Raw genomic sequence first — 46,356 nt, 5'->3', positions numbered from 1 at the left:
ACCCCCGACACCCTCCGCCTCTACCCCGACGCCACCGGCACCGCCGAGGTCGTCCTCGCCCCGCCCCGCACCCCCGACGTGCCCGCCGGCCCCAACCCCTTCGCCCTGCAGATCACCCCCGCCGAACACCCCGACCAGATCACCGTCCCCGAGGGCAACCTCACCGTCACCCCCTTCACCGAGCTGAAGGCCGAACTGCTGCCCGGACGGGTCCGCGGCCGCTGGCGCGGCCGCCCCCAACTGGCCGTCGACAACCTGGGCAACGCCGAGGTCACCGCCACCCTCAAGGGCCACGACCAGGCCTCCGACCTCGGCTACGACATCCGCCCCAACACCGTCCAGATCGCCCCCGGCCGCGCCGCCTTCGTCCGCCTGGCCCTGCGCCCCTCCCGCTTCCTGTGGGCCGGCCGCGCCCAAAAACACGACTACGCCGTGGACGTGGCGCGGTCCGGCACCAAGCCGGTCACCGCCAAGGGCGAGTACCTGCAACCGGCACTGCTCGCCGGATGGCTGTCGAAGATCTTCCTGTTCCTGCTGATGCTGGCACTGATCTTCGCCGCGCTGTGGTTCTCCCACCGGCCCACCCTCAGCAGCCAGGCCACCGCCAAGCCGGCGCCGAGCCCGGCCGGGGCGGTGGTGGCGCCCTCGGCGAAGGTGCCCTCGCCCAGCGCCTCGCCGACCCTGCAGGCCACCCCGACACCGACGCCGACCGACGCCGGCGCGGCGGCGCCGACCAAGAAGCCGAGCGGCGGGGGCGGCAACCCCAACGCCCAGCAGCCGGTGCAGGACGCGGACCGCAATGTGCGGCTGCAGAGCGGCCAGAACATCTTCGTGCTGTCGTCCTCGAAGAACCTCTCGGACGGCTCCGGGTTCGTCACCGGCAACTGGGACACCTGGACGGACGTCACCTTCACCGTGCACCGCTACCGCAAGGGCATCGTCGCGCTGGAGGCGACGTCGCGGCGCGGCAGCGTGCTGCAGGCGTCCGACAAGACCATCCAGGACATGGGCCTCCCGGACGGCGTGCAGAGCATCCAGCGCGGCGACCTCACCGACTCCGAGCGCTGGCAGCTGCAGCCGATCGACGGGCACCAGAACTTCTACCGGCTCGTCAACAAGCAGACCGGGCGCTGCCTGGAGGACGAGACCACCCTGCCGGTGAGCCCCAACGCGGCCGGCATCCTGGGCAACCTGGACTGCACCAACGGCTTCGACCCCAACCAGGCCTGGACGTTCAACCAGCTCAACCAGTAGCGGTCCGGCCCGGCGGGCGGTCAGCCGATCAGGGCGCCGCCCGGCACCAGCCGTCCGGCCTTGGCGTACTCGCGGCGGGCGCCCTCCCGGGCCTCCGCCGCGCCGACCGTCCCGCCGCCGGCCGCCGCCAGATAGGCGGCGGTCACCGCGGCCGAGCGGATGCCGCCGCCGGAGAGCTCGAACTCCGCGGCGAGCGCGGCGGTGTCGAGGTCGTCGGCGCACGGCAGCGGGGGCCGCAGGCAGCTCTCCCACAGCGCGCGGCGCTGCCGGGCGTCGGGGAACGGGAAGTCCACGGCGACGTCGAAGCGCCGGGTGAAGGCCTCGTCGAGGTTGCCGCGCAGATTGGTGGTGAGGACGGCGACGCCGTCGAACGACTCCAGCCGCTGCAGCAGGTAGGCGCTCTCCAGGTTGGCGTAGCGGTCGTGGCTGTCCTTCACCTCGGAGCGGCGGCCGAAGACCGCGTCGGCCTCGTCGAAGAGCAGCACCGCGTTGACGTTGTCGGCCTCGTTGAAGATCCGGTCGAGGTTCTTCTCGGTCTCGCCGATGTACTTGTCGACCACGGCGGCGAGTTCGACGACGTAGAGGTCGAGGCCGAGCGCGCCGGCGACGGACTCGGCGGCCATCGTCTTGCCGGTGCCGGAGTCGCCGGCGAAGAGCGCCACCACCCCGGCGCCGCGTCCGCCGCCGCGGCGCATGCCCCAGCCGCGGAGCACCTTGCGGCGGTGGGCGGCGCGGTGCACCAGCTCGCGGACGCGGTCCCGCGGTTCGTCTGGGAGGACCAGGTCGTCGAGGGTGACGGCGGGCCGCACCCGGCGGGCGTGCCGCTCCAGGCCGGAGGCGTTCTGCAGGCGGGCGGCCTCGTGGAGATGGGACGCGAGCAGGGTGCCGCCGTCCGCGGCGGCCAGGTCCGCGGCGGCGCGGGCGGCGCGGCGGATGCGGGCCGGGCCCATCCGGTGCACGGCGGTCTCGGCGTCCAGGTCCAGGTCGGCGGGCGGGCGTTGGCCGGCCTCGGCGAGGGCGGCGCGCCACAGCTCGGCGCGGTCGGCGCCGTCGTCGTCCTCGGCGGTGCGCGCCAGTACGTGCGCGGGCGTCCAGGACGGTTCGAAGGGGGCGGTGCCGAAGAGCACGGCGGGCACCGGGGCGGCGCCGCGCACGGCGGGACGGGCCACCGCGCGCACCCACGGCTCCTCGCCGCCGGCCGGCAGCGGCCCCACCACCAGGACGTCCCCGCCGAGCCGCGCATCCCGCAGCGCATCGGCGACGGCCGCCTCCGCGGGCTCCGCCGTCCGCCCCGGATGCACCACCCGCACCCCCCGCCCGAGCCCGCCGGCCACCCGCTCCACATCCCCCGGCTCCTCGACTCCGCCCCGCACCCGCAGATACACCGGCCGCCCAGGATTTACCCGCAACAGCACCCCGAGCTCGACCTCACCCGAGGCCCCTGCCGCCGCCCGACCTTCGTCCGCGGACGCGTCGGCCCGCCGGCCGACCGCCAACTCGCTCGCGCGGCTCGCCGCGAGCGGCGCCCGCTCGGCCTCGCCGTCGCCGGTCGAGCCGCCGTCCTGGTCCGCCCCGCCAATCCGGCGATCCGCATCCCGCAGCGGCCCGGCGTCTCCCCCCGGCGCTGCTCCGCCGTCCCACGGCCCCGGTTCGGTCTCCTGCGTGGATCCGCCGCTCCGCCGGTCGGCCGCCAACTCGGCTGCGCCTCCCGCCGCGAGCGGCGCCCCCCCGGCCTCGCCCGCCGACGCGGCCCCGCCGTTCAACGCGGACGCGGGCGGTTGCCGTACGGACTCGCCGTGCGGTCCTGCTTCGGTCTCCTGCGTGGATCCGCCGCTCCGCCGGTCGGCCGCCAACTCGGCTGCGCCGCCCGCCGCGAGCGGCGCCCGCCCGGCGTCTCCCTGCGACGCAGGCCCGCCTCCGCGCTGGTCCGCGGCCCATACGTCCTCCGGCCCTTCCTCCTCCACCAGCAAGTGGGACGTGACCGCGTCCGGGACGCGGAGTTCGCGTTCCAGGAGGGGGCGGTCGGTCTGTTCCAGGACGACCAGGCGGCCCTCGATCAGCGGCGCGCACTGCGCCAGCCGCGCGCGGGCCGCGCCGGAGAGCGTGGAGACGCCGGCCAGGTCGAGGGCGAGCCCGACCGTCGCACGGCGGCGGCCGACGTCGTCGTTGAGGTAGCCGTAGAGCGGGCCGAACCGCCGGTCCAGGTCGGGCGCGAGGGCCAGCAGCAGCAGGAGCCGGTCGAAGCCGTCCAGCCCGAAGTCCGCGCAGAGCCGGTCGAGCCGCCGGTGACCCGTCTCCGCCGGCATCCGGACCACCGGCCCGCCCGCCGCCCGCGCGCCCGGCGCGGGCGCCGCGAGCAGCCGGTCCGCGGCCTCCGGCGTGAGGTACAGGCCGCGCAGCGGGTCCTCCGCGGTGGGGTCGTCCCCGGCGAGCGCCGCCACCCGCGCGGCGACCCGCGTCCGCACCGCCTCGACCAGCGACTCCAGCACCGCCGGCTGATCCGCCATCAGGACGTCCCCGCCACGGCGGAGCCGTCCCGCGGCGCGCGCCGCGGCGCGTCCACCGCCGTGCCGTCCACGCTCGTCGCCCGCACCTCCAGTTCGAGCGCGACCGGCGCCGCGTCCTCGTCCGGCAGCGGGAACGGCGCGGTGATCACCACGTCCAGCGACGGCTTCAGCTGCCCGCCGAGCGCCGTCCACAACTCCGAGACCGGCCGGTCGCGATCGCCCCGCATCGCCACCGCGAGCGGCACCGGAAGCCCGGTGCCGCTCAGCGCCGGACCGAGCAGCTCGGCCGGCAGCGTCTCCGTCCGCATCAGGCAGCCGAGCACCGCGGAGAGCAGCCGGTGCTCGTCCTCGGCGCGCGCCGTCCACGCCGTGACCAGGTAGCTCAGCCGGTACCACCGCGGCGGCCGGCGCTGGGCCGTGACCGCGCCGCGCTGGTCCCGGACACCCTGCACCCCGACCTCGCGGCGGGCCAGGTCCTCGTGCACGTCGTAGAGATACGCGTTGACGGTGGGGGCGTTGTGCCGCGCCGCCCACTCCTTGGTGGGGGCCTCCAGAGCCACCTCGACGCCGCTGCCGCGCAGGGCGTTGTCGGCGATGACGCCGCGCAGCGCGGCGTCCACCTCATGAATCACGTTTCGCTGCCTCGCTCGAAGTTGCCGCTCGACCTGCCGTCCACCTGGATCCGCCCGACCGCGGGAGCCGCGGGAGCCGGCGGAGCGCCGTCAGATGAACCCCTCCCGCAGCGCGTACGCCACCGCGTGCGCGCGGTTGCGCAGCTGCATGCGGGTCATCAGGCCCTGAAGGATGTTCTTGATGGTGCGCTCGGAGTACGCGAGCTTCCCGGCGATCTCGCCGGTGTCGAGGCCCTCGGCGACCAGCCGCAGCACCTCCACCTCGCGCCCGGCGAGCCCGCCGTAGCCGATCGGCCCCTGGTTGTCGGGGACGGTCCGCTGCATCCGGCCGACCTGGGTGAGGAGCCGCCCGAGCAGGTCGGGCGGGATACTGCCGTCGCCGCGGTGCGCGCCGAGCACGGCGGCGTGCAGCTGCGAGGCCGTCACGTCGCGCCGCCACAGCACGGTGCTGACACCGCATTCGATGACGCGGAGCAGATCGGCCTCCCGCATCCGGGAGACCAGCAGGACCACCCGGCAGCCGCTGCCGCGCAGCAGCTTGCGGCAGCGTCCGACGACCGTCTCGTCGGCCTGCTCGCCGACGACGACGGCCACCAGCGGACCGGTGTCGCGGCCGTCTCCGGCGTGGACGATCTCAAGATCGGGCTGTTCGCGAAGCTGAGCCACGGCACCGGCCGCGGCGAGCGGATCGTCTGCGTCGACCATTACGGGCACGCGATCCACGGCGCCACCTAGCCTTTCAGTCTCCCGAGCCAGCCCCGCTGACACCCCGTCAGCACCCGGTCGCCATTTGCCATCGTAGACAGCCGTCCCGGGAGCCCCGGTTGCGCCTAGAGGTTCATGCACAGGTCAAGGGTGTATTCTCCACCGGACTCATGTGACTGATGTGAATACAAGCTGACGAATCGGATACGCAGGGCGCACCAACTCGGAACGGACGTTCGAGTAAGGCGCGTTGGCGATGTACAAAAGGGCAAGGTTCGTTGCCCTGGGGTACCACCTCAGGACGTGACGGACGACCCTACAGCACCCGCCGCGCCGTCTCCTCGGCCTCCCGCTCGAAGCGGTCCGAGGGATCGCTGATCCGCACCCCGTCCCCGCGGTCGGTGCCCGCGACGGGTCCGCGGCGCTGCTGCACCACGTGCGTCAGCTCATGGGCGAGGGTGTGCCGGTCGCCGGCGCCGGGGCCCAGCACGATGTGGTTGCCGGACGTGAACGCGAGCGCCCCCACCTCGGCGGCCGACGCGTTCGCCGCGGAGCCGGTGTGCAGGCGGACGTCCCCGAAGTCGGCGCCCAGCCGCTGCTCCATGTCCGCCCTGGTCGAGGCGTCCAACGGGCGCCCCGTGCCGCCCAGCACCTCGTCCACCGCGGACCGCTGCACCACGGCCCGCGCGACGGCGGCGTTGCCCGCCGCCCGCTGCAGCGCCCGAAGCCCGGCCGCCGGCCCGCCGACGGCCGCCCTCGCGGCCGCGGGCTCCGCCCGCTCGCCCTCCGCGGCCGACCGCTCGCCCCGTGCGTACATCCGCCCGGCCTCCCGTTCCGCTCCACACCTCGCCGCCTCCACCCTCCCGTCCGGCGGCCCCGCGACCTAGGACCGGCCGTGCACTCCCGGGGGCAACTCCGGGCAGAGCGAGGGCATCTGGGCACCGCTGAGCGTCGCCACACCCGCGCCGGGCAGGCGGTCCCCTCCCCCAAGACCCTCCTCCTCGCCTGCGGCGACGGCACGGTGACCATCAGCAGCCTGGTCTGGGCGGACTGGGGCGCGCCGACCGCGCACGCCGTCGGCAGGTACGCCGAGGTCAACTGCGTGCCCAGCTGCGCGGGCGGCAAGGAGGTCCCGAACGGCCAGGGCGAGCGTCGTCCCCGGCGCCACCCGCCCCCGTTCGGCAACGCCAGAGGGCCGCCCAGGATTTCTCCTGAGCGGCCCTCTGATCTCGGGTCGGGGTGGCGGGATTTGAACCCACGGCCTCTTCGTCCCGAACGCGATCAGATGTCCAGGTGACCTTGCGCCCGTCAGGCTCACGGCGGCGGTGCCTGGGGCGTGTGTCCGCGGTCGTCCATCCCCGTCCGGTGCGGGCCGCCTTGGTTGGCTCCCCTATTGGCTCCCCGTGCGAGGAGGCGACGACGGAGACCGGTGGGTTGTCGAGGCTCGCCGACTGACCCACACTCGAAGTCCTGTTCCGTGACGCGGAGGCTTCTAGGGTCAGCGGGGCCGGTGTGCCTGGGAAGCCGCCTGGAGCACTGCTCCTACACCACGCCATGATGTCGGGGAGCTGTCCTGCGAGACCCCCGTCGTACTGCCCCCTGACCGTTGCAGTCGCTTTCAGAAGCAGCTAGACGTCCAGGGCACACGGTGTCGTGGCTGGTGATCCAAGAGGGGGCCTACGGACCAAAGCGTGAGATTTGGCGAATCACCCCCTACGTTGCGGGTCCGTCGGGTAGCGTGCCACCAGGTTCTGGGAGGGGGCTCCGGAGTCTGATCCGTAGCCATGGAGCTTTGCGAGGGGGTTGGCGTGCCTCGATACGTCTTCCACACTTTTCACTACCAGCGTGATTTCTGGCGTGTCCAGACAATCAAGCAGATTGGCTCCCTAGAGCGTCAAAAAATCCTTAACTCAAATGAGTGGGAGGAAGTTAAGAGGCAAGGCGACGCGGCTATCCAGCGTTGGATTGATGGGCAGATGCAAGGCAAGAGCTGCGATATCGTCCTGATCGGAAGTCAGACGGCCGGCCGCAAGTGGATCAACTATGAGATCCTCAAAGCGTGGCACGACGGCAAGGGTGTGCTGGGAGTCTACATCCACAACCTGAAGGATCAGAGCGGGTTTACGTCACCGAGGGGTGTAAATCCGTTCTCTAGCCTCACGGTTAAAGCTAACGGCCAGACTATCTCACTAGACAAGTTGGTGCCTGTGTACGACCCGGGCTATTCGAGTGGAACCGCTTACGCTGAGATTGCGGAGAATCTTGAATCCTGGGTTGAAGATGCGATCAAGCTTAGAAAGCATTGGTAGGCTTCTCGACTGAGCGAGTCAAGCATCTTGAGTTCGTTCAGTCTACGATCAACAGGCAGGCATCGCATTCTTTTTCCATTAAAGGATGGTGCCTAACGCTTTCGGCCGCGATTTATGCGTATGCGGGCTCGCATTTGCATTGGTGGACCGCCGCCGTCGGACTGATGCCGTCGTTGGCTTTCGGATGGCTTGACGCATTCTACCTTCGCCAAGAACGCCTGTTTCGTCAGCTTTATGCTGACGCATCGAAAGAGCACTCTTCTGTGCCTGTATTTTCGATGGATACCTCCCCGTATCTCAACCGGCAGTTGTATCCACGGTGCTCGTGGCGAAGCGTGCTACTCGGAGCTCAAACGCTGAAAGTCTTCTATGGGGTTGTTATTGGCTTCGGCCTCGCCCTGATTCCAGTTTCGATCTACTTGAAGTAAGCGCGAACAAGGCCCGCGGTGCGCTTTAGGCTACTTTGAGTTGCTCTCACATTTGTTGGCCAGAAGTCCGCCATTGCGTCACCTTCCCACCGAGGTACCACGTGCATGTGCAGGTGCATAACAGTCTGGCTAGCGGCTTCTCCTGCCGAAGTAATAACGTTTAGACCCTGCGGGGCAAGCGTAGCAAGCAGGGCTCTGCCAACCTTAACTACCACCTTGCTGATTTCGGATCCAGTCTCGACGTCTAGTTCCAGGAAGTTTTTGATGTGAGATTTGGGCACCACGAGGGTATGCCCTTTCGTGGCCGGACTCAGGGGAAAGAAAGCCATGATTGTCGAGGTCTCGTATACAACGTGAGCTGGCCGCTTCTGATCTGCGATTTGACAGAATGTGCATTCTTGGTTGCTTTCCATTAAAGTGCACCCCTCGATGGCTCGTGCTTCCGATCCTTATCTACTTTCAAGAGCTAGGCGGCTCGTGAAGCCGTCTTTCCGAAGATGTTCATAAGCATTAAGAACGTGACGCGGAACGTTCTGCTTGATCATGAAACCTTGAGATGGGTAAATCAGAATACGCTGCAAGGCGCCCACCATCATATCGATGACCAGGTGAGCATCGCCGATTGCCTTAGTGTACGGAGCGAAGGCTACTCGCGCGGACGCTGAGTTGTACTTCGCCTCAGGCCACAGCTCAGTCGCGGTTGCGAAGGAACGCCTTTCCTCGTATGGCTTGCTTACCAGAAGCACGGAGGACACCGATATATTAGAGTCTTCCAAAAGCTGACGAGAGAACTCGATGTTCTGTCCGGTGTTCCGGGCGCGGGGTTCGACGAGGATCGCGGCGTCTGGGACTCCCAGCTCAAGGGCACGCTCCCGGTAGTGCACGGCTTCACCGCGCGGCATCCGGTTCTTCGTGGTTGGGCTTGTGGCTCCCGTGAAGACGATGAGCGGCGCCATCCCCTGGCGGTAGAGCTTCACCGTGGCGTCTGCCACGCCGAGGTCATGGCTGCCGAGACCAATCAGCACATCGCAGGGCCGCGGCTCCTGGTGCATCTGGAGGTAGTCCCAGAGAACTTCGGCGTTGGCCCAAGCCTCAGTCGAGATCACTTCTTGCCGCCCTTCGAACTGTCGGGTACCTGGAAGTCGTACGCCCAGCGGAAGCGCGACGCGGCGTGCACGCCAATCGCGTACTCCACCACCGTCCCGTCCGCGGTGAATGTCGTGCGGTGCAGCTCCACCACCGGTTCGCCCGGCGGAAGCTTCAAGAGCTTGACCTCATCAGGGGTCGGGACGCGCGCGAAGATCTCTTCCCGCATGTGGTCGATCTCGTACCCGGCGTCGTAGAGGACGCGGAAGCCGCCGCCGCGGCCGGCGGGTCCCGGGGTCGGATCCACGATGCGCGTCCCCTCCACATGCTCGGGTCTGTAGTAGCTCGTCAGGGTGTGGGTCGGCTGGTCGCCTTCCTTGACGAGTCGTGCCCGCGCGTAGACGTCGGCCCCCTCCGGCAGCCCGTGCGCCGCGGCGACCTCCGCCGTGGCCGACACTCGGCTCACGGTCTGCGTCTGCTCGTCCCGCTTGTACGCGCGCCCGGACGCGACGCGGTCCGCGATGAACGCCACCTCGTCGCTGTCGCGCCACTTGGCCTTGTCGTAGCGCTCGATCCCGATTCGCTTGAGCGGGGCCCGCTGTCGGACGGTCGTGCCGTGGCCGCGCGTCGACGTCACCAGCCCTTCGGCCTCCAACGCCTTGTACGCGGCGTGGACCGTCGACTTGGACCCCTTGCCCTGCTCGACAAGGTCCCGGATCTCGGGCAACCGCTCCCCCGGGCCGAACTCACCGCTCCTGATCCGGTCGGCCAGCTCGTCCGCGAGGGTCCGCCACTTCGGCGTCATTGACCTGCTCCTCTCGACATGGACAGTCAAACACAGTCCCAGGACTGTTGACAGTCCTGGGACTGTGATGCATCGTCATTACAGCGACGCCGCAGTCCTAGGACTGCAAGAATGTTGCAGGTGGAAGGCCCTTCGTTGGGCTGCCCTGGCCTGCGCGTTTTCGGCCGAATCTGCCGGCGCCGTGGAGCAGAGGGCGGGGACGCTGCAATCCCGCTAAAGGCCAGGTAGGACGCAATGGGCTTCGGCCCGACTGGCGAGGTGGCCCGGCGACCGCGATCAACGGCCGGAGTGTGGGGACGCGGTCCCCCTTGCAGTGCACCACCTCATCGTCCAGCCGGAGGGAGACCTCCTCAGGACTCGGGCGGGCGGCCGAGAGCCCAAGCCGACCGCACCGCCCGGCACCACCCCGCCCCGCCACGCCACCGGCGCGCCGCCCGTTCGAGCCGGGCCGGGGCACGACGCCCGCCGCATCAGCGGTGGGCCTGGGCACGGAGGACGCCCCATGAGGAGCACTTCGCACGCGGAGCTGGCACGGAAAGCCGAATCGCTCGCGCAGCGGGCACAGAGCCTGGACCGCCGCCCGCAGGAAGCCGAGTTGGACCTGAAGGCCGCGGCCGTCTACGCCGCGCTTGCCAGCGCCGCGGCCACGTTGGAGGCCGCCCGCCTCGCCAACTCCGGTGACGCCGCGGACTCTGCGGCCTGACGGCGCACGATCGCGCCGCCCTGCACACCACGTCAAAGCCTGCGCGGCCCCGGTGCTTCACCACCGGGGCCGCTTTCGGGCCGTCCCACTACGAGGGAGCACGACCCATGCAGAACCTTGGCACGAACGTCCTGTACCTGGCCATTCCCGATGTTGACGGACCGTCGGATGCCGAACTGGACGCGATCGAAGCAGAGTCGCCCGTCATCCTCGCGGACGTCGCGCTCTTGGACGCCATGCTGCCGCTGCTGGTCCGCGCACCGTCCGAACTGGACATCCGGCGCATCCGCCGGGCCAACGCCCGTGCGCTGACCGCTCGCCGCGACCTGGCCAACCGCCGGGCCGCCGGGCCGGTCGGAGGTGCAGCATGAGCACCCGGGATCAGAACCTGACTGCCGCGTTGGCAGACGTCAAGGCCGAGATCGCCCGCACCGACAACAAGATCGGGCTGCTGCTGGCCTTCATCGGCGCCGTTCTCGCCGGCGTGTGGACCGTCGCAACCGGGATCCACCCGAACACCGCCGCCATCAGCACGGGCGCGGCCGGCATGGCAGCGCTGGCTGCCGCGGCCGGGCTGCTGCTGCGGGCGGTCCGCCCGAACCTCGGGGGCCGCGTCGGCTTCCCGCTGTGGGCCACCTTGACCGCCCATGACATCCGCGCCGCTCTGGAGGGCGACCAGCGCTCCCAGCACATCGCCGCCCTGTCCCGCATCGCCGTGGCGAAGTTTGCCCGCCTGCGCCGGGCGGTGGACCTGGTCTGTGCCGGCGGTCTGCTCCTGACGGCAGCGGCTCTGATCGTCGCCGGAGGTGCGGCATGACCCGCATCAAGGGCAAGGCCCTGCTGACCCTGGCGCTGGCGACCGTGGTCGCGATGGCATTCCGCGTCTCCTGGAACGCACTTCGGGACGTGGCCCGCGCCACCGGCGCCGACCCGACCGCGGCCCTGCTGTACCCCTTCGTGGTCGACGGCCTGATGGCCCTGGCCCTGGTCGCCACGCTCGTGCTCACCGGCGATGACCGGCGGTCCGCGCGGCGGGTGCTGGGCACCTACACCACCGCCTCGCTCGGACTGAACTACGTCCACGGGCTGACCCCGGCCCTGCACACCCACGTCGTCGACTGGGGTCGACTCGCCTCGTGGGGCCCGGCCAACTGGACGCTCGTCCTGCTGGCCACCTCGCTGCCGGTCGGGTCGATCTACTTCGGGTCCGATCTGGTCGCCAAGGTGCTGCACCACCGCCCCGCGCCAGCATCGGCCGCGCCCGTCGAACCGGCTCCCGTGCCGGATCGGTCGGCGCCTGACCTGGGCGCGCCGACCACGGCCGCGCTCCCGCAGGAACCCGCACCGCTGGACTCCCCGGAGCCGTCCGCGGACGCCGAAGACGCGCCCGAGCCGACTCCGCTCCGGGCCGTGGCCGCACAGTCGGCCCCGGTCCGCAGGGCGACCGGTCGGGTACCAGCGGCCGCCCGGTCGACCCGACCGACCCGCACCCCGGACGAGTTGCTGGACGAGGCGCGGACCGCGACGGCCGGTTGGGCGGACGACGCGCTGACTGCCGAGGGCATCCGCCGGGCCGTCCACACGTCCGCGGCCAAGGCCCGAACCCTGCGCGACACCCTTCGCGCCGAGCGGACCGACGACGCGTCCAAGGATGAGGCTGCCTGATGTCGCCGACGTTCGGGCGCTGCTACGACCCTTCCGGCGCGCGCTACGGAGTCCCCACCTACCCGTGGAAGTTCGCCCCGGATGGGCTGGCGACGCGTCGTCAGCTTCGGGCCCGCGGGCTACGGCCGGGAGGACAGCCGATAGCCGCTCAGGTGATGCGCCGCTCCCGGCGCCGCCGCGCCGGGGTGGCCGTCGCCTACCTCTACCGCCTGGCCCTGGCCAAGCCGGTCCGCCCGATGACCCCGGGCCGCACCGCCGCGCTGGCCAAGGCGATGACCGCCCGCCGCACCTGCCGGCAGTGCGGCCAGGTCGCCCCGTACTGCATCCCGACGTCGCTCGGGACCTGCGTGAACTGCGCTTATCCGACGTGCCCCTGAAGGAGGCTGCACCGTGAGCAACAACGTCGTCCCCCTGTTCAAGGAAGAGCCGCCCACCTCGGCCACGGACGCCGCGGCCACCACCCCGGACGCCCCGGCCCTGGTGATCCCGGGCCGGGTGCCGTGGTGGGCCCGCTCGCGCAATGCCATCGCGTGGGCCGTCACCCACGAGCGCACCCGGGCCGTGGGCCGCGGCGCGGTCCGCAACGGCATGTACGTGCTGGGCGGGGCCCGGATCACCACCCGCCGGGCGTGGGAGTCGCGCACCCCGGCCCGGTACGAGCGCCTCGCCCGCGCCGCGGAAGTCGCCGGGGACTACGAGGCCGCGATGAAGTGGGACGAGCAGGGGCAGCGCTTCCGCGCGATGCGGCACAAGCGCCGCATGGACCTGCTGCACGCCCCCGAAGCGCTCGCCAGGGGCCTGCTCGTCGGTACCGGCGCGACCTTCGGCGGCCTGTTGCTGCTGGGCATCATCCTGGCGATCGGCACCAAGCACGTCGCGGACGTGGTCGCGCCGCTGATGCTGGCCATCGAAACGATCAAGTGGATCGTCGTCATCGTCACGGTGGTGTGGGGCCCGGCCATGGCTGTCGGTCCGCTGCTGGCACTCGCCGGGTTCTGGGCGGTGGGCCGCAAGCGGCAGGCTGCCCCCAACTGGACGCTGCCCGCGGCCGACCGTTCCGGCGGGGACCCGATCACCCCGTCCATCGTGGTCAAGGCCATGCACGATCTCGGCATCGCCCCGATGCGCACCGCCATCAAGGAGATGGGGGATGCGGGCGCCGCGATGCTCTCCCTGATCAAGATTGCCGGGTGCGGGGTCGAGGTGGACGTCACGCTCCCGTCCGGCGTGACCACGACCGAGGTGCAGAACCGGCGCCGCAAGCTGGCGGAGAACCTCGGCCGGCACGAGCACGAGGTGTTCATCACCATCCCGCCCGCCCCGCGTACCGTGCGGCTGTGGATCGCGGACTCCGGCGCACTGGACGAGCCGATCGGGCGGTCTCCGCTGGTCACCGATGAGACCCTGCGGGCCGACTACATCAAGGGCCGGGCGCCGTGGGGCCAGGACCTGCGCGGGGACGCGGCGCTGCTGGGCCTGTTCCAACTGCACCTGCTGATCACGGGGTTGTCCAACCAGGGCAAGACGGCCGCGCTGCGGGCCCTGGCGCTGTGGCTGGCGATGGACCCGCGGGCGGAGTTTTGGATCGCGGACCTCAAGGGGGTCGGTGACTGGCGGATGTTCCTGAACCTCGCCGCAGTCTTGATCGAGGGGCCCACCGATGAGCACTGCATCGAGGCCACCGAGATGCTTGAGCGCGGGGTGGCGGAGATGGAGCGCCGCTTGCAGTCTCCGGAGGGGACCGACTTCCCCCCGCTGATCCTGATCGTGGACGAGGCGCAGCAGGCGTTCATGTGCCCGGTGAAGGACGAGGCGAAGAACCCCTACGGCGGGTCCAAGGCCACGTCCCGGTACTTCATGGCCGCCCGCAAGATTCACAACCAGGGGCGGGCCGTCAACGTGCTGCTGTGGCAGGGCACCCAGGACCCCACCGATCAGAACCTGCCCAAGCTGGTCCGGGAGGGCGCCCACACCCGCGCCTCGCTCGCGCTGGGGTCGGAGTCGCAGTCCCGGATGGCGCTGGGCGACAAGGCCGTGGACGGCGGCGCCGCCCCGCACCTGCTGCGGCAGGGACTGGACAAGGGCACGCTCGTGGTCTCCTCGGCCGGCATCGACATCCCGGCCGGGCAGTCCTCGATCACCGTGCGGACGCACTACATCGACACTGACGAGGCGACTGTGATCGCGGACCGTGCCAAGGCGCTGCGCGACGGCGTCGACACCGCCCGCACGCTGGACCGCGGCGAGCAGCGCGACCCGCTCGCGGACATCGCCACCGTGGTCGGGACCGCGACCCGCGTGCTGACGCAGGACGTCCTCAAGCGGCTCAACACGCTGGACTCCGGGTTCTACAACACCTGGACCTTCCTGAACCTCAAGCGGGTGTTGGAGGGCACCGGTGCGGAGCCCTACAAGTCCGACGGCCGCATGGTCATCGCTCGCGAGCGGCTCGCGCGGGCACTCGCCAACCGGTCCCCGGAGGATTCCGCTTCCGGTCCGGCGTAGCCGCTGCCGGCACAGGGAGGCAGGGAGAACTCCCTGCCTCCCTCCCTGGCCCGCATTCCTGCCCCTCACCTGCACTGACGATCGGTCAGGGAGTCAGGGAGGCGTGCAGGTCAGAGGCCCGGAAACCCCGTCTGCACGCCCCCGGTAGGGGGTGGTGCAGCCTCCCTGACACACCCCCGGAGGGATTCCGCATGTCTGCGCACGACCTCTTCCCGGAGCACCCGGCGGTGGCCGCGGACGTCGTCCGCCCGACGCCGATACCGGATCCGGCACCGCCCGCGGTGGTGCTCCCGTCCGGTCTGCCGGACGTCGCCAGCGTCCAGCTCCCGGACGGCCGCATCGTCACCGGCTACACCCTCGCCCCGGCCACCCCGCCGCCCGCTCCCGAGGCGCCGCGGCCGGTCCCGCGGTGGGCCAAAACCACCGCCCTGCTGGCGCCGACCGTCGGACTCGGCATCGGCGCGGCCGGCATCGGCCTGTCCCTGGCCGTCCCCGGGCTGCTGGCCATCACCAACGCCCTGTGGGCGGCGGTTGCGCTGGTGGCCGCGGGCGCCGTGGGCGCCGTCGCGTGGTCGGTTCGCCGTTCCGGCTCCGGCCCGGTGCACGTCACCCAGCACATCCACAGCCGCGGCATGTTCGGCCGCGCGTCCGGCACCGTCAACCACCGCTGACGCGGTTGGGCGGGCCGCCTCGCCAAAGTCCGGCCCGCCCGTTCCTCCCGCTCCCTGCAAGAGATCTCAGGAGGTCTCCCAGCATGACGTATCCCACCCTCGTCCGCGCCATGAGGACCCTGCTGGATACCTCGCTCACGCTCGCGGCAACCGGGCTACCGGTGCTGCCGCTGGGGCGCGGCAAGCGGCCGTTGGGCAACTGCCCGGCCTGCCGGGACAATGCGTGCGGCGGGCGGCCGGTGATGCTCTGCGCGGGCCCGTGCCGCTGCCCGCGGCCGTGCCATGGCTGGGCTGCCGCCACCACTGACCCGGACGTCCTCAGCTCCCCCGAGTGGGCGCCGGGTTGGCGGCAGGCTGCCGCGGTGGCCTACCACCCCGGCGGCGCCGACTTGACCGTGGTGGACCTCGATGACGCTGCGGCCGTCGCGTGGGCTCGCGCGAGTCTGCCGGCCACCCGGACCGTGGTGACCACGCGCGGGGAGCACTGGCTCTACCGGGGCGCCATGCGGTCGGTGAACGCCGTCCGGCCCGGCGTGGACCTCAAGTCGACGATGGCCTACGCGCGGTGGCTCGGTCCCGGCGCCGGCACCCTGGCCGCGCTGCCGACCGCAGTGCGGGAGCTGGCGGTCAAGGCGGCCCCCGCGCCGCCCCGGGCGGTCACCGTGTCCGCGCCGTCCGGAAACGGGGTGTGCCCGCACCGCACCCCCGTCTACCTCGAACGGGGCATCGCCATGGCCGAGCAGCGCATCACCGCCGCCCGGAGTGCCGTGCACGCCACCGTCTACGCAACGTTCCTCGCGGTGCTGGCCACGCACGGCCGGTGCGGCTGCCTGACCGACGCGCACGTGGCGCGCCTGTTCACCGCCGCGCAGGCCAAGGGCGAGACGCCGCGGCACTGCACGGATGCGTGGACCAACGCCCGTTCCCGGCTGGGGGTGTGACCATGGCCGAGGAGGAGAAGGCGTCCGGGCGCGAGATCATTGCCGACTACGCGCGGGAGCACTTCCGGTACTTCCGCACCGCCGACGGCACCGTCTACGCCCAGCGCAACGGCCACCCGGTGGCCCGGCCGATCCGATCCCAGGGCACCACCGGCAGCCACCGGCAGGAACTCATGGTCGGGCTGTTCACCGACGGGCACGGGGCGTTCAGCGGGACCGCGCTGAAGGAAGCGCTGGACCTGATCGAGGCGTTGGCGATGGGTCAGCAGGTGCAGCAGGTGCACATCCGGGTGGCGCCCGGCTTCGACGGCGCGACCTGGTTGGACCTGGGCCGCACCGACGGGCAGTCGGTCCGCATCCATGCGGACGGCTGGGACCTCGCCGTCCCCGACCCGCAGGAAGTCTGCTGGCGCCGCACCCAGCTCACCGGCGAACTGCCGCTCCCGGCGAAGGACACCGACGGCAAGGGCCTCGATCTGCTGCTCAGGTTGTGCAACTTCGCCGGGGCGGAGAGCGAGTGCCTCGCGGTGGCCTGGCTGGTGGGCTGCCTCGGGCCGTCGGTACCCGTCCCGGCCCCGTTCCTGACCGGCCCGCAGGGCGCGGGCAAGTCCACCGGCGGCCGGATGCTCACCCGGATCATCGAGGGCATGAGTGGGGACCTGCGCCGCGCCCCGAAAGACGAGGAGGCCCTGATCACCGCAGTAGCGGCCGGATGGGTCACCGCCCTGGACAACCTCTCGCACATGAGCGTGACCATGTCGGACGCGATGTGCTGCATCGTCACCGGCGCCGAGGACGTCAAGCGCGCGTTGTTCACCGACGGGGACGTCCACCGCTCCCGCTACCGCCGTCCGCTGCTGCTGACCGGCATCGACGTCGGCGTGATCCGCCCGGACCTGGCCGAACGGCTCCTGCCGCTGCGGCTGGAACGCCCCACCGTCCGGCGGACCGAGGCGGAGCTGTGGGCGGAGTTCGAAGAGGTGCTCCCCGTCGTGCTCGGGTCGATTCTGGACCTGACGGTCAAGGTCCGCGCCGCCGAGGCCGAGACCCCGACGGACCTGCGGATGGCGGACTTCGCCCACCTGTGCGCCCAGTTGGACGCGGCCACCGGGCTGGGCGCGCTGATGGCGTACCGGGCGTGCCTGGATGAGCTGAACGACGACGTCATCGAGGGCGACCTACTGGCGCAGACCGTTCTCCAGCACGCCGAGAGCCTGGCGCCGGGAGCGTCGGAGCGGATGACGTCCGCGGAGTGGTTGCACGGCCTCACGAAGCTCTACGCGGGCGAGGAATGCCGTCCACTGCCCAAGGGCTGGCCCACCACCGGCAAGGTGCTCTCCGACCGGCTCAAGCGGCTCCAACCCACCCTGGCGGCCCGGGGCGTGCTGGTCGACTGGGGCCGCACCCGGACGGCCCGGTACGTCGAGCTGGCCCGGCCGCCGGCGCCGCCACCGACCGAGCGTCAGCAGGAAGCCTTCTGACCGGCGCTCACCGCTCCGGACAAGCAAGAAGAGCACCGCGCGCCCGGGTGCTCCTCTTGCTGTTCGGCGCGCAGCGCCGCCCGAGGAGAGCGCCGCGAAGCGGCTCCTCATTCTCGTCTTGAGTCGCGCACGACTACAGACATCACCTCTCGCTCTTTCCTAAGAGAGGGAATCCTGCGTCACCTGCGTCACCGGGCGCCGGAATTCGCATCTGGCCTGCGGCTACGGCCGTGACGCAGACGGTTGGACGCTGCGTCATCGTGCGTCACCTGCGTCACGCGATGACGCAGGCCGTGACGCAGGGATGACGCAGCACCGGGCAACCATGTCACGCAACGGTGCAGGTCAGAGACTCGGCTGACGCAGATAACGTAGTGACGCAGAAATCCGCGCTTAGGACAGGTGCGGGCCCGCGGCCCGATACCTGACAACCCATCAGGGAGTCCTGCAGATGAGCACGCCCATGCTCTCCGCCGCTGATGAGGCCGTGGCTCTGGACCTGGCGCCGCGGCTGCACCGTGTAGAGGTCGCCGCTCACCTCATCGGGGTGAAGCGCTCCACCGCATACGAGGAGATCCGTCTCGGGCGCCTCCGCACCGTTCGCGTGGGACGCCGGCGGCTTGTGCCGACCGAGTACATCGAGGAGTACATCGATCTCCTCAAGCGCGAAGCAGATCAGGCCGTCGCTTGATCCAACCCCATCCGTTCACGGAGCCGCGTCCCCCACAGGGCGCGGCTCCGCTCGTTGAGAGGCATCACCAGCACATGACCGAGACCCCGGAGCCGGAGCGCTCACACAAGGCAGGCAACGGCGAGGATTCGATCTACTGGGACGCGTCCAAGAACACGTACGTGGGCGCCATGTCCCTGGGCTTCACCCCCTCGGGGAAGAGGCGCCGACCGAAGGTCACCGGGAAGACGAAGACGGAGGTTCGCCGCAAGCTGCGCGACCTCAGAAAGGAGATGGAGAGCGGGGTGAAGACCCCCGCCAACTACACCGTGTCCGACACGATCGAGGACTATCTTGCCCGCGGGTTCAAGGGCCGCGACCCGGAGACCGTCAAGAAGTGCCGGAGCCTGACGGAGAACCACATCCTGCCGATGCTGGGCAAGGCGAAGCTCCGAGACCTCACCGCGGACGACCTTGACGACTGGTTGGACGACCGCGCGGACTACCTGGCGACGCGCTCACTTCGCGAGGTACTTGGTGTGCTGCGGCGAGCCATCACCCATGCGCAGAAGCGAGACAAAGTGATGCGCAACGTCGCTGAGCTGGTCACCGTTCCGGACGGGCGGCCCGGCCGTCCGAGCAAGGCGCTCACCTTGGAGCAGGCCAAGGCCGTGCTCATGGCGGCGCGGGGGAGCATCCTGCACGCGTACATCGTGGTGTCGCTGCTCATCGGGGTGCGCACCGAGGAGGCACGACCCCTCACCTGGGATCACGTCCACCTGCACCCGGTCGGGGACATCCCGCCGCACATCGAGGTATGGCGGTCGGTCCGCCGGCACGGCGACACCAAGACGCGGAAGAGCAGGCGGACGCTCGCTCTCCCGCAACAGGTGGTGGCGGTTCTGGAGAACCACCGGGTCGATCAGGGCTGGCGGCGCGTCGCGGCGGGGGAGCGTTGGGCGGAGAACGACCTGGTGTTCGCGTCGACCGTCGGCACCCCGCTGGACGCGTCCCACGTCCGCCGCGGCTTCCGAGCCATCGTGAAGCGGGCCGGGCTCGCGCCGGAGTGGACGCCCCGGGAGCTGCGGCACAGCTTCGTGTCCCTGCTTTCGGACCACGGCATCCCGCTGGAGGTCATTGCCCGAGTGGTCGGCCACAGCAGCACGGCCACCACGGAGGCCGTCTACCGGAAGCAGCTCCGGCCGGTCATCACCGAGGGCGCCGGGGCCATGGACTCGATCTTCAACTACGGCGACGAGGAAGGGGAGACGGCACCGGCAGAGGAGGGCTGATCGTTTCCGGGTGGCTCCCCGTTTGGCTCCCGGGAACGTCAAAGGGCACCTACAAAAAAGAGTAGGTGCCCTTTGACCTGGGTCGGGGTGGCGGGATTTGAACCCACGGCCTCTTCGTCCCGAACGAAGCGCGCTACCAAGCTGCGCCACACCCCGGTGCAACGAGGATTACTCTAGCGGACCGGCGCGCCAGGACGAAATCCGTTATCCCGGGGACTCCACCAGTGTGAGCAGCGTCGCCTCCGGCGGGCAGGCGAAGCGGACCGGGGTGTAGCGGTTGGTGCCGCAGCCGGCCGAGACGTGGAGGTAGCTGCGGTGGCCGTCCGCGGTGTGGGCGGAGAGGCCCTTCACCCGGTCGGTGTCCAGGTCGCAGTTGGTCACCAGCGCCCCGTAGAAGGGGATGCACAGCTGCCCGCCGTGCGTGTGCCCGGCGAGGACCAGCGGGTAGCGGTCCGCCGCGAAGGCGTCCAGCACGCGCAGGTACGGGGCGTGCACCACGGCCAGCGAGAAGTCGGCGTCCGCCTCGGGGCCGCCGGCCACCTCCTCGTAGCGGTCGCGGTGGATGTGCGGATCGTCCAGCCCGGTCAGCGCGATCTCGAAGCCGTCCAGCTTCAGCCGCCCCCGGCCGTTGTTGATGCCCACCCAGCCGGCCGCGTCGAAGCCGTCGCGCAGCTCCGGCCACGGGTTCTGCACCGCCGACCGCTTCTTGGGCGCGTGCGCGCCCCGCGCCGCGGTGCCCTTGATCCGGGCCGTCAGATAGCGGCCGGGGTTCCGCGGCACCGGGCCGAAGTAGTCGTTGGAGCCGAAGACGTACGTCCCCGGGTACTCCATCAGCGGGCCGAGCGCGTCCAGCGTCTCCGGCACCGCCGTCGGGTCCGAGAGGTTGTCGCCGGTGTTGACGACGAAGTCCGGCTGCAGCGCCGCCAGCGACTGCAGCCAGCGCTGCTTCTTGCGCTGCCCCGAGACCATGTGGATGTCCGAGACCTGGAGGACCCGCAGCGGGCGTGCGCCGCGCGGCAGCACCGGCACCGTGACCCGGCGCAGCCGGAAGGAGCGGACCTCGATCCCGGCGGCGTAGCCGACGCATGCGGCGCCGGCGGCGGCGAGTCCCAGCGGGACGGCGTACATGGGTCGCATCGGCCCAGTGTTGCAGACGTCCCGTCAGACCCGCGTTGCGGTCTCGTCCGGGGCCTGCTGCGGGAAAAAGGGGACGGGGCGCAATGCCGCGGATGGGATGATGGGCGCATGACGACGCTGAAGAAGCAGCTCCGGGAGGACCTCACCGCGGCCATGCGGGCCAAGGACACCGTCCGCAAGGGTGCGATCCGCATGGCGCTCACCGCCATCGGCAACGAGGAGGTCGCGGGCGACACCGCGCGCGAGCTGTCCGACGACGAGGTTCTGAAGATCCTCACCCGCGAGGTCAAGAAGCGGCGCGAGGCCGCCGAGGCCTTCGACGCCGGCGGGCGCGCGGAGTCGGCGGCGCAGGAGCGGGCCGAGGGCGACATCCTCGCCGAGTACCTTCCGAAGCAGCTGACCGACGACGAGCTGACGGCGCTGGTCGCCGAGGCCGTCGCGGAGTCCGGCGCCTCCGGGCCGAAGGCGATGGGCCCGGTCATGAAGCTGGCGAACGCCAAGGTCGCCGGCCGCGCCGACGGCCGCCGCGTCGCCGACGCCGTCAAGGCCGCCCTGGCCGGCTGACGGGAACCCCGCGCCCCGTCGAGGGGACGAGGGGCAGGAACGAACGGACCCGCCGCCCGGGAGACCACGGGCGGCGGGTCCGTCCTTGTGTTCCGGACCGGGAAGGGCCGAGAAGGGCCGGGGCCGGGAAGGGCCGCGACCACAAGGGCCAGGGGTTCGGCGCGCGGGGCCGGCCTAGCCCCAGCCCCCGATCAGCCCGCCCCAGGGGCCGCCGGTGTTCCCGCCGTGCCCTTTCCCGGGCTTGCTGCCGTTGCCCGCCCCGCCGCTGCCGCCGGCGTTGTCGCCGCCGCCGCCCGCCTTCTTGCCGCCGTTGCCGTCCTGGGACGGCGCCGTCGGCAGGCTGACCTTCTGGAAGGACCCGGCCGGCTTGCCGGACAGCGCGCCGCTCATCGCGAGCTTCCAGATCGGGCCCGGCCCGTCCGCGCCCTCGACCTTGTCGTAGTACTGCGGGCCGATCCGCAGGTTGTACATCGACTGCTTGTTCGCCGGGTCGCCCATCCAGACGGCGCCGACCATGTTCGTCGTGTAGCCGAGGAACCAGGCCGCCATCCGGTTGTCCGTCGTACCGGTCTTGCCGGCGCTCTCGCGGTCGGTGAGGCCGGCCGCCTTGCCGGTGCCGTCCTGGACCACGCCCAGCAGCATGGTGTTGATGGTGTCCGCGGTGGTCTTCTGCATCACCTGCGAGCACTGCGTCTTCGGCACGGCCAGCTGCTTGCCGGTCGCGGTGGTGATGGAGTCGATGGCGACCGGGGTGCAGTAGCTGCCCTCGTTGGCGAAGGTCGCGTACGCCGCCGCCATGGTGAGCGGGGCGATGGTGTTGCCGCCCAGCGTCAGCGACGGGCTCTGCACCAGCTGCTTGCCGTTGCCCATGTGGACGTTCATCTTCTCGGCGAGCGTGGCGATCTCGCAGAGGCCGGTCTGCTGGGAGAGCTTCACGAAGTAGGTGTTGATCGACTTCTGCAGCGCCGTGGCCATGTTGAACGTGCCCTTTTCGCTGGTCAGCTCGTTCTGGGGCTGCCAGTTGGGCGCGCTGGTGGTGCCGTTGCAGGTGGAGAACGGCTGGTTGGACATGTCGATCTTCGAGCCGGTCTTGTACGTCTGACCGGGCGAGATGCCCTTCTCCAGGGCGGCGGCCGCGGTGAACGGCTTGAACGTCGAACCGGTCTGGAAGCCGTAGTTCGAGCCGCCCATGTCCTTGTCGACGCTGTAGTTGATCGTCGTCTGGCCCTTGCCGAAGCCGTACGGCCGGCTCTGCGCCATGGCCGTGACCCGGCCGGTGCCCGGCTCGACCATCACCACCGCGCCGGCCACCGGGTCGGTGGAGTAGATCCGCGAGGTGACGGCCTGCGCCGAGGAGGCCTGCGCCTGCGGATCGAGGGTGGTGTGGATCTCCAGGCCGCCGGTCTTCCACAGCTTCTCGCGGGCCGCCGCGGTCTTCCCGAAGGTGGCGTCGTTGAGGACGGTGTTCTTCACGTAGTCGCAGAAGAACCCGCTGCCGCTGGTCGCGGTGATGCAGCCGTTCTTGGGCTTGCTGGTGTTCAGCCCCAGCGGCGTCTTCTCCGCCGCCGCGGCCTGCACCGGGGTGACCGCGTGCAGCTGGGCCATCCTCCTCAGCACGGTGTTGCGCCGGTCGAGCGCGGCCTTGGGGTTGGTCAGCGGGTCGTAGCCGGAGGGCGACTGCACCACGCCGGCCAGCATCGCCGACTGCGCCAGCGACAGGTCCTTGGCGTGGACGCTGAAGTACCGCTGGGCGGCCGCCTCCACCCCGTAGGCCTGCTCGCCGAAGAACGTGATGTTGAGGTAGTTGGTGAGGATCTGCGTCTTGGTCAGCTCCTCCTCCACCTTGATCGCGTACTTCATCTCGCGGACCTTGCGGCCGATGGTCTGGCGCTGCGCCTCGGCGACGGCCTTGGGGTCGTTGCCGGCGTCCTCGACGAAGACGTTCTTCACGTACTGCTGGGTGAGGGTGGAGGCGCCCTGCGAGACGCCGCCGTTCTCCGCGTTCTGGTTGAGCGCGCGCAGGATGCCCTTGGGGTCGACCGCGCCGTGCTGGTAGAACCGCGCGTCCTCGATCGCGACGATCGCCTTGCGCATGGTGGGCGCGATGTCCTGCGTCTTCACCACCGTGCGGTCGCGGTCGTAGACCGTGGCGAGCAGGTTGCCCTTGCTGTCGTAGATGTGCGAGGCCTGCGAGAGCGGGGGGCGCTTGAAATCGCCGGGCAGGCTGTCGAACGACTGGGCGGACGCCTTGGCACCGACGCCCAGCGTGCCGACCGCGGGCAGCAGGACCCCCGCCGCCAGGACGCCGGCCAGCGCGCTGACGCCGACGAAGCGGGCGGTCAGCGCGACGGGGCCGACCCTGCCGGTGCGGAACCGCGGTGCGGAGCGCTTGGAAGCCATGGGGGAGAGGATACGGGTTTGCCCTCTGCGGTCCCGGGGCAAGGGCGCCGCCTGTGGATAACTTCACCGGGCCGGAGTGGGGGCGCGTGCTCCGAGTGCGCGCCGTGCGGACGCTCCGCGCGCTGGTCCGTCCGGGTCTCGGCGCGGTCACGGTTGGCGATTCCCCGGACAGCGGGTCGGTGCTCGCCTACGCTGGCACTGATACCTGAGGACGGCTCGCGTTGGCCACGGTGTCACTCAAGTGGGTGTTGAGGGCTACAGAGAGTTCCCAATTCCACTTCCCCTCCCCGGTGTTGACGGTGACCGCGCTGAGCTGCGGAGTCACCCCTCTGGGTGATCAGATGGGCTCCACTAGTCCTATCGAGTCATGAAAGATGAAGCGTCCGGGGACTGTTGCCGGGTGCCTTCCTTCCGTAACGTCCTGCACTGGCGGCGGTGAATATGCCGCTGCCGCCGTGGGGGAGCCTCGATTCGGGAGAGGACGGCACCAGCATGAGCTGGGTTACAGACTGGACCGCGCAAGCAGCCTGCCGATCGACCGACCCTGACGAGCTGTTCGTCCAGGGTGCGGCGCAGAACCGCGCCAAGGCGGTGTGCACCGGATGCCCGGTGCGCACCGAGTGCTTGGCGGACGCGCTCGACAACCGCGTGGAGTTCGGTGTCTGGGGCGGCATGACCGAGCGGGAGCGGAGGGCGCTGCTGCGCCGCCGTCCCATGGTCACCTCCTGGCGCCGGCTGCTGGAGACCGCGCGCAGCGAGTACGAGCGCGACGCCCGCGCGACCGGCGCCACGATCGGCGGTTTCGTGCCGAAGGACTACGTGAAGGACTATGCGGCGAACCCCGTGAAGGACTACGCCCAGGCCGGCTGACCGGCCGCGGGCGACATCGGCTTTCACGGGGGAGAGCGGCGGCCCGCCCGCGATGCCGGGCGCAGGGCTCCGCACAATCGAACATGGGGTTGACGAGGGCGTCGGCGGCCCGCGGCGAGGCCGCGGGCGAAGGACGGCCGCGCCGAAGCGAGCGCCGTGCGCACCGAGCGCGCCGCCCCTGACGGAGCACGCCCCGGCCCCGACACCGACATGTACGGAGACGCCGACATGTGCGGACGCCTCAGCCGCCCTCGGCGAGGCGATCGCCGATGGCGCGCAGGCCGTCCAGGTCGTGGACGTCCCCGGGCAGCGCGGGCACCGCGACGACGGCCACGTCGGGATGCATGGCCGTGAAGCGCTCGCGCGTGCGCCGCTCACGGTCCATCACCTGCATCCGCTCGGCATGCAGGCGGAGCAACCCGGCGGCGAGAAGGCCCGCGTCATAGCCGGGGGAGCCATCATCGGGGGAGTCGCCGCCGGGTGCGCCCTCGGGCCGTGGAGCAGTGGGCCGTGCTTCGGGACGCCCGGAGTCCTGCCGGGTGTTCTGGAGCTGGGAGAACTGGGACTGCTGGAGGTGCTGTTCGCGGTCTTCCGATGCCGGGCCGGGGTCCTCGGGAGAGGTGGCGGACCCAGGCGGCATCCGCTTACTGGTTTGCCCGGCGCCGTCGTCGTTCACACCTTCCCCGGAGGGTTTCCGGGGGGTCCCGGGGCCCGGGTCGTCCTCCGGTACCGCCGATTCCGACGAGAACTCCCGGTCAGCACCGGTCGAGGCAATTGCCTTGTCGACAACGGCACTTGAAGATTTTTCCGACCCCGGTTCGGGGCCCGCGCCGACCGCCTCCTCGAGCGCCTCGGCGGCCGCCGAGGCCCGCTCCGCGCTCAGCCCGGGCGCCTCCGTGCCGTGCACCCGGTTGAGCACCAGGCCGGCCAGCGGCATGGCGTCCTCGGCGAGCCGGTCCACGAAGTACGCCGCCTCCCGCAGTGCGTCCCGCTCCGGCGCCGCCACCACCAGGAACGCCGTCCCCGGCGCCTGCAGCAGCCGGTAGGTGGCGTCCGCCCGCTCCCGGAAGCCGCCGAACATCGACTCGGTGGCCGCGATGAACGTCTGGACGTCCTGCAGCATCTGAGTGCCCAGCACCTTGCCGAGCGCCGATGTCACCACCGTCATGCCCACGTCCAGGAAGCGCATCATCGACCGGCCGCCGACCTTCGCCGGGGCCGTCATGATCCGGATGAAGCGCCCGTCCAGGAAGGAGCCCAGCCGGTCCGGCGCGTCCAGGAAGTCCAGCGCGGAGCGGCTCGGCGGGGTGTCCACCACGATCAGGTCCCACTCGCCGGTGGCCTGCAGCTGGCCCAGCTTCTCCATCGCCATGTACTCCTGGGTGCCGGCGAAACCGGCGGAGAGCGACTGGTAGAAGGGGTTCTCCAGGATGGCGCGGGCCCGCGCCGGATCCGCGTGCGCCTCGACGATCTCGTCGAAGGTGCGCTTCATGTCCAGCATCATGGCGAACAGCTCGCCGCCCGCCGAGGTCTTGACGCCCTCGACGCGGCGCGGGGTGTTGTCCAGCTCCGTCAGGCCCATCGACTGGGCCAGCCGCCGGGCCGGATCGATCGTCAGCACCACCGTGCGGCGGCCGCGTTCGGCCGCCCGCACGCCCAGTGCCGCGGCGGTGGTCGTCTTGCCGACGCCGCCCGAGCCGCAGCACACCACGATCCGGGTGCGCGGATCGTCCAGCAGCGCATCCATGTCCAACCGAGGTGCCGGTCTCATGGTCGATGCTCCCCTTGACTCAACATGCCTCCCCCATGACGTCCCTCACGCCCCGTCATGCCACGCCCTGCCGGCGCAGCTCGGTGGCGAGGGCGTAGAGCCCTCCGGTGTCCACGCCGTCCGCGAGCAGCGGCAGCTCGTACCAGGGCCTGCCCATCTCCCGCACCGCGGAGCGCTGCTCGCGCTCCAGCACCACCCGCTGGGCGTGCTCGCGGGCCTGGTCCAGCAGGGCGTCCACCAGCTCGTCGGACGGGGCGTCACCGCCCCCGACGAGGCCGTCCAGCGCGGTGGCGACGTCGGCGCGGTGCCCGCCCGCGGCGGCCTCCAGGGCCGCCTCGTCCAGCAGCGAGGGCCGCACCATGTTGACGAAGACCCCGCCCACCGGCAGGCCCGCGGCGGTCAGCTCGGCGGCGCCGTCCACCGTCTCCTGAGTGGGCATCTCCTCCAGGAGCGTCACCAGGTGCACGGCCGTCTGAGGCGACTTCAGCTGCCGCATCACCGACTGGGCCTGATTGTGGATCGGGCCGAACCGGGCCAGCCCGGCCAGCTCGGTGTTGACGTTGAGGAACCGGGTGATGCGGCCGGTCGGCGGGGCGTCCATCACCACCGCGTCGTAGACCGGGACGTCCCCGGTCTTCCGCTTCACCGCCTCGATGGCCCGCCCGGTCAGCAGCACGTCGCGCAGGCCGGGGGCGATGGTGGTGGCGAAGTCGATCGCGCCGAGCTTGCGCAGCGCCTTTCCGGCGCGGCCGACGCGGTAGAACATCTCCAGGTACTCCAGGAGCGCCTGCTCGACGTCGATGGCGAGCGCCAGCACCTCGCCGCCGCCGGGCGCGGCCGCGATCTTCCGCTCCTCGTGCGGCAGCGGGTCGGTGTCGAACAACTGGGCGAGGCCCTGCCGTCCCTCCACCTCCACCAGCAGGGTGCGGCGGCCGTCCTCGGCGAGCGCGAGGGCGAGCGCGGCCGCCACCGTGGTCTTTCCGGTACCGCCCTTGCCGGTGACGACATGCAGGCGGACGCCCTCCCAATCGGTGCCGTCCGCGGGCGCGGCGTCGCGGGCGGCAGCCTGGGGAGCCGCTGGGGCCATGCCGTGTCCTCCCTCGCCGTCTTCTCGTCGTCCCTGCCGTGGGCGGCCCGTAGATGTAGGGGTGCCCACTCGCGAGCGTAACCACCCCGCCGCGCGAGTGTGCGACGGGCGGGTCCGTCCCGGCGGCGGGATAGGCTCCCGCCATGACCAAGTGGGAGTACCTCACCGCGCCCGTGCTGATCCATGCCACCAAGCAGATCCTCGACAACTTCGGGTCCGACGGCTGGGAGCTGGTGCAGATCGTGCCCGGCCCCAACAGCGAGAACCTGGTCGCGTACTTCAAGCGTCCGGTCGAGGGCCAGTAGCGTGGCGGGCCGCATCGAAGAGCGGCTGGCGGAGCTGGGCATCGAACTGCCGCAGGTGGTGCCGCCGGTGGCGGTCTACCGGCCGGCCGTCCGCTCCGGAGCGTATGTGCACACGTCGGGGCAGCTGCCCATGGTGGACGGCAAGCTCGCGGCCGCCGGCAAGGTCGGCGCCGCGGTGACGCCGGAGGACGCCAAGGCGCTGGCGCGGATTTGCGCGCTCAACGCGGTGGCCGCGGTGAAGTCGGTCGCGGGCGACCTCGACCGGGTGGCCCGGGTCGTCAAGGTCGTCGGCTTCGTCGCCTCCGCCCCGGAGTTCACCGGCCAGCCCGGCGTCGTCAACGGCGCCAGCGAAGTCCTCGGCGAGATCTTCGGCGAAGCCGGCGAGCACGCCCGCTCCGCGGTCGGCGTGGCCGTCCTGCCCCTCGACGCCCCCGTCGAGGTGGAGATCCAGGTCGAACTCACCGACTGACGCCCCCGGCCATCGCCGGGCCGGCGGCCCGGGAGGCGGGGAACGGGGGGTGCGGTGGGGCGGGGGAATAGCATCGCCGCATGTCCTCGCTGACCGAGCGCCTTCGCGCCCACGCGGAGGGGCGCCTCGAACCCGCCGTCCCGCGGCTCGCCGCCACCGTTGTGCTGCTCCGCGACGGCGCCTCCGCGCCGGAGGCGCTGCTGCTGCGCCGGCGCTCCACCATGCCGTTCGCCCCCGGGATGCACGCCTTCCCCGGCGGGCGCGTCGACCCCGGCGACCGCGACCTGCTGCCGCTGCTGCCCCCCGGCACGGCCGAGCAGCTCGCCGCCCGCCTCGGCGGCGACCTCGACCCCGAGACCGCCGCCGCCGCGCTCGGCGCGGCGCTCCGCGAGACCTTCGAGGAGGCGGGCGCCCTGCTCCTGCCCGGCCCCGCGCCCGTCACCGAGGACGACCGCCGCGCGCTCGCCGCCCACGAGACCACCCTCGCCGCCCTCCTCACCCGCCTCGGCCGCACCCCCGACCCCGCCCTGCTGCGCCCCTGGGCCCGTTGGATCACCCCCGAGTTCGAGCCGCGCCGCTACGACACCCTCTTCTTCGTCGCCCGGCTCCCCCAGGATGCCCCGCACCGCGTCGACGACGGCGAGTCCGACCACAGCCTGTGGACAACCCCGGAAGCCGCCGTCCGCGAGAGCGAGCAGGGCCGACTCGCCATGCTGCCGCCCACCCTGACGGCCCTTCGGGAGCTCGCCGGTTTCCGCACCGCCGCCGACGCGCTGCGCGCCGCCGACGACCGCCCCCTGGCCCCCGTGACACCCCGCGCCACCCTCCAGGGCGACGCCCTCCGCCTGGAGTGGGACGGCCCCACCCCCGGCTCCGAGGTCCGCCGCCTGCCGCCCGGCACCCCCTCCGCCTCCGCCACCCCAGGGAGCCCCGCATGAGCGACGACGCGTCCGCCGGCCCCACCCCGCCTGACGGCCCCGTCACGCCCCGCGCCACCGCCGTGCTGGCCCCCAACCCCGGGCCGATGACGCTCGACGGCACCAACACCTGGGTCCTCGCCGAGCCCGGCGCCGCCCGCGTCCTGGTCGTCGACCCCGGCCCGGCGGACGAGGCCCATCTGCACCGCGTCCTGGAGACCGCCACGGACGGCGGCCGCCGCACCGTCGCCGGCATCCTCCTGACGCACCGCCACCACGACCACACCGAGGGCGCCGCGCGCTTCGCCGAACTGGCCGGCGGCGCCCCGGTCCGCGGCTCCACGGCCGCCCTCACCGACCGGACGGAGAACCCCCTCGCCGACGGCCGCACCCTCGCGGTCGACGGCCTGGAGGTGCGGGTGCTCCTCACCCCCGGCCACACCGACGACTCGCTGTGCCTGCTGCTGCCCGCCGACCGGGCGCTGCTCTCCGGGGACTCCGTGCTCGGCCGCGGCACGTCGATCATCGCCCACCCGGACGGCCGGCTCGGCGACTACCTGGACACCCTGCGCCGGCTCCGCACGCTCGCCGCGGACGGCGACGTCCGCATCCTGCTGCCCGGCCACGGCCCGGTGCTGCCGCGGGCGCTGGAGACCGTCGACTACTACCTGGCGCACCGCGCGGCGCGCCTCGCCCAGGTGGAGACGTCCGTGGAGAAGGGCAACCGCACCGCCGCGGCGGTCGTCGCCGACGTCTACGCCGACGTCGACAGGGAGCTGTGGCCCGCCGCCGAGCTCAGCGTCCGGGCCCAGCTGGACTACCTCGAGGAGCACGGCCTCGTCTGAGCCCGGAGCCCCGGGCCCTGAGCCCGGGGCCGTGCCGCCCGCCGCGCCTAGCGCGAGCGCCGCGCCAGCCGCTCCACGTCCAGCAGGACGACCGCGCGGGCCTCCAGCCGGAGCCACCCGCGCTGAGCGAAGTCCGCGAGCGCCTTGTTGACCGTCTCCCGGGACGCGCCGACCAGCTGGGCCAGCTCCTCCTGGGTGAGGTCGTGCACCACGTGGATGCCCTCGTCGCTCGGCACGCCGAACCGCTTGGAGAGGTCCAGCAGGGCCTTGGCGACGCGGCCGGGGACGTCCGAGAACACCAGGTCCGACATGACGTCGTTGGTGCGCCGGAGCCGTCGCGCTATCGCCTGCAGCAGTGCCGCCGCGACCTCCGGCCGGCCCTTGAGCCAGGGCTGCAGGTCGCTGTGGCCGAGGGCCAGCAGCTTCGCGTCGGTCAGCGCGGTCGCGGACGTGGTCCGCGGGCCGGGGTCGAAGAGCGAGAGCTCGCCGAACATGTCACCGGGGCCGATCACCATGATCATGTTCTCTCGGCCGTCGGCCGAGGTCCGGTGCAGCTTCAGCTTGCCGTCGACGATGACGTAGAGCCGGTCGCCCGGCTCGCCCTCGTGGAAGAGGGTCTCACCCCGGGCCATGCCGACCTCGGTCATGGAGGCGCGCAGCTCTGCCGCCTGCTCGTCGTCGAGAGCAGCGAAGAGCGGGGCGCGCCGCAGAACGTCGTCCACGGGAGGTCCTCCTAACGATGCCGGTGCTCTTGACGACCGACGGTGGAAAAAGTGCGATCAGTCACAAGTTTGACGCATGCTCGCACTGAAACGTGAGCCGGGTCGAGTCCCCGATGGGCCGGATGGCCGTACGCGGACCCGTGTCGAGCCGGGAGACCAGGCCTCCGTGACCGATTCTGCCGGACTTTCCGCCCGCTGTCCGTCGGACCCCGGATGCCCCGCGGCATGCCGGGCGACACGCCTCGGACCACGCGCCGGAGCGTACCCCGGGGCGGCACCCGCGACCGAACCCGCCGCACCCCTGCGCGCGCCCGCGCCACGGCCGACTCCGGCCGGGTCAACGCCCCGCTCGGCCGGTCCCGGTCCCGTACGCTGATCGTGTGGCGAAGACGGGCAGCGAACAGGCGAAGAAGTCCGCGGCGAAGCCGAAGAAGGGGCCGGCGGGGGCCCCGGCGACGAAGATCCGCCGCGCCAAGGTTCCGGAGACCCGCACCGGCCTCGTCCGGCAGGCCCGCCGCATCTACCGCGGCCTCGCCGAGGCCTACCCCTACGCACATCCCGAACTGGATTTCGAGAACGCGTACCAGCTGCTGGTGGCCACCGTCCTCTCCGCCCAGACCACGGATCTGAGGGTCAACCAGACCACTCCGGCGCTCTTCGCCGCCTACCCGACGCCCGAGGACCTGGCCGCCGCCGACCCCGAGGCGCTGGAGGAGCTGATCCGCCCCACCGGCTTCTTCCGCGCCAAGGCCCGCTCGCTCCTCGGCCTCGCCAAGTCCCTCCGCGACGACTTCGGCGGCGAGGTGCCCGGCACCCTCAAGGAGCTGGTCACCCTCCCCGGCGTGGGCCGCAAGACCGCGAACGTCGTGCTCGGCAACGTCTTCGGCGTCCCTGGGATCACCGTCGACACCCACTTCGGCCGGCTCGCCCGCCGCTTCGGCTGGTCGACCTCGGAGGACCCGGTGGTCGTCGAGCAGGACGTCGCCGCGCTCTTCCCCAAGCGCGACTGGACGATGCTCTCCCACTACCTGGTCTTCCACGGCCGCCGGGTCTGCCACGCCCGCAAGCCGGCCTGCGGGGCCTGCCCGATCGCGGCGATCTGCCCCTCCTACGGGGAGGGCGAGACCGACCCCGAGAAGGCCCAGACGCTGCTGAAGTACGAGCTCGCCGGCAAGCCCGGCCAGCGGCTGAAGCCCCCGCCGGACTTCCCCGGCCCGCCCGCACCGCCCGCGGCGGACACGGCGGGCGCGGCGGGCGCGCCGTGACGACGGCCGGCGCGGCAGGCCGCGCACGGCCCGGCGCCGAGGCCCTCCCCGACTGGCTGCGGCCGGTCTCGGAGCTGGTCGGACAGGTCCGCGCCGAGCAGCTCTCCCGCATCCCCGCCCCGAGCGAGGGCGGCCGCCCGTCCGCCGTCCTGATCCTCTTCGGCGAGGGCGGCGACGGCCCCGACCTGCTGCTCACCGAGCGCGCCCACAGCCTGCGCGCGCACGCCGGGCAGATCGCCTTCCCCGGCGGCTCCCTCGACCCGCAGGACGGCGACCCGGCCGGCGAGGGCCCGCCCCGCGCGGCGCTCCGCGAGGCCTGGGAGGAGACCGGCCTGGAGCCGGACGGCGTGCAGGTCTTCGGGGTGCTGCCGCGCCTCTACGTCCCGGTGAGCGACTTCGTGGTGACGCCGGTGCTCGGCTGGTGGCGGGTGCCGTCCCCGGTGGCGCCGGTCGACGCCGCGGAGACCGCCGCCGTCTTCCGCGTCCCGCTGGGCGACCTGACGGACCCCGGCAACCGCATCCGCGTCCGCCACCCCAGCGGCTTCACCGGTCCGGGGTTCCTCGTCGGCGGCCATCTGGTGTGGGGCTTCACCGCCGGCCTGATCGACCGCATCCTGCACCACGCGGGCTGGGAGCGCCCCTGGGACACCGCCCGCACCCTCACCCTCGACGAGGCCCAACGCGCCGCGTAGCCCCCGCGCTTCATGAGAGTGTGTCCGCGTGCACCAGCAACACGAGCGCCGCCCGACCCCCACGGCCCGCGCAGCGGGCCGGGCGGGGTGCCGGGGAGGGGCGGCAACAGCAACCACGGCGGACCGCAACGCCGCATGAACGTCCTGGACATCCTCCTGATCGCCGCAGCCATCGGGTTCGCGCTGCTCGGCTACCGCAACGGCTTCGTCGTCGCCGCCTCCTCGGTCCTCGGCTTCGCCGCCGGCGCCGCCCTCGCCGCCGGCCTGCTCCCCCTGGCGCTGCGCCCCCTCGGGCTCACCGGCACCACGGCCGCGGTCGTCGCGGTCGTCGCCGTGATCCTGGTGGCCGCGCTGGCCCAGGCCCTGACGACGCATCTGGCCGGACGGCTGCGCCGCACCCTCGCGGCCCGCCGCCCGTCCCCTTCCGCCCGGCGGGCCGACGCGGCCGGCGGCGCCGCCGTCTACGCCCTCGCGGTCCTCGTCGTCGCCTGGCTGCTGGGCGCGGCCCTCGCCGGCACCTCGCTGCCCACCGTCTCCAAGGAGGTCCGCTCCTCGCGGATCCTCGGCGGCGTCGAGAACGCCATGCCGACCGGCGCCAACAGCTGGTTCTCCGGCCTCGGCGCCTCGCTGGCGCGCAGCGGCTTCCCGCAGGTCTTCCAGCCGTTCGAGAACGAGCCGATCGAGGCGGTGCCGCCGCCCGACCCCAAGCTGGCGCACAGCGCCGCGCTGCGCTCCGCGCGCCGCAGCATCGTCAAGGTGCAGGGCACCGCGACCGGCTGCGGCAAGGTGCTGGAGGGCAGCGGCTTCGTCTACGCGCCGCACCGGATCGTCACCAACGCCCATGTGGTGGGCGGCGTCCGGGAGCCGACCGTCCAGGTCGGCGGCACGGGGCGGCTCTACGACGCGCAGGTCGTGCTCTACGACTGGCGCCGGGACGTGGCCGTCCTGGACGTGCCGGGGCTGCCGGACGGCACGCCGGCGCTCGCGCTGGACCGCACGGAGGAGTCCCCGCAGTCCGGCGCGATCGTCGTCGGCTTCCCGGAGAACGGCGGCTTCGACGCCCGGCCGGCGCGCATCCGTCAGGTGATCAACGCCCGCGGCCCGGACGTCTACCGCCGCGGCAGCGTCACCCGGCGGGTGTACTCGCTGTACGCGACGGTGCGTCAGGGCAACTCCGGCGGCCCGCTGCTGCGGCCGGACGGCCGGGTGGCGGGGCTGATCTTCGCGAAGTCGCTGGACGACGCGGAGACGGGGTACGCGCTGACGTACGGGGAGGTGGCCCGCGACCTTCAGGACGCGAGGACGCGGACGGCGCCTGTGGACACACAGGGGTGTGCCAAGTAGAGGATCACAGCGGCTGTCCGGTCCGGTCCGACGCGGTCGCTCCCCGAGGGCGTCAACCGCGGTTGCGGATGCGGGCGCCGACCCAGCGGGCTCTGCGGCTGATGATGCTGGGGATGCTGCCCAGCGCGTCGTCTCCGGGTCCGCTGCTGCCGCCCGCTGGTGCGGTGGAAGCGGCGGCGGCCTCCGGGGCCGTCTCGGTCTCCCTGCTGCGGAGGAGGGTACGGTTCGCGGCGCTGCGGTCGTACGTCCGACTCATGCCCGGCATGTGCCCGGACCCGCAGATCCATAACCCCGGTGAACCGCGCTCCTCGGCCAATTAGCCTATGCGGGGGCCATATGTTCGGATCGTCGGACTCCCCGGCGTGACGGCCGCCCACGCTCTGTTTCCGCTGCTCGCGCGCGTACTCGAAGAGTGGTCAGGAGTTTGCCCTGGGTGGCCGGTTGCCCGGCCTTGCTGCCGTCACCGGTCCGGTTCCGGGTCGTTGAGCCAGCCGATCAGCTCGGTCGCGAAGACCTCCGGCGCCTCCTCCTGCGGGAAGTGGCCCACCCCGTCCAGCAGCCGCCAGCGGTAGGGCGCCGCGACGCACCGGCTCGACCCGGCCGCCGCCCGCGCCGGGACCGTCGGGTCCAGCACGCCGTGCAGCTGCAGCACCGGCACCCGCACCGGGCGCTTCATCCGCTGCGCGAACCGGATGCCGTCCGGCCGCGGCACCGAGCGCAGCAGCCAGCGGTACGGCTCCACCGCGCAGTGCGCGGCGCCGGGCACCTGCATCACGCGGCGGTAGACGCGCACCGCCTCCTCGTCCGGCTTGGACGGGCCCGACCAGTCGCGCAGCATCCGCCCGACCGCCTCGGCGCCGCCGTGCACCAGCCGGCGCTCGGGCACCCAGGGCAGCTGGAAGCCGAGCACCATGCGGCGGGCCCGCACACCGCGGACGCCGGTCCACAGCGCCCGCTTGTAGATCCGCGGATGGGGCATCGAGGCGACCGCCAGCCGGCGCACCACGGACGGCCGCATCACGGCCAGCGTCCACGCCAGGTAGCCGCCCCAGCCGTGCCCGACGACGACCGCGTCCCGCTCGCCGAGGGAGCGGATCACCCCGGCCACGTCCAGCGCCAGGCTGGGCGGGTCGTAGCCGCGCGGGGTGTGGTCGCTGCCGCCGACGCCGCGCAGGTCCATGGCGACGGCCCGGAAGCCTGCCGCGGCAAGCTCCTCCAGCTGGTGCCGCCACGACCACCAGAACTGCGGGAAGCCGTGCAGCAGCAGCACCAGCGGGCCCTCGCCGAGCTCGGCGACGTGGAAGCGGGCGCCGTTGGCGGAGACGTCGCGGTGCGTCCAGGGGCCGGCGAGCCGCACCGGGCCGCCGTCGGCGGCCGCGCCGGGCGCCGCGCGCATCGCACCACCCCCCTGCAGCGTGACGACCATGGGCGGCTCAGCCGTCGAGCGCGGGCCGCGAGGTCCTGTCCTCGACCGCCTTGACCTTCTTGTCCATCGGCACGACCACCGCGGGACGCGGCTTGGCCCGGCCGAGGATGGAGAGGGTCTTCTTGTTCTGCGCCATCGCCCGGTTGGGCGCCTTGGCCTTCTTGACGTTGCGCGTCCCGAAGACTGCGAGGACGGCCGCCAGCAGCAGGTAGACGAGGAAGACGCCGAAGAAGCACCATCCGATCGGCCATCCCGTCAGCGCACGCAGTCCGTAGGCGGCGGCGAAGCTCAGCATCGGCACCGAGGCGACGAGCAGCACCGCCGCCGCGCCGAACGAACCGCTGCCGATCGCGAGGCCCTTGACGGTGCCCCGCATCTCGGCCTTGGCCAGCTCGATCTCGTCGCGGATCAGGCCCTGCAGATCCTCGCTCGCCGAGCTGAACAGCTGGCCGAGGCTGCGCTCCTCGTCGGGGCCGGGGCGTCCTCCGGCGGCAGTGCTCATGGGGTCGGTGCCTCCTCGTTCCGGAGCGTTCCGCATGCTCGGTCCGGTTCAGCCTACCTACGCGTCGGTCGGCGCAGGGCGCGGGCAGGGCCGACCGGAGCAACAGGCGGGTGCGGAACGTTGACGTCCGGTCAGCGGACGGGCCGTCAACCGGCCCCGGTGGCGTCGTCCCGGGACTCGTCGGCGTAGATGTCGGGGACGCCGTCGTGGTCGTCGTCCCGCTCCTCCTCCGCGTACAGCGCCCGGTAGCGGCGGTTGCGCAGCCGCAGCAGCACGGTGGCGAGGACCGCCGCCAGCAGCGAGCCGACCAGCACCGCCGCCTTGAGACGGGCCGTCACCTCGTGATCGTCGGGGAAGGCCAGCTCGGCGATGAGCAGCGAGACGGTGAACCCGATGCCGGCGAGCGAGGCCATGGCCAGCACATCGGCCCACTTCAGCGCCGGGTTGAGCTGGGCCCGGGTGAATCTGGCGGCCAGCCAGGAGCCGCCGAAGACGCCGACGGTCTTGCCGACCACCAGCCCGGCCACCACCCCGAGCGGCGCGAACTGGGTGAACACCTGGCCCAGGGCCTGCCCGCTGACGGCCACTCCGGCGGAGAAGAACGCGAAGAGCGGCACGGCCACCCCGGCCGACCAGGGCCGCACCAGGTGCTCCAGGCGCTCCGCGGGGGAGGTCTTCTCGCCGGGCCGGTGCTTGCAGCGCAGCAGCATGCCCATGGCCACGCCGGAGATGGTGGCGTGCACGCCGGACTTGTACATCAGGGCCCAGATCACCAGGGCGAGCGGCAGGTACAGGTACCAGCCGCGCACCCCGAGCCGCAGCAGCAGCCAGAAGACCGCGAGGCCGAGGACGGCGAGGCCCAGGTAGCCGAGCGAGACGCCGCTGGAGTAGAAGATCGCGATGATGACGATGGCGAGCAGGTCGTCGACGACCGCCATGGTGAGCAGGAACGCGCGGAGCGCGGACGGCAGGTGGGTGCCGATCACCGCCAGCACGGCGAGCGCGAAGGCGATGTCGGTGGCGATGGGGACGGCCCAGCCCTTGAGGTGGAGCCCGTCCTCCCCGAGGACGTCGACGAGGGCGAAGACCAGCGCGGGGACGACCATGCCGCAGACCGCGGCGACCACCGGGAGCGCGGCCTTGGCGGGGTCGCGCAGCTCGCCGACGACCAGCTCGCGCTTGAGCTCGGCGCCGGCGACGAAGAAGAAGACCGCCAGCAGGCCGTCCGCGGCCCAGTGCGCGAGGGAGAGGTCGAGCCCCAGCGCGGGGATGCCGACGTGGACGTCGAGCAGGCGGGTGTAGGAGTCGCTCCAGGGGGAGTTGGCCCAGACGAGCGCGACCACCGCCCCGAGCAGCAGCAGCACCCCGCCGACGGTCTCGGCGCGCAGGGCGTCGCCGAGGTGGCGGTACTCGCTGTAGGGGAGCCGTCCGAGGAAGGACAGGGCGCGGCGGGGCTTCTGGGACGTCAAGGGGTGCACCTCCTGCCGACCAGACTTCCCGGCGCACCATTCTGACGGATATTTACGGACAACATGACAAGCAGCGCGCCCATTGGGGCGCGCCGCCGGTCATGCGTATGCAATGAGTGTAAAGGATCCGCCAAGGACTACTTCTGCGAGCGGGCCTTGATCAGATCCATCACGGACGCGTCGGCCAGCGTCGTGACATCGCCGACCTCGCGGCCCTCGGCGATGTCGCGCAGCAGCCGGCGCATGATCTTGCCGGAGCGGGTCTTCGGCAGCTCGGTCACCGCCATCACCTGCTTCGGCTTGGCGATCGGCCCCAGCGTCTTGCCGACGTGGTCGCGCAGCTCGCTGAGCAGGTCGCCGGACTCGTCCACCGAGCCGCGCAGGATCACGAACGCCGCGATCGACTGGCCGGTGGTCTCGTCCTTGGCGCCGACCACCGCGGCCTCGGCCACCGCCGGGTGCGAGACCAGCGCCGACTCCACCTCGGTGGTGGAGATGTTGTGGCCGGAGACCAGCATGACGTCGTCGACCCGGCCGAGCAGCCAGATGTCGCCGTCGTCGTCCTTCTTGGCGCCGTCGCCCGCGAAGTACTTGCCCTCGAAGCGGGACCAGTAGGTGTCGATGAACCGCTGGTCGTCGCCCCAGATGGTGCGGAGCATCGACGGCCACGGCTCGGTGAGCGCCAGGTAGCCGCCCTGGCCGTTGCCGACCTCGTGGCCCTGGTCGTCCACCACGGTGGCGGAGATGCCCGGCAGGGCGCGCTGTGCCGAGCCCGGCTTGGTGGTGGTGACGCCCGGCAGCGGGCTGATCATGATGGCGCCGGTCTCGGTCTGCCACCAGGTGTCGACGATCGGTGCCTTGCCGCCGCCGATGGCCTCCCGGTACCAGATCCACGCCTCGGGGTTGATCGGCTCGCCGACCGAGCCCAGGATCCGCAGCGACGACAGGTCGAACTGCTTGGGGATGTCGTCGCCCCACTTCATGAAGGTGCGGATGGCCGTGGGGGCGGCGTAGAGGATGGTGACCCCGTACTTCTGGACGATCTCCCAGAAGCGGCCCTTGTGCGGGGTGTCGGGGGTGCCCTCGTACATGACCTGCGTCGCCCCGTTGGCCAGCGGCCCGTAGACGATGTAGGAGTGGCCGGTCACCCAGCCGACGTCGGCGGTGCACCAGTAGACGTCGGTCTCCGGCTTGAGGTCGAAGACCGCGTGGTGCGTCCAGGAGGCCTGCGTCAGGTAGCCGCCGGAGGTGTGCAGGATGCCCTTCGGCTTACCCGTGGTGCCCGAGGTGTACAGGATGTACAGCGGGTGCTCGGCGTCGAAGGCCTGCGGGGTGTGGGTGTCCGGCTGGTCGGCGAGCGCCTCGTGCCACCACACGTCGCGGTCGTCGTTCCAGGCGACCTCCTGGCCGGTGCGGCGCACCACCAGGACCTTTTCGACGGACGGCACACGGGTGGCGGCCTCGTCGACGACGGGCTTGAGGGCGTTGGGCTTGCCGCGCCGGTTGCCGCCGTCGGCCGTGATCACCACGCGGGCGTCGGCGTCCTGGATGCGGCTGGTGAGCGCGTCGGCCGAGAAGCCGCCGAAGACCACCGAGTGCGGCGCGCCGATGCGGGCGCAGGCCAGCATCGCGATGACCGTCTCGGGGATCATCGGCATGTAGACGGCGACCCGGTCGCCGGCCGAGACGCCGAGCGCGGTGAGCGCGTTGGCGGCCTTGCAGACCTCCTTCTGGAGCTCCGCATAGGTGATGGTGCGGGTGTCGCCGGGCTCGCCCTCGAAGTGGATGGCCACCCGGTCGCCGTTGCCGGCCTCGACATGGCGGTCGACGCAGTTGTAGGCGACGTTGAGGCGCCCGTCCTGGAACCACTTGGCGAAGGGCGGGTTCGACCAGTCGAGCACCTCGGTGGGCTCGGTCTCCCAGCTCAGCCTCCGGGCCTGCTCCGCCCAGAAGCCGAGCCGATCGGCCGCGGCCCGCTCGTAGGCGTCGGCCTTGACGTTGGCGTTCGCGGTCACCTCTGCCGGAGGTGCGAAGCGCCGTTCCTCCCTCAGGAGGTTCTCCAGGCTCTCGCGGTTCTCGCCTTCGCTCAAGGCGCACACTCCTCTGGTTCCGAGCGAAATGTCCCGGGCCAGCACATCAGTATGCGGGGGGTGTTGACAAGGGGTGACGCATGAAATGGTTTAGACCAGTTGGGGTGAAGGGGCCTCTTCCCACCGGAAGTCCGGATCGATCTGTTGCGCGAGGTCGCGGCCGGTGCGTGCGTTGCCCCAGCCCCGGGCGTTGCGGAGGTGGAACTCCACCGCCTGGCGCGTCCAGCGCTCGGCGTCCCGCAGCCGGATCGCCGCGTCCGCGGCTTCCTTGACGGTGGCGAGCGCCCGGCGGTTGTCGGGCTCCAGCGTGGCGAAGGCCGGGGTGCGGCCCTTCTCCACCGCCCGGACGTACTCCGACTGGCCCATCGTCACCAGCAGATCGCAGCCGACGTGTTCGCGCAGGAACTCGGCGTCGTCCGCATTCTGCACCTTGTTGCCGATCACCCGCAGATTGACCCCGAACGAGCGGGCGTAGTCGCGGTACTGCCGGTAGACGGAGACACCCTTGCGGGTGGGCTCGGCCACCAGGAAGGTGGCGTCGAACCGGGTGAACATGCCGGACGCGAAGGAGTCGGCGCCGGCCGTCATGTCGACGACCAGGTACTCGCCGGCGCCGTCCCGCAGGTGGTTGAGCATCAGCTCCACCGCGCCGGTCTTGGAGTGGTAGCAGGAGACGCCGAGGTCGTCCTCGGTGAAGGGGCCGGTGGCCAGGAAGCGGACGGCGCCGCCGTCCAGCTGAACGCGGCGGGCGCAGGCGTCGTAGACGGGGTTGTCGCCGGTGAGCGAGAGCAGTCGGGAGCCGCTGCCGGGCGGCGTCGTCTTGATCATCTCGTCGGCGGAGGCGATCCGCGGGTTGCTGCCCCGCAGATACTCCTTGATCAGCGGGAGCCGCCCGCCGAGCGGCTCGACCGCGGCCGCCTCCTCGTCCGTCAGGCCGAGGGCGGCGCCCAGGTGTTGGTTGATGTCGGCGTCCACCGCGACCACCGGGCGGCCGGAGGCCGCGAGATGGCGGACGAACAGGGACGAGAGGGTGGTCTTTCCGCTGCCGCCCTTGCCGACGAAGGCGATCTTCATGGTGGTGCGCTCCGGTTTCATCCGGTCTTGTCGACAACCGTTATCGTCTCCGGTTGCCGCTGGGCGTCATCGTAGCCGCAGCGGATGAGGCAATTCCGAGTCATTCCGGCAACACCCCCGAATCGGGTGGTTTTTGCCGACAGCGCATGCCAACGGCGCCTCGATGCCCCTCGGGGTCGGAGGGGGCGGTCGCAGGGAGACGGGGGCGCACCGCGCAGAATGGCGCCATGGACCGCGACCCCCTGGCGCCCCTCGCCGACCTCCCCGACGTCGCCGACGCCGTCGCCGCCGCCCGCAAGGCCGTCGACGCCGTCTACGGCCACCGCGTGATGCGCCGCCGCGCCCCCGAGGTCGCCGCGGAGTCCGCGCTCCGCGGGGCCAGGGCCTCCGCCGCCTGCGACGGCGCCGACTGGGCCCTGGAGGAGGTGCGCCGCCGCACCGACTTCGGCAGCGATCCGGACGCCCGCACCGTCGGCGCCGCGCTGCGCGCCACCGCCGAGGCCGGACCGCTCCTCGACACCTGGCGGCGCGCCCCGCTGCAGGTGCTCGCCCGACTGCACCTCGTCGCGTCCTCCTCCTCGTCCGACCCGTCCGACGCGGGCCTGTCCGACGCGGACCCCGCGATCGGCCGCCCGCGCCGCGCCGGGGAGCTCCCCGAGGGGCACCTGGGCTGGCCGGAGGCGGCCGCCCCCGAGGAGGCCGCCGCCCGGCTCGACGCGCTCGCCGGGCTGCTCACCGCGAAGACCGCGGCGCCCGGCCCGGTGGTGGCGGCCGTGGTGCACGGCGAGCTGGCGGCGCTGCGCCCGTTCCCGTCCGCCAACGGCATCGTGGCGCGCGCCGCCCAGCGCCTCTCGCTGATCGCCGGCGGGGTCGACCCCAAGGCGATCTGCCCCGCCGAGGTCGGCCACGCGGAGCTCGGCGCCGACGCCTATGCGCAGGCGCTGCGCGGCTACGCCTCCGGCACCGCGGACGGCGTCGCCGCGTGGATCGTGCACTGCGCGGAGGCGATCCGGCTGGGCGCCCGCGAGACCACCGCGGTCTGCGAGGCGATGCAGCGGGGCATGCTCTGACGCCTCTGCGCGCCGCGCCCCGATCGTCCGGACCGTCCGGACCGTCCGGAAAAGTAAAATCGCGTCCGCCCGCTTTCCTCTTTCCGGGGGAAGGCGTAGAAAGGACATAAGCGGCCCGCGAGACCAGCTAGCGGCCCCACGGACCGAGCATGAAAACCGGGCACCCACGCGAAGCCGACCCTCCAACAGGGCCAGCCGACCAGGCAATTCGGACCGCAGTTTCCGGCCTGATCGGCAACCGGTAGCACGCATGGTCACTCGGCGGACATGCCAGAGGCCCCCTCCCGACAAGGGGGCCTCATTTCTGTGCCCGAGGGCCCTTCGGGGCCTTCCGCGAGCCTTGTGCGAGCCTTGTGCGGGATTCGGATTTCCGGAATTTCGGGTGACTATGCCCGGTCGGAACGGGTGCGGCGCAGCAGCCACCAGGTGAGCCCGACGGCGGCGGCCGCCCCGGCGAGGGCGACCGCGGCGCCGGCCGGCGAGGACGGCCGGACCGGCAGCCGGCGGCCGGGGCCGGCGAGCCGGACGGGGCGGTCGAAGGAGAGCACCGGCCAGCCGTGCGAGGCAGCCTCCTTGCGGAGCCCCCGGTCCGGGTTGACCGCGTGCGGGTGGCCGACGGCGGACAGCAGCGGGACGTCCGTCACCGAGTCGCTGTAGGCGTAGGACGCGGCGAGGTCGTAGCCCTCGGAGGCGGCGAGGCCGCGCACCGCCTCGGCCTTCGTTTCGCCGTAGGCGTAATAGTCCACGTCACCGGTGTAGTGGCCGTTCTCGACGACCAGCCGGGTGGCGATCACCCGGTCGGCGCCGAGGAGTTCGCCGATCGGCTCGACCACCTCGGAGCCCGAGCTGGAGACGATCACCACCTCGCGGCCGGCCCGGCGGTGCTCCTCGATCAGCGAGGCCGCCTCGTCGTAGACGATGGGCGCGATCAGGTCGTGCAGCGTCTCGCCGACGATCTCCCGGACCTGCTGCACGTTCCAGCCGCGCACCAGCCCGCAGAGGTAGTCGCGCATCTTCTCCATCTGGTCGTGGTCGGCGCCGCCGAGCAGGAAGACGAACTGGGCGTAGGCGCTCTTCAGCACGGACCGACGGTTGATCAGGCCACTGCGGTAGAAGGGGCGGCTGAACGCCAGCGCACTGGACTTCGCGATGACCGTTTTGTCCAGGTCGAAGAAGGCGGCGGCGCGTCGGGACGGCTCCTGGGCCGGGTGCGCGTTCTCCACAACTGACGAGCATACGGGCATACAGGCCACTCGAAAGCCGGAACGTCGGCGCGTGGGTTTGCTTGCGAGGGCCTTCGGGTACACCATGGAAGTCACGGATCGTTCGCGACCGTGCTAACCCGGTCCGACTCCTCCCCCCCCGAGTCGGCCGTGGAAGACGACCCCCGCTCTCCCCCCCGGCGGGGGTCGTCGCATGTCCGGGCCCGTTCGCCCGCCCCCCTTTATGCGGTGTCAGACGCCGTCCTCGCCCCGGTGGTTGCACGGCTTCGCCCATGGGCCGAAGCATGGCGCGAAGCCGCAGGCCGCAGAGTTATCCACAGGCTGTGAAGAACTTTTCTCCGGGATACCCGCGGGCCGCCAGCCTTGGTGCAGCGGCCCGTCCGTCCCACCGGGTCGCACCGAGACAGGCGCGGGGCGGCCGGATGCGGCCGCCCCGCCGAACGGTCGAAACCGGTGGAGGTGTGCCGCGATGGCGCAGAACGAGGCCCGGGGAGGGGCCCAGGGGCACGGCGGGGGGCGCGAGCCGCGGCGCGGCGGAGCCCGGCAGCCCGGCGCGCCCCTGGTGGTGACGGGGGATCAGCGGCTCCTCGACGAGCTGGTGCGGCTCTGCGGCACCGCCGGGGTCGTCCCCGAGGTGGCCTTCGAGTCCCCGCCGCACCCGCACTCCTGGCGGACGGCGCCGCTGGTGCTGGTCGGCGGCGATGCGGCGGACCGGCTGCGGCGGGTGCCGCGGCGCGGCGGCGTGCTGCTGGTCAGCACCGACATGGACGACCAGCGGGTGTGGAACCGCGCCGGCGCGGTCGGCGCCGAGCAGGTGCTGATGCTGCCCGACGCGGAGGAGCGGCTGGTCGACGCCGTCGCCGATGCCGCCGAGGGCGTCGAGCGGCGGGCCACCGTGGTGGGCGTGGCCGGGGGCAGCGGCGGGGTCGGTGCGTCCACCCTGGCCTGCGCGCTGGCGGCGGCCGCCGTCCGGGCCGGGCAGCCCGCCCTGCTGATCGACGCCGATCCGCTGGGCGGCGGGCTCGACCTGCTGCTCGGCGCCGAGCACCTGCCCGGGCTGCGCTGGCCTCGGCTGGGCGTCGCCCGCGGCCGGATCGACGCCGGCGCGCTCGGCCGGGCGCTGCCGGGGCCGCACGGCATCCGGCTGCTCTCCTTCGACCGCTCCGCCGCGGCGCCCCCGGGGCCGGCCGCGATGGCCGCGGTGGTGGCCGCCGCCCGGCGGCGCGGCGGGCTGGTGGTGATCGACCTCCCACGGCGGGGCGACGCCGCCACCCTGGAGGCCCTCGCCCGGGTCGACGTCGGGCTGCTGCTGGTGCGGGCCCGGCCCCGCGCGGTGGCGGCGGCCCGCCCGGTCGCCTCGTCCACCGGGATGCTGGTCCGCGATCTGCGGGCGGTGGTGCTCGGCGGGCCCGGCGCGGCGCCGGCCCGCTCCCTGGGGCTGCCGCTCGCCGGCGAGCTGGGCCCCGAGCGGGGTCTGACGGAGGGGCGCGGCCGCGGCGAGCCGCCGGGCGGCCGGCCCGGCCCGCTGGCGGCGTTCGTCGACGGGTTCGTGGCGCGCGTGCTGGGCGCCGCGGCCGACGGGGCACCCGACGGGGCGGCGCGATGAGCGGGGCCGCCTCCGAGGCGGGGCTGGCGGATCCCGGCTTGGCCGGTCCGGTTCCGGCCGATCCGGTCATGGCCGACGAGGGGCTGGCCGATGCGGTCCGGCGTCGGCTCGCCGCCCGCGGCACCGCGCCGACGCCCGCCGCCGTCGCCGAGGCGGTGCGCGCCGAGCGGCCCGCGCTCACCGAGGCGCGGCAGTGCGAGCTGGCCCGGCTGGTCGGCTCCGAGCTGGCCGGGGCGGGCCCGCTCGAACCGCTGCTGCGCGCCCCGGGGGTGACGGACGTTCTGGTCAACGGCCCCGGCGAGGTGTGGGTCGACCGCGGCACCGGGCTGGAGCGGGCGCGGGGCGTCCGGTTCGCCGACGCGGCCGAGGTGCGGCGCCTCGCGCAGCGGCTCGCCGCGGCGGCCGGCCGCCGGCTCGACGACGCCCAGCCGTGGGTCGACGCCCGCCTGCCGGACGGCACCCGGCTGCACGCGGTGCTGGCGCCGGTCGCGGTCGGCTCGACCTGCCTGTCGCTGCGGGTGCTGCGGGCGCGGCCGTTCACCGTCGGGGAGCTGATGGCGGCGGGGGCGGTCTCCGCGCAGGGCGCGGAGCTGCTCCGGGCGGTCGTCCGGGCCGGGCTGTCGTTCCTGGTCACCGGAGGCACCGGAGTCGGCAAGAGCACCCTGCTCGGCACACTCCTCGGGCTGGTCCCGGCGCGGGAGCGGCTCGTCCTGGTGGAGGACACCGCAGAGCTGACGGTCGATCACCGGCATGTGGTCCGGCTGGAGTGCCGGCCGGCCAACCAGGAGGGCGCGGGCCGGGTCGAGCTGGGCGAGCTGCTGCGGCAGGCGCTGCGGATGCGGCCCGACCGGCTGGTGGTCGGCGAGGTCCGGGGCGCCGAGGTGCTGGCCCTGCTCGGCGCCCTCAACACCGGTCACGCCGGCTGCGGCACGCTGCACGCCAACGCGGCGCGGGACGTCCCCGCCCGGCTGGAGGCGCTGGCCGCGGCGGCGGGGCTGGAACGCGCGGCCCTGCACAGCCAGTTGGCGGCGGCGCTGGACGCGGTGGTCCACGTGGCCCGCGGCGCGGACGGGGTGCGGCGGGTGGAGGGCGTCCACGTCCTGGTGCGCGGGACGGGCCCGGTGGCGGCGGTCCAGGCGGCGCGCCTCACCCGCGGCGGTGTCCGCCCCGGCCCGGGGTGGACACGCCTCGCCCGCCGCGTCGGCCTCCCCTCGGCGGGCGGCCACGGCCCGGCGGACGCCGACCTGGACGTCGACATGACCCCGGAGGGGAGCTGGACATGACGGACACACACACCGCCGTCCCGCGCTGGGCGGGCGACGAGACCCCGCGTTGGGCGGGCGACGACGAGGCCGTATGGGAGGCCGCAATGAACCGTGAAGAACTAGCTGCCCGTGCTGTGCACCGGATCCATCCGGTTCCGCCGGCCGGGGCCGACTCGGTGGACCCGGTGGACTCGGTCGACGCCGACCACCCGACCCTCCGCCTGTCGGCCCCTGGGGCCGGGGTGTCCCTGACCAAGCGGCCGGATGCGGCCCCGGCGGCGGCTGAGCAGGTGCTGGTGGCACCTGGCGCGGCGAGCTGGGCGCGTAGGGCCGCGCGCAGTGCCTCGGCGGCGCGCGGCGAGGCGGCCCGCTGGTCGGCACCTGCGGCGCGGTCGGAAGCGGCCCCGGCGGCGGCTGAACCAGCGCTGGTGGCACATGGCGCGGCGAGCTGGGCGCGTAGGGCCGCGCGCAGTGCCTCGGCGGCGCGCGGCGAGGCGGCCCGCTGGTCGGCACCTGCGGCGCGGTCGGAAGCGGCCCCGGCGGCGGCTGAACCAGCGCTGGTGGCACATGGCGCGGCGAGCTGGGCGCG

At 72.5% G+C, this 46,356-nt stretch carries 44 protein-coding genes, 1 tRNA gene and 1 pseudogene; 26 read left to right on the top strand and 20 right to left on the bottom strand.

What is annotated here, in order from left to right; all coding sequences use genetic code 11:
- Positions 1-1,254, top strand: a pseudogene (locus BIV57_RS25055) (hypothetical protein); the annotation flags it as partial.
- A 20-nt stretch (positions 1,255-1,274) separates the two neighbouring features.
- On the opposite strand, the gene BIV57_RS09125 reads toward BIV57_RS25055, so the two are convergent.
- From BIV57_RS09125 to BIV57_RS09110, 4 genes are all read right to left on the bottom strand, one after another.
- The gene (locus tag BIV57_RS09125; RefSeq protein ID WP_071656187.1) at positions 1,275-3,761 is read right to left on the bottom strand and encodes an ATP-binding protein; all 2,487 of its coding nucleotides are present in this window, start codon (positions 3,759-3,761) and stop codon (positions 1,275-1,277) included.
- Entirely contained in the window at positions 3,761-4,393 is a 633-nt protein-coding gene (locus BIV57_RS09120) for a Pvc16 family protein (protein WP_071656186.1), read from the bottom strand. Before BIV57_RS09120 ends, BIV57_RS09125 begins: the two co-directional genes overlap by 1 nt.
- 90 nt (positions 4,394-4,483) lie before the next feature.
- The gene (locus BIV57_RS09115) at positions 4,484-5,098 is read right to left on the bottom strand and encodes a helix-turn-helix transcriptional regulator (protein WP_071656185.1); all 615 of its coding nucleotides are present in this window, start codon (positions 5,096-5,098) and stop codon (positions 4,484-4,486) included.
- A gap of 316 nt (positions 5,099-5,414) precedes the next feature.
- On the bottom strand, positions 5,415-5,915 hold the full coding sequence (locus tag BIV57_RS09110; protein WP_071656184.1) for an eCIS core domain-containing protein: 501 nt from the start codon (positions 5,913-5,915) through the stop codon (positions 5,415-5,417).
- A 991-nt stretch (positions 5,916-6,906) separates the two neighbouring features.
- Here BIV57_RS09110 and BIV57_RS09105 point away from each other — a divergent pair.
- Complete coding sequence (locus BIV57_RS09105; protein WP_071656195.1) at positions 6,907-7,407, top strand: TIR domain-containing protein; 501 nt, start codon at positions 6,907-6,909, stop codon at positions 7,405-7,407.
- A gap of 415 nt (positions 7,408-7,822) precedes the next feature.
- On the opposite strand, the gene BIV57_RS26745 is transcribed toward BIV57_RS09105, so the two are convergent.
- Genes BIV57_RS26745 through BIV57_RS09085 form a run of 3 tightly spaced genes read right to left on the bottom strand, consistent with a single transcriptional unit; the run spans position 7,823 to position 9,726 of the window.
- Positions 7,823-8,248, bottom strand: a complete 426-nt coding sequence (locus BIV57_RS26745) for an HIT family protein (RefSeq protein ID WP_071656182.1) — start codon at positions 8,246-8,248, stop codon at positions 7,823-7,825.
- Between the two features lie 36 nt (positions 8,249-8,284).
- Positions 8,285-8,941, bottom strand: a complete 657-nt coding sequence (locus BIV57_RS09090) for a YdcF family protein (protein WP_071656181.1) — start codon at positions 8,939-8,941, stop codon at positions 8,285-8,287.
- The gene (locus tag BIV57_RS09085; protein ID WP_071656180.1) at positions 8,938-9,726 is read right to left on the bottom strand and encodes a GntR family transcriptional regulator; all 789 of its coding nucleotides are present in this window, start codon (positions 9,724-9,726) and stop codon (positions 8,938-8,940) included. The genes BIV57_RS09090 and BIV57_RS09085 overlap by 4 nt, the downstream gene beginning before the upstream one ends.
- Before the next feature lie 502 nt (positions 9,727-10,228).
- On the opposite strand from BIV57_RS09085, the gene BIV57_RS09080 reads away from it, so the two are divergent.
- The 11 genes from BIV57_RS09080 (at position 10,229) to BIV57_RS09030 (ending at position 19,654) form a co-directional block, all read left to right on the top strand.
- Entirely contained in the window at positions 10,229-10,429 is a 201-nt protein-coding gene (locus BIV57_RS09080; RefSeq protein ID WP_071656179.1) for a hypothetical protein, read from the top strand.
- Positions 10,430-10,536: 107 nt separating this feature from the next.
- On the top strand, positions 10,537-10,800 hold the full coding sequence (locus BIV57_RS09075; RefSeq protein WP_071656178.1) for a DUF6284 family protein: 264 nt from the start codon (positions 10,537-10,539) through the stop codon (positions 10,798-10,800).
- A complete protein-coding gene (locus tag BIV57_RS09070; protein WP_071656177.1) occupies positions 10,797-11,246 on the top strand; it encodes a Pycsar system effector family protein in 450 nt (149 codons plus the stop codon). The genes BIV57_RS09075 and BIV57_RS09070 overlap by 4 nt, the downstream gene beginning before the upstream one ends.
- Positions 11,243-12,094, top strand: coding sequence for a DUF2637 domain-containing protein (locus tag BIV57_RS09065; RefSeq protein WP_071656176.1), 852 nt, complete (start codon positions 11,243-11,245; stop codon positions 12,092-12,094). Before BIV57_RS09070 ends, BIV57_RS09065 begins: the two co-directional genes overlap by 4 nt.
- Positions 12,094-12,471: an RRQRL motif-containing zinc-binding protein gene (locus BIV57_RS09060; RefSeq protein ID WP_071656175.1), complete on the top strand. Its 378-nt coding sequence runs from the start codon at positions 12,094-12,096 to the stop codon at positions 12,469-12,471. The genes BIV57_RS09065 and BIV57_RS09060 overlap by 1 nt, the downstream gene beginning before the upstream one ends.
- Positions 12,472-12,484: 13 nt before the next feature.
- Positions 12,485-14,599 (top strand): cell division protein FtsK, encoded by a 2,115-nt coding sequence (locus BIV57_RS09055; protein ID WP_071656174.1) that lies wholly within the window; start codon positions 12,485-12,487, stop codon positions 14,597-14,599.
- A gap of 191 nt (positions 14,600-14,790) precedes the next feature.
- A complete protein-coding gene (locus BIV57_RS09050) occupies positions 14,791-15,270 on the top strand; it encodes a hypothetical protein (RefSeq protein ID WP_071656173.1) in 480 nt (159 codons plus the stop codon).
- Positions 15,271-15,353: 83 nt separating this feature from the next.
- Complete coding sequence (locus BIV57_RS09045) at positions 15,354-16,211, top strand: bifunctional DNA primase/polymerase (RefSeq protein WP_419185695.1); 858 nt, start codon at positions 15,354-15,356, stop codon at positions 16,209-16,211.
- A 2-nt stretch (positions 16,212-16,213) separates the two neighbouring features.
- Positions 16,214-17,692: an ATP-binding protein gene (locus BIV57_RS09040; RefSeq protein WP_071656194.1), complete on the top strand. Its 1,479-nt coding sequence runs from the start codon at positions 16,214-16,216 to the stop codon at positions 17,690-17,692.
- 451 nt (positions 17,693-18,143) lie between these two features.
- Complete coding sequence (locus BIV57_RS09035) at positions 18,144-18,383, top strand: helix-turn-helix domain-containing protein (RefSeq protein ID WP_071656172.1); 240 nt, start codon at positions 18,144-18,146, stop codon at positions 18,381-18,383.
- Between the two features lie 74 nt (positions 18,384-18,457).
- Positions 18,458-19,654, top strand: a complete 1,197-nt coding sequence (locus BIV57_RS09030) for a site-specific integrase (RefSeq protein ID WP_071656171.1) — start codon at positions 18,458-18,460, stop codon at positions 19,652-19,654.
- A gap of 82 nt (positions 19,655-19,736) precedes the next feature.
- Here BIV57_RS09030 and BIV57_RS09025 read toward each other — a convergent pair.
- A tRNA-Pro gene (locus tag BIV57_RS09025) sits at positions 19,737-19,810 on the bottom strand.
- Positions 19,811-19,858: 48 nt separating this feature from the next.
- On the bottom strand, positions 19,859-20,791 hold the full coding sequence (locus tag BIV57_RS09020) for a metallophosphoesterase (RefSeq protein WP_071656170.1): 933 nt from the start codon (positions 20,789-20,791) through the stop codon (positions 19,859-19,861).
- 108 nt (positions 20,792-20,899) lie between these two features.
- Here BIV57_RS09020 and BIV57_RS09015 point away from each other — a divergent pair, with 108 nt between their 5' ends.
- A complete protein-coding gene (locus BIV57_RS09015) occupies positions 20,900-21,355 on the top strand; it encodes a GatB/YqeY domain-containing protein (protein ID WP_071656169.1) in 456 nt (151 codons plus the stop codon).
- Positions 21,356-21,529: 174 nt separating this feature from the next.
- Here the strand turns inward: BIV57_RS09015 and BIV57_RS09010 are convergent, their stop codons facing one another.
- On the bottom strand, positions 21,530-23,755 hold the full coding sequence (locus BIV57_RS09010; protein ID WP_071656168.1) for a transglycosylase domain-containing protein: 2,226 nt from the start codon (positions 23,753-23,755) through the stop codon (positions 21,530-21,532).
- Between the two features lie 441 nt (positions 23,756-24,196).
- On the opposite strand from BIV57_RS09010, the gene BIV57_RS09000 reads away from it, so the two are divergent.
- The gene (locus BIV57_RS09000) at positions 24,197-24,625 is read left to right on the top strand and encodes a WhiB family transcriptional regulator (RefSeq protein WP_071656167.1); all 429 of its coding nucleotides are present in this window, start codon (positions 24,197-24,199) and stop codon (positions 24,623-24,625) included.
- Between the two features lie 241 nt (positions 24,626-24,866).
- Here the strand turns inward: BIV57_RS09000 and bagB are convergent, their stop codons facing one another.
- Positions 24,867-26,396: an ATPase BagB gene (bagB, locus tag BIV57_RS08995; protein ID WP_071656166.1), complete on the bottom strand. Its 1,530-nt coding sequence runs from the start codon at positions 26,394-26,396 to the stop codon at positions 24,867-24,869.
- 55 nt (positions 26,397-26,451) lie between these two features.
- Complete coding sequence (gene bagA, locus BIV57_RS08990; protein ID WP_079170166.1) at positions 26,452-27,483, bottom strand: ATPase BagA; 1,032 nt, start codon at positions 27,481-27,483, stop codon at positions 26,452-26,454.
- A 143-nt stretch (positions 27,484-27,626) separates the two neighbouring features.
- On the opposite strand from bagA, the gene BIV57_RS25050 reads away from it, so the two are divergent.
- The 4 genes from BIV57_RS25050 to BIV57_RS08975 all read left to right on the top strand — a co-directional run bounded on the left by BIV57_RS25050 (position 27,627) and on the right by BIV57_RS08975 (position 30,019).
- Complete coding sequence (locus BIV57_RS25050) at positions 27,627-27,788, top strand: Sp36 family protein (RefSeq protein WP_175548706.1); 162 nt, start codon at positions 27,627-27,629, stop codon at positions 27,786-27,788.
- 1 nt (position 27,789) lies between these two features.
- Positions 27,790-28,257, top strand: a complete 468-nt coding sequence (locus BIV57_RS08985; protein WP_071656165.1) for a RidA family protein — start codon at positions 27,790-27,792, stop codon at positions 28,255-28,257.
- Between the two features lie 80 nt (positions 28,258-28,337).
- Positions 28,338-29,195, top strand: coding sequence for an NUDIX hydrolase (locus tag BIV57_RS08980; RefSeq protein ID WP_071656164.1), 858 nt, complete (start codon positions 28,338-28,340; stop codon positions 29,193-29,195).
- The gene (locus BIV57_RS08975) at positions 29,192-30,019 is read left to right on the top strand and encodes an MBL fold metallo-hydrolase (RefSeq protein WP_071656163.1); all 828 of its coding nucleotides are present in this window, start codon (positions 29,192-29,194) and stop codon (positions 30,017-30,019) included. Before BIV57_RS08980 ends, BIV57_RS08975 begins: the two co-directional genes overlap by 4 nt.
- Before the next feature lie 47 nt (positions 30,020-30,066).
- Here BIV57_RS08975 and BIV57_RS08970 read toward each other — a convergent pair whose 3' ends face one another.
- Positions 30,067-30,741, bottom strand: a complete 675-nt coding sequence (locus BIV57_RS08970) for a Crp/Fnr family transcriptional regulator (protein ID WP_071656162.1) — start codon at positions 30,739-30,741, stop codon at positions 30,067-30,069.
- Between the two features lie 461 nt (positions 30,742-31,202).
- Between BIV57_RS08970 and nth the strand changes: the two genes are divergently transcribed.
- The 3 genes from nth to BIV57_RS08955 all read left to right on the top strand — a co-directional run bounded on the left by nth (position 31,203) and on the right by BIV57_RS08955 (position 34,042).
- Positions 31,203-32,006, top strand: a complete 804-nt coding sequence (gene nth / locus BIV57_RS08965; RefSeq protein WP_419185696.1) for an endonuclease III — start codon at positions 31,203-31,205, stop codon at positions 32,004-32,006.
- The gene (locus BIV57_RS08960) at positions 32,003-32,698 is read left to right on the top strand and encodes an NUDIX hydrolase (RefSeq protein WP_071656160.1); all 696 of its coding nucleotides are present in this window, start codon (positions 32,003-32,005) and stop codon (positions 32,696-32,698) included. The genes nth and BIV57_RS08960 overlap by 4 nt, the downstream gene beginning before the upstream one ends.
- Positions 32,699-32,833: 135 nt before the next feature.
- Positions 32,834-34,042, top strand: a complete 1,209-nt coding sequence (locus tag BIV57_RS08955; protein ID WP_071656159.1) for a MarP family serine protease — start codon at positions 32,834-32,836, stop codon at positions 34,040-34,042.
- A 52-nt stretch (positions 34,043-34,094) separates the two neighbouring features.
- Here BIV57_RS08955 and BIV57_RS08950 read toward each other — a convergent pair whose 3' ends face one another.
- From BIV57_RS08950 to BIV57_RS08925, 6 genes are all read right to left on the bottom strand, one after another.
- A complete protein-coding gene (locus BIV57_RS08950; RefSeq protein WP_139275559.1) occupies positions 34,095-34,298 on the bottom strand; it encodes a hypothetical protein in 204 nt (67 codons plus the stop codon).
- Positions 34,299-34,502: 204 nt separating this feature from the next.
- Entirely contained in the window at positions 34,503-35,468 is a 966-nt protein-coding gene (locus tag BIV57_RS08945) for an alpha/beta fold hydrolase (protein ID WP_079170165.1), read from the bottom strand.
- 7 nt (positions 35,469-35,475) lie between these two features.
- A complete protein-coding gene (locus tag BIV57_RS08940) occupies positions 35,476-35,970 on the bottom strand; it encodes a phage holin family protein (RefSeq protein WP_071656157.1) in 495 nt (164 codons plus the stop codon).
- Positions 35,971-36,116: 146 nt separating this feature from the next.
- Positions 36,117-37,439 (bottom strand): Na+/H+ antiporter NhaA, encoded by a 1,323-nt coding sequence (gene nhaA / locus BIV57_RS08935; RefSeq protein ID WP_079170163.1) that lies wholly within the window; start codon positions 37,437-37,439, stop codon positions 36,117-36,119.
- Positions 37,440-37,576: 137 nt separating this feature from the next.
- Positions 37,577-39,529: an acetate--CoA ligase gene (gene acs / locus BIV57_RS08930; protein ID WP_071656156.1), complete on the bottom strand. Its 1,953-nt coding sequence runs from the start codon at positions 39,527-39,529 to the stop codon at positions 37,577-37,579.
- 90 nt (positions 39,530-39,619) lie between these two features.
- Entirely contained in the window at positions 39,620-40,603 is a 984-nt protein-coding gene (locus tag BIV57_RS08925) for an ATP-binding protein (protein WP_071656190.1), read from the bottom strand.
- 227 nt (positions 40,604-40,830) lie between these two features.
- Between BIV57_RS08925 and BIV57_RS08920 the strand changes: the two genes are divergently transcribed.
- Positions 40,831-41,673, top strand: coding sequence for a Fic family protein (locus BIV57_RS08920; RefSeq protein ID WP_071656155.1), 843 nt, complete (start codon positions 40,831-40,833; stop codon positions 41,671-41,673).
- 386 nt (positions 41,674-42,059) lie between these two features.
- On the opposite strand, the gene BIV57_RS08915 is transcribed toward BIV57_RS08920, so the two are convergent.
- Entirely contained in the window at positions 42,060-42,896 is an 837-nt protein-coding gene (locus BIV57_RS08915) for an HAD family hydrolase (RefSeq protein ID WP_245797493.1), read from the bottom strand.
- A gap of 469 nt (positions 42,897-43,365) precedes the next feature.
- Here BIV57_RS08915 and ssd point away from each other — a divergent pair, with 469 nt between their 5' ends.
- The 3 genes from ssd to BIV57_RS25565 all read left to right on the top strand — a co-directional run.
- Positions 43,366-44,502 (top strand): septum site-determining protein Ssd, encoded by a 1,137-nt coding sequence (gene ssd, locus BIV57_RS08910; RefSeq protein WP_079170161.1) that lies wholly within the window; start codon positions 43,366-43,368, stop codon positions 44,500-44,502.
- The gene (locus BIV57_RS08905; RefSeq protein ID WP_175548705.1) at positions 44,499-45,785 is read left to right on the top strand and encodes a TadA family conjugal transfer-associated ATPase; all 1,287 of its coding nucleotides are present in this window, start codon (positions 44,499-44,501) and stop codon (positions 45,783-45,785) included. The genes ssd and BIV57_RS08905 overlap by 4 nt, the downstream gene beginning before the upstream one ends.
- On the top strand, positions 45,782-46,356 hold a 575-nt coding region (locus BIV57_RS25565; protein WP_419185694.1), incomplete at its 3' end, for a hypothetical protein. The genes BIV57_RS08905 and BIV57_RS25565, both read left to right, overlap by 4 nt.

Origin of the sequence: Mangrovactinospora gilvigrisea (assembly GCF_001879105.1) — a bacterium.
Taxonomy (GTDB): domain Bacteria; phylum Actinomycetota; class Actinomycetes; order Streptomycetales; family Streptomycetaceae; genus Mangrovactinospora; species Mangrovactinospora gilvigrisea.
The sequence above is the reverse complement of the archived record's forward strand: the minus strand, read 5'-3'. Positions and strand labels throughout refer to the sequence as shown.

Bases quoted from the DNA above. Each gene is read 5' to 3' on its own strand.
- BIV57_RS09125 (WP_071656187.1), bottom strand. From the start codon at position 3,761: ATGGCGGATCAGCCGGCGGTGCTGGAGTCGCTGGTCGAGGCGGTGCGG.
- BIV57_RS09115 (WP_071656185.1), bottom strand. From the start codon at position 5,098: ATGGTCGACGCAGACGATCCGCTCGCCGCGGCCGGTGCCGTGGCTCAG.
- BIV57_RS09110 (WP_071656184.1), bottom strand. From the start codon at position 5,915: ATGTACGCACGGGGCGAGCGGTCGGCCGCGGAGGGCGAGCGGGCGGAG.
- BIV57_RS26745 (WP_071656182.1), bottom strand. From the start codon at position 8,248: ATGGAAAGCAACCAAGAATGCACATTCTGTCAAATCGCAGATCAGAAG.
- BIV57_RS09085 (WP_071656180.1), bottom strand. From the start codon at position 9,726: ATGACGCCGAAGTGGCGGACCCTCGCGGACGAGCTGGCCGACCGGATC.
- BIV57_RS09080 (WP_071656179.1), top strand. From the start codon at position 10,229: ATGAGGAGCACTTCGCACGCGGAGCTGGCACGGAAAGCCGAATCGCTC.
- BIV57_RS09075 (WP_071656178.1), top strand. From the start codon at position 10,537: ATGCAGAACCTTGGCACGAACGTCCTGTACCTGGCCATTCCCGATGTT.
- BIV57_RS09070 (WP_071656177.1), top strand. From the start codon at position 10,797: ATGAGCACCCGGGATCAGAACCTGACTGCCGCGTTGGCAGACGTCAAG.
- BIV57_RS09065 (WP_071656176.1), top strand. From the start codon at position 11,243: ATGACCCGCATCAAGGGCAAGGCCCTGCTGACCCTGGCGCTGGCGACC.
- BIV57_RS09060 (WP_071656175.1), top strand. From the start codon at position 12,094: ATGTCGCCGACGTTCGGGCGCTGCTACGACCCTTCCGGCGCGCGCTAC.
- BIV57_RS09050 (WP_071656173.1), top strand. From the start codon at position 14,791: ATGTCTGCGCACGACCTCTTCCCGGAGCACCCGGCGGTGGCCGCGGAC.
- BIV57_RS09045 (WP_419185695.1), top strand. From the start codon at position 15,354: ATGACGTATCCCACCCTCGTCCGCGCCATGAGGACCCTGCTGGATACC.
- BIV57_RS09040 (WP_071656194.1), top strand. From the start codon at position 16,214: ATGGCCGAGGAGGAGAAGGCGTCCGGGCGCGAGATCATTGCCGACTAC.
- BIV57_RS09035 (WP_071656172.1), top strand. From the start codon at position 18,144: ATGAGCACGCCCATGCTCTCCGCCGCTGATGAGGCCGTGGCTCTGGAC.
- BIV57_RS09030 (WP_071656171.1), top strand. From the start codon at position 18,458: ATGACCGAGACCCCGGAGCCGGAGCGCTCACACAAGGCAGGCAACGGC.
- BIV57_RS09020 (WP_071656170.1), bottom strand. From the start codon at position 20,791: ATGCGACCCATGTACGCCGTCCCGCTGGGACTCGCCGCCGCCGGCGCC.
- BIV57_RS09015 (WP_071656169.1), top strand. From the start codon at position 20,900: ATGACGACGCTGAAGAAGCAGCTCCGGGAGGACCTCACCGCGGCCATG.
- BIV57_RS09010 (WP_071656168.1), bottom strand. From the start codon at position 23,755: ATGGCTTCCAAGCGCTCCGCACCGCGGTTCCGCACCGGCAGGGTCGGC.
- BIV57_RS09000 (WP_071656167.1), top strand. From the start codon at position 24,197: ATGCCGCTGCCGCCGTGGGGGAGCCTCGATTCGGGAGAGGACGGCACC.
- bagB (WP_071656166.1), bottom strand. From the start codon at position 26,396: ATGAGACCGGCACCTCGGTTGGACATGGATGCGCTGCTGGACGATCCG.
- bagA (WP_079170166.1), bottom strand. From the start codon at position 27,483: ATGGCCCCAGCGGCTCCCCAGGCTGCCGCCCGCGACGCCGCGCCCGCG.
- BIV57_RS25050 (WP_175548706.1), top strand. From the start codon at position 27,627: ATGACCAAGTGGGAGTACCTCACCGCGCCCGTGCTGATCCATGCCACC.
- BIV57_RS08980 (WP_071656164.1), top strand. From the start codon at position 28,338: ATGTCCTCGCTGACCGAGCGCCTTCGCGCCCACGCGGAGGGGCGCCTC.
- BIV57_RS08975 (WP_071656163.1), top strand. From the start codon at position 29,192: ATGAGCGACGACGCGTCCGCCGGCCCCACCCCGCCTGACGGCCCCGTC.
- BIV57_RS08955 (WP_071656159.1), top strand. From the start codon at position 32,834: ATGAACGTCCTGGACATCCTCCTGATCGCCGCAGCCATCGGGTTCGCG.
- BIV57_RS08950 (WP_139275559.1), bottom strand. From the start codon at position 34,298: ATGAGTCGGACGTACGACCGCAGCGCCGCGAACCGTACCCTCCTCCGC.
- BIV57_RS08945 (WP_079170165.1), bottom strand. From the start codon at position 35,468: ATGGTCGTCACGCTGCAGGGGGGTGGTGCGATGCGCGCGGCGCCCGGC.
- BIV57_RS08940 (WP_071656157.1), bottom strand. From the start codon at position 35,970: ATGAGCACTGCCGCCGGAGGACGCCCCGGCCCCGACGAGGAGCGCAGC.
- BIV57_RS08925 (WP_071656190.1), bottom strand. From the start codon at position 40,603: ATGAAGATCGCCTTCGTCGGCAAGGGCGGCAGCGGAAAGACCACCCTC.
- BIV57_RS08920 (WP_071656155.1), top strand. From the start codon at position 40,831: ATGGACCGCGACCCCCTGGCGCCCCTCGCCGACCTCCCCGACGTCGCC.
- ssd (WP_079170161.1), top strand. From the start codon at position 43,366: ATGGCGCAGAACGAGGCCCGGGGAGGGGCCCAGGGGCACGGCGGGGGG.
- BIV57_RS08905 (WP_175548705.1), top strand. From the start codon at position 44,499: ATGAGCGGGGCCGCCTCCGAGGCGGGGCTGGCGGATCCCGGCTTGGCC.